This is a genomic window from Paenibacillus glucanolyticus NBRC 15330 (genome assembly GCF_004000885.1).
Taxonomy (GTDB): domain Bacteria; phylum Bacillota; class Bacilli; order Paenibacillales; family Paenibacillaceae; genus Paenibacillus_AQ; species Paenibacillus_AQ glucanolyticus.
On the sequence record NZ_BIMC01000026.1, the window covers coordinates 1 to 55,396 of the forward strand.

At 47.2% G+C, this 55,396-nt stretch carries 73 protein-coding genes and 1 other annotated feature (1 of these 74 cut by a window edge); of the genes, 3 read left to right on the forward strand and 70 right to left on the reverse strand.

Annotated features, from left to right (window positions below; all coding sequences use genetic code 11):
• Positions 1–210: 210 nt before the first annotated feature.
• Both PGL02S_RS25030 and PGL02S_RS25035 read right to left on the reverse strand, forming a co-directional pair.
• The gene (locus PGL02S_RS25030) at positions 211–441 is read right to left on the reverse strand and encodes a hypothetical protein (RefSeq protein ID WP_006212879.1); all 231 of its coding nucleotides are present in this window, start codon (positions 439–441) and stop codon (positions 211–213) included.
• Between the two features lie 209 nt (positions 442–650).
• Positions 651–1,268, reverse strand: coding sequence for a stage II sporulation protein M (locus PGL02S_RS25035; protein WP_036638449.1), 618 nt, complete (start codon positions 1,266–1,268; stop codon positions 651–653).
• Between the two features lie 94 nt (positions 1,269–1,362).
• On the opposite strand from PGL02S_RS25035, the gene pdaB reads away from it, so the two are divergent.
• Positions 1,363–2,166: a polysaccharide deacetylase family sporulation protein PdaB gene (gene pdaB / locus PGL02S_RS25040; RefSeq protein WP_006212881.1), complete on the forward strand. Its 804-nt coding sequence runs from the start codon at positions 1,363–1,365 to the stop codon at positions 2,164–2,166.
• Between the two features lie 60 nt (positions 2,167–2,226).
• On the opposite strand, the gene PGL02S_RS25045 is transcribed toward pdaB, so the two are convergent.
• A complete protein-coding gene (locus PGL02S_RS25045) occupies positions 2,227–2,820 on the reverse strand; it encodes a KinB-signaling pathway activation protein (RefSeq protein ID WP_036638446.1) in 594 nt (197 codons plus the stop codon).
• 160 nt (positions 2,821–2,980) lie between these two features.
• Here PGL02S_RS25045 and gerD point away from each other — a divergent pair, with 160 nt between their 5' ends.
• Positions 2,981–3,691: a spore germination lipoprotein GerD gene (gerD, locus tag PGL02S_RS25050; RefSeq protein ID WP_006212883.1), complete on the forward strand. Its 711-nt coding sequence runs from the start codon at positions 2,981–2,983 to the stop codon at positions 3,689–3,691.
• Positions 3,692–3,756: 65 nt separating this feature from the next.
• Here gerD and PGL02S_RS25055 read toward each other — a convergent pair whose 3' ends face one another.
• From PGL02S_RS25055 to cysE, 63 genes are all read right to left on the reverse strand, one after another.
• Positions 3,757–4,863, reverse strand: coding sequence for an Mrp/NBP35 family ATP-binding protein (locus tag PGL02S_RS25055; protein WP_036638440.1), 1,107 nt, complete (start codon positions 4,861–4,863; stop codon positions 3,757–3,759).
• A gap of 59 nt (positions 4,864–4,922) precedes the next feature.
• A complete protein-coding gene (cwlD, locus tag PGL02S_RS25060; protein WP_006212886.1) occupies positions 4,923–5,696 on the reverse strand; it encodes an N-acetylmuramoyl-L-alanine amidase CwlD in 774 nt (257 codons plus the stop codon).
• Between the two features lie 71 nt (positions 5,697–5,767).
• Positions 5,768–6,937 (reverse strand): sulfate adenylyltransferase, encoded by a 1,170-nt coding sequence (gene sat, locus PGL02S_RS25065; RefSeq protein ID WP_036638438.1) that lies wholly within the window; start codon positions 6,935–6,937, stop codon positions 5,768–5,770.
• 51 nt (positions 6,938–6,988) lie between these two features.
• Positions 6,989–7,681, reverse strand: coding sequence for a phosphoadenylyl-sulfate reductase (locus PGL02S_RS25070; RefSeq protein ID WP_006212888.1), 693 nt, complete (start codon positions 7,679–7,681; stop codon positions 6,989–6,991).
• Positions 7,682–7,870: 189 nt separating this feature from the next.
• Positions 7,871–9,520, reverse strand: a complete 1,650-nt coding sequence (locus tag PGL02S_RS25075; protein WP_036638436.1) for an MDR family MFS transporter — start codon at positions 9,518–9,520, stop codon at positions 7,871–7,873.
• A gap of 9 nt (positions 9,521–9,529) precedes the next feature.
• The gene (locus tag PGL02S_RS25080; protein WP_006212890.1) at positions 9,530–9,973 is read right to left on the reverse strand and encodes a MarR family winged helix-turn-helix transcriptional regulator; all 444 of its coding nucleotides are present in this window, start codon (positions 9,971–9,973) and stop codon (positions 9,530–9,532) included.
• 314 nt (positions 9,974–10,287) lie between these two features.
• Positions 10,288–10,680 (reverse strand): 30S ribosomal protein S9, encoded by a 393-nt coding sequence (rpsI, locus tag PGL02S_RS25085; RefSeq protein ID WP_006212891.1) that lies wholly within the window; start codon positions 10,678–10,680, stop codon positions 10,288–10,290.
• Positions 10,681–10,700: 20 nt separating this feature from the next.
• Positions 10,701–11,138, reverse strand: coding sequence for a 50S ribosomal protein L13 (gene rplM / locus PGL02S_RS25090; RefSeq protein ID WP_006212892.1), 438 nt, complete (start codon positions 11,136–11,138; stop codon positions 10,701–10,703).
• Positions 11,139–11,369: 231 nt separating this feature from the next.
• A complete protein-coding gene (gene truA / locus PGL02S_RS25095) occupies positions 11,370–12,170 on the reverse strand; it encodes a tRNA pseudouridine(38-40) synthase TruA (protein WP_036638433.1) in 801 nt (266 codons plus the stop codon).
• A 346-nt stretch (positions 12,171–12,516) separates the two neighbouring features.
• Complete coding sequence (rplQ, locus tag PGL02S_RS25100; protein ID WP_006212894.1) at positions 12,517–12,882, reverse strand: 50S ribosomal protein L17; 366 nt, start codon at positions 12,880–12,882, stop codon at positions 12,517–12,519.
• 39 nt (positions 12,883–12,921) lie between these two features.
• Positions 12,922–13,866, reverse strand: a complete 945-nt coding sequence (locus tag PGL02S_RS25105) for a DNA-directed RNA polymerase subunit alpha (protein WP_006212895.1) — start codon at positions 13,864–13,866, stop codon at positions 12,922–12,924.
• Between the two features lie 134 nt (positions 13,867–14,000).
• On the reverse strand, positions 14,001–14,396 hold the full coding sequence (gene rpsK / locus PGL02S_RS25110) for a 30S ribosomal protein S11 (protein ID WP_006212896.1): 396 nt from the start codon (positions 14,394–14,396) through the stop codon (positions 14,001–14,003).
• Positions 14,397–14,415: 19 nt separating this feature from the next.
• The gene (gene rpsM / locus PGL02S_RS25115) at positions 14,416–14,784 is read right to left on the reverse strand and encodes a 30S ribosomal protein S13 (protein WP_006212897.1); all 369 of its coding nucleotides are present in this window, start codon (positions 14,782–14,784) and stop codon (positions 14,416–14,418) included.
• A 20-nt stretch (positions 14,785–14,804) separates the two neighbouring features.
• Positions 14,805–14,918: a 50S ribosomal protein L36 gene (gene rpmJ / locus PGL02S_RS25120; RefSeq protein WP_003333770.1), complete on the reverse strand. Its 114-nt coding sequence runs from the start codon at positions 14,916–14,918 to the stop codon at positions 14,805–14,807.
• Between the two features lie 131 nt (positions 14,919–15,049).
• Positions 15,050–15,265: a translation initiation factor IF-1 gene (gene infA, locus PGL02S_RS25125; RefSeq protein WP_006212898.1), complete on the reverse strand. Its 216-nt coding sequence runs from the start codon at positions 15,263–15,265 to the stop codon at positions 15,050–15,052.
• A gap of 2 nt (positions 15,266–15,267) precedes the next feature.
• Complete coding sequence (locus PGL02S_RS25130; RefSeq protein ID WP_006212899.1) at positions 15,268–15,579, reverse strand: KOW domain-containing RNA-binding protein; 312 nt, start codon at positions 15,577–15,579, stop codon at positions 15,268–15,270.
• 4 nt (positions 15,580–15,583) lie between these two features.
• Positions 15,584–16,336 carry a type I methionyl aminopeptidase gene (gene map / locus PGL02S_RS25135; protein ID WP_006212900.1) on the reverse strand — a complete coding sequence of 251 codons (753 nt, stop codon included), beginning with the start codon at positions 16,334–16,336 and terminating at the stop codon, positions 15,584–15,586.
• A gap of 5 nt (positions 16,337–16,341) precedes the next feature.
• On the reverse strand, positions 16,342–16,986 hold the full coding sequence (locus PGL02S_RS25140; RefSeq protein WP_006212901.1) for an adenylate kinase: 645 nt from the start codon (positions 16,984–16,986) through the stop codon (positions 16,342–16,344).
• A gap of 88 nt (positions 16,987–17,074) precedes the next feature.
• Positions 17,075–18,373: a preprotein translocase subunit SecY gene (gene secY / locus PGL02S_RS25145; protein WP_036638431.1), complete on the reverse strand. Its 1,299-nt coding sequence runs from the start codon at positions 18,371–18,373 to the stop codon at positions 17,075–17,077.
• Positions 18,373–18,813: a 50S ribosomal protein L15 gene (gene rplO / locus PGL02S_RS25150; RefSeq protein ID WP_006212903.1), complete on the reverse strand. Its 441-nt coding sequence runs from the start codon at positions 18,811–18,813 to the stop codon at positions 18,373–18,375. The genes secY and rplO overlap by 1 nt, the downstream gene beginning before the upstream one ends.
• A gap of 45 nt (positions 18,814–18,858) precedes the next feature.
• On the reverse strand, positions 18,859–19,044 hold the full coding sequence (rpmD, locus tag PGL02S_RS25155; protein WP_006212904.1) for a 50S ribosomal protein L30: 186 nt from the start codon (positions 19,042–19,044) through the stop codon (positions 18,859–18,861).
• 12 nt (positions 19,045–19,056) lie between these two features.
• Positions 19,057–19,554, reverse strand: a complete 498-nt coding sequence (gene rpsE / locus PGL02S_RS25160; protein ID WP_006212905.1) for a 30S ribosomal protein S5 — start codon at positions 19,552–19,554, stop codon at positions 19,057–19,059.
• A 26-nt stretch (positions 19,555–19,580) separates the two neighbouring features.
• Positions 19,581–19,949 (reverse strand): 50S ribosomal protein L18, encoded by a 369-nt coding sequence (rplR, locus tag PGL02S_RS25165; RefSeq protein WP_006212906.1) that lies wholly within the window; start codon positions 19,947–19,949, stop codon positions 19,581–19,583.
• Positions 19,950–20,061: 112 nt separating this feature from the next.
• Positions 20,062–20,604 carry a 50S ribosomal protein L6 gene (rplF, locus tag PGL02S_RS25170; protein WP_006212907.1) on the reverse strand — a complete coding sequence of 181 codons (543 nt, stop codon included), beginning with the start codon at positions 20,602–20,604 and terminating at the stop codon, positions 20,062–20,064.
• 29 nt (positions 20,605–20,633) lie between these two features.
• The gene (gene rpsH / locus PGL02S_RS25175) at positions 20,634–21,032 is read right to left on the reverse strand and encodes a 30S ribosomal protein S8 (protein ID WP_006212908.1); all 399 of its coding nucleotides are present in this window, start codon (positions 21,030–21,032) and stop codon (positions 20,634–20,636) included.
• 33 nt (positions 21,033–21,065) lie between these two features.
• Complete coding sequence (locus PGL02S_RS25180; protein ID WP_006037933.1) at positions 21,066–21,251, reverse strand: type Z 30S ribosomal protein S14; 186 nt, start codon at positions 21,249–21,251, stop codon at positions 21,066–21,068.
• A gap of 46 nt (positions 21,252–21,297) precedes the next feature.
• Complete coding sequence (rplE, locus tag PGL02S_RS25185) at positions 21,298–21,840, reverse strand: 50S ribosomal protein L5 (protein WP_006212909.1); 543 nt, start codon at positions 21,838–21,840, stop codon at positions 21,298–21,300.
• Between the two features lie 28 nt (positions 21,841–21,868).
• Complete coding sequence (gene rplX, locus PGL02S_RS25190) at positions 21,869–22,225, reverse strand: 50S ribosomal protein L24 (protein WP_006212910.1); 357 nt, start codon at positions 22,223–22,225, stop codon at positions 21,869–21,871.
• Between the two features lie 79 nt (positions 22,226–22,304).
• Positions 22,305–22,673, reverse strand: a complete 369-nt coding sequence (rplN, locus tag PGL02S_RS25195) for a 50S ribosomal protein L14 (RefSeq protein ID WP_006212911.1) — start codon at positions 22,671–22,673, stop codon at positions 22,305–22,307.
• 36 nt (positions 22,674–22,709) lie between these two features.
• Positions 22,710–22,976, reverse strand: a complete 267-nt coding sequence (gene rpsQ / locus PGL02S_RS25200) for a 30S ribosomal protein S17 (RefSeq protein WP_006212912.1) — start codon at positions 22,974–22,976, stop codon at positions 22,710–22,712.
• A gap of 44 nt (positions 22,977–23,020) precedes the next feature.
• The gene (gene rpmC, locus PGL02S_RS25205; RefSeq protein ID WP_006212913.1) at positions 23,021–23,218 is read right to left on the reverse strand and encodes a 50S ribosomal protein L29; all 198 of its coding nucleotides are present in this window, start codon (positions 23,216–23,218) and stop codon (positions 23,021–23,023) included.
• Complete coding sequence (rplP, locus tag PGL02S_RS25210) at positions 23,208–23,642, reverse strand: 50S ribosomal protein L16 (RefSeq protein WP_006212914.1); 435 nt, start codon at positions 23,640–23,642, stop codon at positions 23,208–23,210. Before rplP ends, rpmC begins: the two co-directional genes overlap by 11 nt.
• A 2-nt stretch (positions 23,643–23,644) precedes the next feature.
• Entirely contained in the window at positions 23,645–24,310 is a 666-nt protein-coding gene (rpsC, locus tag PGL02S_RS25215; RefSeq protein ID WP_006212915.1) for a 30S ribosomal protein S3, read from the reverse strand.
• Positions 24,311–24,323: 13 nt separating this feature from the next.
• A complete protein-coding gene (rplV, locus tag PGL02S_RS25220) occupies positions 24,324–24,656 on the reverse strand; it encodes a 50S ribosomal protein L22 (RefSeq protein WP_006212916.1) in 333 nt (110 codons plus the stop codon).
• A 37-nt stretch (positions 24,657–24,693) separates the two neighbouring features.
• Positions 24,694–24,969 (reverse strand): 30S ribosomal protein S19, encoded by a 276-nt coding sequence (gene rpsS, locus PGL02S_RS25225; protein ID WP_006212917.1) that lies wholly within the window; start codon positions 24,967–24,969, stop codon positions 24,694–24,696.
• A gap of 73 nt (positions 24,970–25,042) precedes the next feature.
• Positions 25,043–25,873: a 50S ribosomal protein L2 gene (gene rplB, locus PGL02S_RS25230; RefSeq protein WP_006212918.1), complete on the reverse strand. Its 831-nt coding sequence runs from the start codon at positions 25,871–25,873 to the stop codon at positions 25,043–25,045.
• A 29-nt stretch (positions 25,874–25,902) separates the two neighbouring features.
• Complete coding sequence (gene rplW, locus PGL02S_RS25235) at positions 25,903–26,196, reverse strand: 50S ribosomal protein L23 (protein ID WP_006212919.1); 294 nt, start codon at positions 26,194–26,196, stop codon at positions 25,903–25,905.
• A complete protein-coding gene (rplD, locus tag PGL02S_RS25240) occupies positions 26,196–26,819 on the reverse strand; it encodes a 50S ribosomal protein L4 (protein WP_006212920.1) in 624 nt (207 codons plus the stop codon). The genes rplW and rplD overlap by 1 nt, the downstream gene beginning before the upstream one ends.
• A 26-nt stretch (positions 26,820–26,845) precedes the next feature.
• Positions 26,846–27,469: a 50S ribosomal protein L3 gene (rplC, locus tag PGL02S_RS25245; protein WP_006212921.1), complete on the reverse strand. Its 624-nt coding sequence runs from the start codon at positions 27,467–27,469 to the stop codon at positions 26,846–26,848.
• 41 nt (positions 27,470–27,510) lie between these two features.
• A complete protein-coding gene (gene rpsJ / locus PGL02S_RS25250; RefSeq protein ID WP_006212922.1) occupies positions 27,511–27,819 on the reverse strand; it encodes a 30S ribosomal protein S10 in 309 nt (102 codons plus the stop codon).
• 309 nt (positions 27,820–28,128) lie between these two features.
• On the reverse strand, positions 28,129–28,635 hold the full coding sequence (locus PGL02S_RS25255) for a methyl-accepting chemotaxis protein (protein ID WP_086936508.1): 507 nt from the start codon (positions 28,633–28,635) through the stop codon (positions 28,129–28,131).
• Positions 28,636–28,667: 32 nt separating this feature from the next.
• Positions 28,668–29,300, reverse strand: a complete 633-nt coding sequence (locus tag PGL02S_RS25260) for a protoglobin domain-containing protein (protein WP_157659625.1) — start codon at positions 29,298–29,300, stop codon at positions 28,668–28,670.
• A 335-nt stretch (positions 29,301–29,635) separates the two neighbouring features.
• Complete coding sequence (gene tuf / locus PGL02S_RS25265; protein WP_006212927.1) at positions 29,636–30,826, reverse strand: elongation factor Tu; 1,191 nt, start codon at positions 30,824–30,826, stop codon at positions 29,636–29,638.
• Between the two features lie 95 nt (positions 30,827–30,921).
• On the reverse strand, positions 30,922–33,003 hold the full coding sequence (gene fusA / locus PGL02S_RS25270; protein ID WP_006212928.1) for an elongation factor G: 2,082 nt from the start codon (positions 33,001–33,003) through the stop codon (positions 30,922–30,924).
• Positions 33,004–33,051: 48 nt separating this feature from the next.
• Positions 33,052–33,522: a 30S ribosomal protein S7 gene (gene rpsG, locus PGL02S_RS25275; RefSeq protein ID WP_006212929.1), complete on the reverse strand. Its 471-nt coding sequence runs from the start codon at positions 33,520–33,522 to the stop codon at positions 33,052–33,054.
• A 52-nt stretch (positions 33,523–33,574) separates the two neighbouring features.
• Complete coding sequence (gene rpsL / locus PGL02S_RS25280; RefSeq protein ID WP_006212930.1) at positions 33,575–33,994, reverse strand: 30S ribosomal protein S12; 420 nt, start codon at positions 33,992–33,994, stop codon at positions 33,575–33,577.
• A gap of 139 nt (positions 33,995–34,133) precedes the next feature.
• Positions 34,134–34,385, reverse strand: coding sequence for a ribosomal L7Ae/L30e/S12e/Gadd45 family protein (locus PGL02S_RS25285; protein ID WP_006212931.1), 252 nt, complete (start codon positions 34,383–34,385; stop codon positions 34,134–34,136).
• Positions 34,386–34,554: 169 nt separating this feature from the next.
• Complete coding sequence (rpoC, locus tag PGL02S_RS25290; protein WP_006212932.1) at positions 34,555–38,169, reverse strand: DNA-directed RNA polymerase subunit beta'; 3,615 nt, start codon at positions 38,167–38,169, stop codon at positions 34,555–34,557.
• Between the two features lie 94 nt (positions 38,170–38,263).
• A complete protein-coding gene (gene rpoB, locus PGL02S_RS25295; RefSeq protein WP_006212933.1) occupies positions 38,264–41,809 on the reverse strand; it encodes a DNA-directed RNA polymerase subunit beta in 3,546 nt (1,181 codons plus the stop codon).
• Between the two features lie 349 nt (positions 41,810–42,158).
• On the reverse strand, positions 42,159–42,764 hold the full coding sequence (locus tag PGL02S_RS25300; RefSeq protein WP_036638425.1) for a class I SAM-dependent methyltransferase: 606 nt from the start codon (positions 42,762–42,764) through the stop codon (positions 42,159–42,161).
• Between the two features lie 184 nt (positions 42,765–42,948).
• Positions 42,949–43,311, reverse strand: coding sequence for a 50S ribosomal protein L7/L12 (gene rplL / locus PGL02S_RS25305; protein WP_006212935.1), 363 nt, complete (start codon positions 43,309–43,311; stop codon positions 42,949–42,951).
• A gap of 68 nt (positions 43,312–43,379) precedes the next feature.
• Positions 43,380–43,883 carry a 50S ribosomal protein L10 gene (gene rplJ / locus PGL02S_RS25310; RefSeq protein ID WP_006212936.1) on the reverse strand — a complete coding sequence of 168 codons (504 nt, stop codon included), beginning with the start codon at positions 43,881–43,883 and terminating at the stop codon, positions 43,380–43,382.
• Positions 43,884–43,941: 58 nt separating this feature from the next.
• Positions 43,942–44,099, reverse strand: a sequence feature (ribosomal protein L10 leader region).
• A 69-nt stretch (positions 44,100–44,168) separates the two neighbouring features.
• Complete coding sequence (gene rplA / locus PGL02S_RS25315; RefSeq protein WP_006212937.1) at positions 44,169–44,861, reverse strand: 50S ribosomal protein L1; 693 nt, start codon at positions 44,859–44,861, stop codon at positions 44,169–44,171.
• Between the two features lie 80 nt (positions 44,862–44,941).
• Complete coding sequence (gene rplK / locus PGL02S_RS25320; RefSeq protein ID WP_006212938.1) at positions 44,942–45,367, reverse strand: 50S ribosomal protein L11; 426 nt, start codon at positions 45,365–45,367, stop codon at positions 44,942–44,944.
• A gap of 71 nt (positions 45,368–45,438) precedes the next feature.
• Entirely contained in the window at positions 45,439–45,972 is a 534-nt protein-coding gene (gene nusG / locus PGL02S_RS25325; protein WP_006212939.1) for a transcription termination/antitermination protein NusG, read from the reverse strand.
• A 21-nt stretch (positions 45,973–45,993) separates the two neighbouring features.
• Positions 45,994–46,185 carry a preprotein translocase subunit SecE gene (secE, locus tag PGL02S_RS25330; protein WP_006212940.1) on the reverse strand — a complete coding sequence of 64 codons (192 nt, stop codon included), beginning with the start codon at positions 46,183–46,185 and terminating at the stop codon, positions 45,994–45,996.
• Between the two features lie 24 nt (positions 46,186–46,209).
• Complete coding sequence (gene rpmG / locus PGL02S_RS25335; protein WP_006212941.1) at positions 46,210–46,359, reverse strand: 50S ribosomal protein L33; 150 nt, start codon at positions 46,357–46,359, stop codon at positions 46,210–46,212.
• Between the two features lie 560 nt (positions 46,360–46,919).
• Positions 46,920–47,564: an RNA polymerase sporulation sigma factor SigH gene (gene sigH / locus PGL02S_RS25340; protein WP_006212942.1), complete on the reverse strand. Its 645-nt coding sequence runs from the start codon at positions 47,562–47,564 to the stop codon at positions 46,920–46,922.
• Positions 47,565–47,769: 205 nt separating this feature from the next.
• On the reverse strand, positions 47,770–48,288 hold the full coding sequence (locus tag PGL02S_RS25345; RefSeq protein WP_036638422.1) for an NYN domain-containing protein: 519 nt from the start codon (positions 48,286–48,288) through the stop codon (positions 47,770–47,772).
• 5 nt (positions 48,289–48,293) lie between these two features.
• Entirely contained in the window at positions 48,294–49,046 is a 753-nt protein-coding gene (gene rlmB, locus PGL02S_RS25350) for a 23S rRNA (guanosine(2251)-2'-O)-methyltransferase RlmB (RefSeq protein ID WP_006212944.1), read from the reverse strand.
• Between the two features lie 89 nt (positions 49,047–49,135).
• Entirely contained in the window at positions 49,136–49,579 is a 444-nt protein-coding gene (locus tag PGL02S_RS25355; protein ID WP_006212945.1) for a Mini-ribonuclease 3, read from the reverse strand.
• A complete protein-coding gene (gene cysS, locus PGL02S_RS25360; RefSeq protein WP_006212946.1) occupies positions 49,576–50,982 on the reverse strand; it encodes a cysteine--tRNA ligase in 1,407 nt (468 codons plus the stop codon). Before cysS ends, PGL02S_RS25355 begins: the two co-directional genes overlap by 4 nt.
• A 74-nt stretch (positions 50,983–51,056) precedes the next feature.
• Entirely contained in the window at positions 51,057–51,746 is a 690-nt protein-coding gene (cysE, locus tag PGL02S_RS25365; RefSeq protein WP_036638418.1) for a serine O-acetyltransferase, read from the reverse strand.
• A gap of 181 nt (positions 51,747–51,927) precedes the next feature.
• Here cysE and PGL02S_RS28420 point away from each other — a divergent pair, with 181 nt between their 5' ends.
• Positions 51,928–52,152, forward strand: coding sequence for a hypothetical protein (locus PGL02S_RS28420; RefSeq protein ID WP_148246398.1), 225 nt, complete (start codon positions 51,928–51,930; stop codon positions 52,150–52,152).
• A 286-nt stretch (positions 52,153–52,438) separates the two neighbouring features.
• Here PGL02S_RS28420 and gltX read toward each other — a convergent pair whose 3' ends face one another.
• From gltX to PGL02S_RS25385, 4 genes are all read right to left on the reverse strand, one after another.
• Positions 52,439–53,902, reverse strand: a complete 1,464-nt coding sequence (gltX, locus tag PGL02S_RS25370; protein WP_006212948.1) for a glutamate--tRNA ligase — start codon at positions 53,900–53,902, stop codon at positions 52,439–52,441.
• A gap of 81 nt (positions 53,903–53,983) precedes the next feature.
• Positions 53,984–54,472 (reverse strand): 2-C-methyl-D-erythritol 2,4-cyclodiphosphate synthase, encoded by a 489-nt coding sequence (ispF, locus tag PGL02S_RS25375; protein WP_006212949.1) that lies wholly within the window; start codon positions 54,470–54,472, stop codon positions 53,984–53,986.
• Positions 54,469–55,167: a 2-C-methyl-D-erythritol 4-phosphate cytidylyltransferase gene (gene ispD, locus PGL02S_RS25380; RefSeq protein WP_036638416.1), complete on the reverse strand. Its 699-nt coding sequence runs from the start codon at positions 55,165–55,167 to the stop codon at positions 54,469–54,471. The genes ispF and ispD overlap by 4 nt, the downstream gene beginning before the upstream one ends.
• A gap of 74 nt (positions 55,168–55,241) precedes the next feature.
• Positions 55,242–55,396: the 3' portion of a PIN/TRAM domain-containing protein gene (locus PGL02S_RS25385; protein ID WP_006212951.1), read on the reverse strand. It continues 934 nt past the right edge of the window; only the last 155 of its 1,089 coding nucleotides appear in the window; its start codon lies beyond the right edge, outside the window; its stop codon occupies positions 55,242–55,244.

Sequence of the window (55,396 nt, forward strand, 5' to 3'; positions counted from 1 at the left end):
TCTGTGTTTCTTTTTCGTCATCCGCATCTCAGCGGCGACTTTTATAATGTATCACACTTCCTATCAACTTTGCAAGCACTTTTTTTAAAAAAAGTTTTTGATGTTTGTTTTGAAGTTTGATGGCCGCCGGTTGGCGGCATCACCTTCGAAAAGGAAGCGAAAATTAATTTACCATATACTGAGCAGTTTAGTCAACACTTTTTCTCAATATTAATGTTTGATTTGCGGAAACTTCCCGTTACGTGCATATTTGGAGAGTTCTTTCTGTGGGGCGAATCGGGCATACATGCGGAATACCGTTTTATATCGGTTAGCGATGGCTTGCCTGATGTTGTGGTCCAATCGTTGGTCGCTCAAATCCAGCAGCATTTCATCCAGTTCTTTTCGCAGTACGTAATCAAGCTCTTTGCACTCTTTTTCGTTGAATAGCATTCCCAGCATGATAGGACCTCCTTATATAGTTAGGTGAACAAGTAACGTCTCACTCGGAATAAAGCTGCTCTTGCCTATGTAAAGGTGATTCACCGTTTGGGGCGGAATCTTTAAACCGAATATACGCTGTCTGCACCTGATGAACGTCTTTTGCTCACGCAGCTGATCTCTTCACTCTGTTAAGCTGCTTTATTAGGTATGCACACTTTCCGGGAAAATTATGACATGAGCCACAACGTAATTGTACTTTCTATAATCGCAGCAGCAAGCAGCAATAGAACCACCCACAGAGATGCAGTACCCAGCTTGCGCCAAAAGCCGCGCCACTCCGCGCCTATCCCGCTTCTGCGTTCACTTCCTGCAAAGATGCCACCAAGACTTCTAAGCACCAGCCCGCCAAAAGCAAGACCATATCCGCAAGCGATGACAATGACCGGTATCTCGATAATTCCATGCGGAAGCAGCCCTTTCACGATCAAATCAAACAAACTCTCTCCGCTTGCCTCCACTACTTTAAGTAAAAATCCAATAACCATCCCATTGATGATCAGGAAGAAAAATGGAATAACACCCAGCAGCAGTCCCGAGAACATGACCAGCACGCTCTTAATGCTGTTGTTCAGAAAGATAAAAACAAAAAAGTTCCATTCCGGATTATCGGAAGCGCCCAGTTGCTGGCTGATCTCACCCAATCCTTGCAGCTGGCTTTTGAGGAATTGTTCGAATCCTTCCGAACTCCATCCCGCCACAATTCCAGCTATAAATAAGACGGTCGATAGCAGCAGCGCCTTCCTGATTGATTTTAAGTCCTTAAGAAAAATGCTAAATCGTAACATTCGCAACCTCCTAAATTGGTATAACTCACAAGTACGAGCATATGTTGAAAGTAAACAAGCTATTGCACACTGAAGGGAGAGGGGCGCACGTATTATGAATTCTTTTTATGTATTCAACGGCAGGAAGATTAAGCGGTTTTTCTTCGTTCTTGCCGCGGCTGTCTTTGCAATCGGCGTTATCTATGTGGAGAGCGATAACATCTCGGTCTTCTCCGAGAACAACCCGTCAGCGATTTACAGCGTGTCTACGGACAAGAAACAAATTGCCTTAACCTTTGACATCAGTTGGGGTGAAAAACGCGCAGAACCCATTTTACAGGCCTTAAAAGACAATGGTGTTCAGAAAGCAACCTTCTTCCTGTCTGCACCATGGAGCAAAACACATCCCGATATTGTCAATACGATTAAGGAAAACGGATATGAAATCGGGAGTCACGGCTTCAAGCACGACAACTACAGCACCCTCACTGATGAAGAGATCCGCAAGCAGATTACCTCGGCACATACTATTTTAACCGCAATGACGGGACAAGAACCCAAATTAATACGAATGCCGAATGGAGATTTTGACAAAAGAGTTCTCAGCATCGCGCAAAGCCTGAACTATACGGTTATTCAATGGGATACGGATTCCAGAGACTGGAAGAACATCGGCGTAGATAAAATTGTGGAGCGCGTGACCTCCAAAGCACATCCGGGCGATATTGTGCTGATGCATGCCAGCGACTCCGTAAAGCAGACGCATGAGGCACTGCCTCTGATCATTAAAGAGCTCCGCAACCAGGGGTATGAGTTCGTTACAGTAACGGACTTGCTTCAACAAGGAAGCACCCAAGGCACGGAGGTTCGAGATCAGGCTTCATTGCAGAAGAGCATTGAAGATGCTGGCGGACTATAAGATTAATGCTTGGTATCCCCCTGTAACCTCATATTGATTAACAAAAAAAGAGCTATGGTATTAGCTCTTTTTTTCGTCTTGTGTAACTTTATGAAGCGTCAGAATCTGGTATGCATTACAGATCAGCAAGGGTACCACCATAAATATAGTCGCGTTGCTTACTCCGATCTGAAGTACCCCGATAATCTCAACAATGGAAATCGCCATCATAAAGAAGAGAGTTGGAATCCACGCATTAGCATTCGTGCTCTTCACTTTTAGATAAGCAACCATAACTGCGATAATCAAAATTGCGATTCCCAAAATCAAATCCTGCTGCAAGCTTGTTGAACCCCCGACGAAAGTACGGAAGAACATCAGCTCCAGTAATGCAAGAACAGCGAGCACAATCTGAATGTATTGCCAGGTCTTCCTGCGGAATATGCCTATCCCCATATAATTCAGAGTCAGGTATGCAAAAAAGCCCATCTGGGAATACACACTCACGAGCGCCCCCGAGCCTAACAAAATCAACGGGTATATTAATACATCGGCCCATCCTGTGAATTCGATCGCACCATTAAACAGCTGCAGTATCAGACCTACAATTAATGCAGCAACTGCTCCAACGAGCAGCGTTTTCAAAAATAATTTAGACCACTTTCGTAAGCTCAACTAACTTCCACCCCCACAGATCATTATTTTACCAACGTTCACAATAAAAAACCATTCTGAATCCGACATATTTCCGCAAAACCATCGCATACTATCCGTAGAACCGTAAGAAAACATGTATCGATGTACTTATACAGAAGACAAAAGGAGGACAACGGTAATGAAGTGGCCGTTATTTCGTTTATGTTTTATCGTCTTCGTTGCTGCCATGGTGCTTACCGCTTGTGGTGCAGAACAAAGCTCGTCCCCGCAGCTTGGATATAAAGAAATCAAATCCATGGTGGTCGACATTCTGAAAACTGACGAAGGAAAAAAGGCAGTCGAAGAGGCGCTTGGCAGTGGATCTGGAGGTACCTCCAGCAGTGGGTCGATGGGAATGCGGATGATTTCCGCTCAATCGGGTGAACAGATTCGTACGGCTGTTAAGGATACACTAGTGTCGGACGAGTATAAAAAAGAAATCGAAAAGATTATGACCGACCCTAAATTTGCCGGTGATTTTGCCAAAGCGATCAATTCCGAAAGCAAACAGCTCCATATGCAGCTGATTAAAGATCCAACGTATCAAAAGGCCATTCAGGATATGCTGAAATCGCCGGATGTCATGAAATCGTTTCTTGAACTGACCAATACGCCGGACTATCGCAAACAGTCCATGACCGTAATGCAGGAAGCCATGCAAAATCCGCTCTTCCGTATGGAGGTTCTGGAGCTGCTCAAGTCGGTGGTGAAGGAAGAGCTTCAGCCTAAGGTAGAGAAAAAGAAACAGGGTGAAGGTCAAGCGCAGGGCGAGCAGGGCAGCGGTGGCGGAAGCAGTGAGAATGGCGGCGAAGGTGGAGAAGAGAGCGGTGAAAGCGGTGGCGGAGGTTAGACACATAGCTTCAAACAACAACAAGCTCCCTGTATGGGAGCTTGTTGTTTATATACATCAGTAATTTATTTGCGCTCGTTGTTGTCTTCAAGCTTGGACGTAATTCTTCTGGCTACTTCATCATAAATGACTGCACTCTCTGTTCCCGATTTATAAACGGATGGAGAGAAATCCGGCTCGGAAGGGTGATTGTCCGGTCCTCCTAACGGAAGCTGCGCGAGCAGTTCGGTATGAAGTGTCTCGGCCAGCTTTCCGCCGCCTCCACGGCCAAATACATAATCCTTCTCCCCACCGTGCGCACATACGTAGTATGACATATTCTCCACAACACCCAGTATTTCATGATCGGTCTGCAATGCCATTGCACCTGCTCTGGCTGCAACAAATGCGGCGGTTGCATGCGGAGTCGTTACGATAATCTCTTTACTCTGTGGAATCATCTGATGCACATCAAGAGCGACATCACCTGTGCCTGGAGGGAGATCCAGCAGCATGTAATCCAGTTCGCCCCACGCGACATCACTGAAGAACTGACGAAGCATTTTGCCAAGCATCGGTCCACGCCAAATCACAGGACTGTTCTCGCGGATGAAGAAACCCATCGACATGACTTTGACACCAAAACGCTCAACCGGAATAATCACGCCGTCTTCGGTCACGGTTGGCCCCTCTTCAATCCCCATCATGTCTGGCACGCTGAACCCATAAATATCAGCATCAATCAATCCTACCTTCTTGCCTTGACGAGCCAAGGCAGCAGCCAAATTCACAGTAACGGTGGATTTGCCTACCCCGCCTTTACCGCTGGCTACCGCAATAAAATGGATCCCTGACTGCTCGCTCAGGAGAGTGTTATCCTCCATGCCGGCAGCATGTCCCTTCGTCAACTTGTCCTCATTGCTTGGCTCTTTAGCACGCGCAGGTCCACCTGCATTACTGTCAAGAGGGCGCATTCGGATATGAATATCTTCCGCCCCCATGGCTTCAAGGATTTCTCGGATCTGCGCTTCCAGGGAAGCGCGTACATCTTCGCTGCTGTAAATCACAGATAACCGCACCGTGCTTTCCTTTACAACAATATCACGAATACGCTGGAGCTCCATCAAGCTCTTCCCAGTTTCGGGATCACGTAAAGGCTGGAGTATCTCCTGTACCGTTTCTCTAGTCAGCATATAAGCACCTCTGCTCTATGTAATGGAATAGATGTTTCAATATCGCGTCTATTATACCATTACTCTGCAGCTTGTGACGACTCGCTGATGGAATCGCCGGAGGAATAACGCAAAATTCCTTTGTAGACGGAAGCTGCGACCATTCTCTGATATTTCTCATCCCTGAGCAGTTCGGATTCCTGTGGATGGGACAAGAAACCTACCTCCACCAGCGCAGACGGCATGCGCAGAGCTTGCAGCAAAAATATTTTATCGTCCGTTTTTGCCAGACGCTGCGTGTTCTCCAGATTGTTCCTGATCTCATCCTGGATTAATTCAGCCAGCTTTTTGCTGTCCCCATTATTCGGAGGAAAAAACGTCTGTGCCCCTCTCCAGCGATTGGACGGAATGCTGTTCAGATGCATGCTGATAAACATATCCGCCTTGCTGTCTTCAATCTTCCGCACACGCTGCTTGAGATCCTCTGTTTTCCGTTTGGAATACCCCTTCGTGCTTTCTGCAGCGAGGTCGTAGTCTCCTTCTCTTGTCAGGATGACAAGAGCTCCGGCTTGCTGCAAGTAATCACGTAAATAGAGGGTTATGGCCAAGTTCACATCCTTCTCGATGACACCCTGCCGGCTTACCGCCCCACCATCAGGCCCACCATGTCCTGCATCGAGTGCGATGACTTTGCCGGAAAGCGGCAAACTCCAGGTATTGGACGTTTTGGCAGTTGGGATTTCGTACGTCACCACGATAATGAGCAGTGCCAGCAGCGCAATCCCTATTATGGTTTGCTTGATTCTCTTCAACGATATCCACACCGTAACCTTGTCCGATCTCCGCCTGGACATAACAAAACCACCTCGTCCCATGAGTTGTTCTACTCCATCATATGGGACAAGGTGGCTATTTATACCTTCTGTTATACCGTGATCTGTTCTTTCATACCCTCTATCAGCACTTGAGCAACTTCCGGACGTGTGAATTCCGGCGGCGGACAGAGACCTTCCCGGAGCAAACCACGCACCTTGGTTCCGGACAAGGTCAGATGGTTCTCTTTTGGATGCGGGCATGTTTTGCTTGAGGCCATGTTTCCACAGGTTGTGCAGAAGAAGCTGTGTTCGAAGAAAAGAGGTGTAATATCAAGCTCTTCCGCCGTGAAGTTTCTGAAAATTTCCTGCGCTTCATAGGTACCGTAATAATCGCCAACCCCCGCGTGATCCCGGCCGACGATAAAGTGGGTACATCCATAGTTTTTCCGAACGATCGCATGAAAAATAGCTTCTCTAGGGCCTGCGTAACGCATCGCAGCCGGGAATACACCCAGAAAGGTACGATCCTCAGGATAGTAATTCTCCAGCAATGTCAGATAACTCCTCATCCGTACATTAGCAGGGACATCGTCTGATTTGGTTTCCCCCACAAGCGGGTTTAAAAAAAGTGCATCCACAATTTCCATTGCACTCTTCTGGATGTACTCATGTGCACGATGAACCGGGTTACGTGTTTGAAAACCGACCACCGTATTCCAGCCCTTGGCTCTGAATTGTTCACGGGTTTCTGAAGGATCAAAATAAAACTCCCCAAACCTTGCCGGCTGCGGGCGGTTCAAAACTTGAATGGGGCCTCCTACGTAGATTGCCGATCGTTCAAAAAGTTTCTTTACACCAGGGTGCTCCGGATCGTCTGTCTTAAATACTTGAACAGCCTCGACTTGCTGATCTACCTGATAGATGCTCTCTACATCGATAACGCCGTAGATCACACCGTCCTCTTCTCCTACCAGCGCAGCTTTCTCGCCTACAACGAGGCTAGCCGCTGTATCCTCATCAACAGCCAGTGTGACTGGAATGCTCCACACCGTGCCATTAGATAAACGCATCGTGGATATCACTGACTTATAGTCCAACTCGTTAAGAAACCCTTGCAATGGCGAAAATGCCCCGACTCCAATGAGATCCAGGTCCGATATGCTCCAGGCGTTAACAGATATCTTAGACAAAGTGTCTGCCTGCTTCAATATAACGTCACGCTCTTCTCCGTGGGCTACCCGCTGTACCAGCGTACCTCCATGAGGGAGTATGGCTGTCATGAATGATTCCTCCTCTGTTGCTATGAATGAATTAACATCATTACTGGATTCTTATTTATGAAGTCCGCATTCCGTCTTCTCATGTCCTGACCAGCGTCCTGCACGCGGATCTTCCCCAGGAAAGACCTGCCGAGTGCAATACTCACAGCCAATGCTCGGATAATTCTGATCATGAAGCGGATTGTAGATAATATCGTTAGCACGGATATAATTCCACACGTCTTCACTTGTCCAAGCTGCAATGGGATTGAATTTGACCAAACCAAACTTCGTATCGTATTCGATCTTCTTCGAATTGGCACGAGTCGGAGCTTGATCCCTGCGGATTCCTGTAATCCACGCTTCATACTGGGACAGAATCCGAGTGAGCGGCTCTACCTTACGAATGTTACAGCACTCGTTCGGGCTAACCCTCCACAGTTCTTCCCCAAACTGAGCTGCCTGTTCTTCCGGCGTAATGAGAGGAGATACCTTTACAAACTCCAAGCTGTAGTGCTCTGCCATCCGGTCCCGAGTTTCATAGGTCTCCTTAAAATGAAAATCGGTATCCAGATAGAAAATATCTGTTGATGGGCTGATCTTCTGAATCATATCCACCAATACCACATCTTCTGCTCCAAAGCTGCAAGCGAACGTTATATTGGGAAATGTCTTGATCGCAAATGCTATAACTTCCTCAGCCGTTGCATGCTCAAGCTCTTCTGCCTGCACTCTGATTAAATCTTCTTTCTCCAGCAAATTCATGATTATGCCTCCCCCGTTATTAATCCCGATAATCCTACTGAAATAATATGAATTAAATACAGTATAAAACAATCCTAATAAATGTCAACCATCAAATCGACACCTTTAAAAACGAAAAAACCTTTCCTGCACTAGCAGGAAAGGTCTTCATGTTACCCCAATCTCCAAACATTTTGACAAATAGCAAACTTAGTCTACTGCCACGGCTGCCTCTGCAGCTTTGGCGGCAACAGGACTGGAACCTTTTCCATCCGTGTCCTCGGATTTTGGAGCAGGTGCCTGATTTGTCGTTCGCAGCGGAATTTCCTTCAAGAAGAAGACAAGCAGCAGTGCTACTGCCAGAACTACCGTACCTGTCAGGAACACCATGGACAATGTATTCCCAAGCGCATCACGGATCGTGTCGATCATTTGTACGAATAAAGGCTGTACATCAGCAGGAAGATTTGCCTGTGTCTGCTCGATGAGCGGCTTATTCATCAGTGTCTGCGGATTGGCGAAGGACAGCAACTGCTGCGCTAGCTGCGGATCCACAGAGCTAAAATCCGGCGCATTAGCCGATTGAAGTGATTCCTTCAGGTTCTTCGTCAGATTATTCGACATAACTGTACCCATAACCGCGATACCAATTGTACCTCCAAGATTACGGAACAATTGAGACGAAGCCGTTGCCACGCCAAGCTCCTGGTGAGATACCGCATTCTGAGTTGCTAAAGAGAAGACCGGCATGCCCAGACCCAAACCGATACCGAAAATCACGGTACTGATCACAGTAAGCCAGATATTGTCCATAAACACCATAATGCCCATGCCCACCATCATAATTGGAACTCCAATAAGTGCATAGCGTTTATACTTACCGCTCTTAGCGATAAGCTGGCCTGCTATCGCACTCATACCCATCATGAAAATCGACATAGGTATGGTTACATAACCCGCATATGTTGGTGAGATACCAAGTACGCCTTGAACATAGAAGGATATATAAATCATGGCACCCATCAAACCAAAGTTCATAAAGAATCCAATCAGATTGGATACCGTAACTACGCTGTTCTTAAACAAACTGAGCGGCAGAATCGGCTCTTTGGCTTTCATCTCGATAAAAATAAAGATGAGGGCCGATACAACCGAGCCTGCTATAAGACCGATAATTTCCGGTGACCCCCAAGGGTACTCCGTGCCCGCCCAAGAGAAAGCAAGCAGCAAGGGAACGATGGAAGTTGTAAGAAACAAGGAGCCCAGATAGTCAACGGACTGTCCTGTCTTGCGCTCAACCTTCGGAAATAACGACCAGATCATGATAAAGGCTACCACGCCCAGCGGCAGGAAGATCCAGAATAACCAGCGCCACTCAATGTTATCTACCAGGTATCCGCCAAGAGTTGGTCCAAGGACACTGGAGAAGCCGAATACGGCTGTCATGAGTCCCATCCACTTACCACGTTCTCGAGGTGGGAATAAGTCACCGACAGACATAAATGCTGTCGATTGGATTATACCGGCACCAATACCCTGAATACCGCGGTATATGATGAATTGGTACACATCTGTTGATGTACCCGTTAGAAAGGCCCCCAACATAAAAAATAATATACCTATTAAGATGAACGGTTTACGTCCAAACATATCAGACAGCTTACCAACCAGTATGGTTGCTATGGTTGATGTCAGCAAATAAATGTTGATGGTCCATGTATAATAATCCATGCCATCGAGAATAGCGATAATTCGCGGCATTGCCGTGCTTGTTATCGTCTGGTTAATGGCCGCGAAGAACATTGCGGCCATAATGGCTACCATAATTGAAACTTTACGTTTAAGCGTTAAATGCTCCATGCTCCACCTCTACCCATTTTGATTATCTATGTTTGACAGCATCAAGGAAAAAATCCGATTTAGATGCTCTATGTCTTCTTCAGAGAGATTGTCAAAGAACCCCTGAATCACTTCTTTTTGATCTCTTTTCACACTTCTAATGATCTCAAGCCCGGACTCCATAATCGTGATATTCACGACTCTGCGGTCATCCTCAGCACGCTCTTTCTGCAGATATCCTTCTGCGACCAATTTATCCGTCAGCCCCGTAATTGCCGGTGGGGTCAAGGACAAGGCCTCTGCAAGATCAGATACCTTTTGCGGCCCCCGCAATTTTAAAACATACAACACTTGAAATTGTGGGTATGTGACATTGTACTTTCCGGCACCTGATTTCTTCCATTCCTGCGATATGTTCTTTAGCAGGGCACGAAACATAGATGATACTTTGAAAATCTGTTCACTTTTATCCAACAATATCCCCCTTACCACATTCAAAATCATTTAATCAATTAATGATTAAATATTAATTATTTAAGTACTTAATTAATTTGCATTTATTAATATATCTCTATTTACATATCAAGTCAAGTGGTGATCGATGTCATTTTCAGCGGGATGGAGGTGCAATCGGTTCCTATATCCTCAGGTTGTGCACATCATGTGCACAACCTGCTTTATTTGATGTGATATCACATGTTTCACCTGCGGTTATGTGCATATCATTGTGGACAAACATAAAAAAGCTCTTGACCATAATTGGCCAAGAGCTTGGTAGATCGAGAATATTAACGTTTCGAGAACTGAGGTGCGCGACGAGCTGCTTTAAGACCGTATTTTTTACGTTCTTTCATACGTGGGTCGCGAGTCAGGAATCCAGCTCTTTTCAGAGAAGGACGGAATTCAGGATCTGCTTTCAGAAGAGCACGGGAGATACCGTGACGGATTGCTCCAGCTTGACCGGAGATGCCGCCACCGTGTGCGATGACAAGCACGTCATATTTGCCCAGTGTTTCTGTCAGATTCAAAGGTTGTTTAACGATCAGTTTGAGTGTTTCCAAACCGAAGTACTCATTAATATCACGTTTATTGATGACAATTCGTCCTTCACCCGGTACGAGGCGTACACGTGCTACCGAATGTTTACGACGACCTGTCCCATAGTATTGTACTTGTGCCATGAAACTGTCCTCCTTTTTAATTAACCGCGAAGTTCGTAAGCTTCTGGTTTTTGTGCTTCATGTGGATGCGCTGCGCCTGCATATGCTTTCAGTCTCAGCTTCATTTTTTCGCCCATGCGAGTTTTAGGAAGCATGCCGTGAACCGCACTTTCGATTACACGCTCTGGGTATTTAGCAATCAGGTCTTGAGCAACAGTTACTTTCAATCCACCTGGGTGCAGGGAGTGACGATAGTATTTCTTGTTCTCCATCTTTTTGCCAGTGAGGTGGATCTTCTCGGAATTGATAACAACCACGAAATCCCCTGTGTCAACATGTGGAGTGAATTGAGGCTTATGTTTGCCGCGGATCAAAGCCGCAACTTCACTTGCTAAACGGCCAAGCGTCTTGCCTTCGGCATCAACGATGTACCATTTGCGCTCAACTTCATTTGGCTTCGCCATATAGGTGGTACGCATGTATAGTTCCTCCTTGTATTCGTCCGAAAATCATCATTAATTTTCATTATTTATCTTCGTTCATGTGTAAAGCATTGTCATGGTGTTGCAGTCTTGCAATCGGCGTTTTCTTAACCGGGGCTGTGGGAGAGCCGTTAAGAAAACACAACTTATATAATACAGGATTACGCCCACTTACGCAAGTGTTTTTTAGGTTTACTACCTGAAACCTTGCGCATTACCGCCAGAACATCAGAATTCCTGAAGCGGATTCTCATTCCCGGTGATATCGTATTCCACTTCCCACAACATCAGGCCCTTGCCCATGGCTGTAGGCCCGGCTGCTGCCCGGTTCTTGGCCTCCAGTATGATCTTCATATCATCCGGATGACGCTTGCCTTCCCCGACCTCAATCAGCGTGCCCATGATAATTCGAACCATATGCTGCAGAAACCCATTCCCGGATAAGTACGTATGAATGACCCCCTGATCTCTAGTGCCGGGGCGGCACATCGAGGTATCCCTCTCAAACCAGGCATCAAATATAGTTCGTACATGGGACGATTTCGTCGACTTCCGCGACGCAAACGTTGTATAGTCATACGTTCCGATCAGATGACGAAGTCCCTGCTCCATCGCTGGGATATCTAGTTGTCCATAATGATGGATCTGATAGCGGCGATTGAATAAGTCCGGATGCTGATTCGCATTGATCGTATAGCGGTAGGTTTTGCGTTTGGCTGCATGGCGGGAATGAAATTCCAGAGGTACCTCCATCGCATCCGAAACTACGATATCTTCCGGCAACCAGGTGTTTAATGCCATACACCAACGCTCCAAGGGAATTGGAGAAGCTGTGTAGAAATTGAATACTTGGGCGCGTGCATGCACCCCAGCATCCGTCCGGCCAGAAGCAGTAATCTTGAGCTGTTCTCCGGACAAGCGATGAATTGCTTCCTCCAAATAATCCTGAATCGTGTGGCCACCGGGCTGGGTCTGAAAGCCGTTATAATCGGTACCGTCGTAACTGACCCTCATCAGAAGATTACGCATTGCTGGCCTCCTGAGTGCTTTTTAGCTCAGTATTTCCAAGGCTCGTTCTACTGAGGCGTTTTGACGCCTTCACTTATTCGGAGCTATTGGGATACCAGCCTAAAGCCAATACACATTATCAAAAAAAGAGCCCCATAGGAGCTCCTTTTCATCATGTTAAGCCGAACCCTTCGAGTCAGCCACATGACTAGAAGGTCCCCGTTATTACTGCCCATGGAGTAGTCGAGACGAGTCGAACCAGATGATCGACTATATCTCGCACCACTTCCCGTTCATGGCTCTAAGAATAAACCTCTACAGAGCCGGGCATACATAACTACAGTCACTTCAATGGAACAAAGCTAAATTACGCGCGATCCACCAGTTCCAAGAAAACCATTGGAGCTGCGTCACCACGACGAGGACCCAGCTTCAGGATACGAGTGTATCCGCCTGGACGCTCGGAGTAACGTGGAGCGATTTCGGAGAACAATTTTTGAATTGCATCTTGTTCGCCATCTACTGTTTCACGACGCACGAATGCAGCTACTTGACGACGAGCGTGCAGATCACCTTTTTTTGCTTTTGTGATCAGTTTCTCAGCGATCGAACGAACTTCTTTCGCTTTGGCTTCTGTCGTTTGAATGCGTTCATATAAGAAAAGGTCGGTTACCAGGTCACGGAACAACGCTTTACGCGCACTGGAATCGCGGCCCAACTTTTGGTATGCCATGTGTTTTTCCCTCCTTTGCTAAGCTAAGCCGAATCTATGCTATTCTTCCGTACGAAGTCCCAGGCCCAACTCTTCAAGCTTCTCTTGAACTTCCTCCAAGGATTTGCGTCCGAGGTTCCGGACTTTCATCATATCCTCTTCGGTTTTCGTAGTCAGCTCTTGTACCGTATTAATGCCGGCACGTTTTAAGCAGTTGTAGGAACGAACGGAAAGATCCAGCTCTTCGATCGTCATTTCAAGCACTTTTTCTTTCTTGTCTTCTTCTTTCTCAACCATGATCTCTGCATCCTTGGCTTCGTCGGTCAGACCCACGAAGAGGAACAGATGCTCGGTCAAGATTTTCGCGCCGAGACTAACGGCTTCTTCTGGGCGAATGCTGCCATCCGTCCAAATTTCAAGCGTCAGTTTGTCGTAGTTAGTCACTTGACCAACACGCGTATTTTCCACGCCGTAGTTCACACGGCTAATCGGAGTGTAGATCGAATCGACGGGAATGACGCCGATAGGCTGGTCATCGCGTTTGTTCCGATCCGCCTGGACATAGCCACGACCGCGACTGGCAAAAATACGCATATGAAGTCTTGCACCAGGGCCGAGCGTTGCAATATGAAGATCTGGATTCAGAATCTCCACATCACTATCCGCACGGATATCACCAGCAGTAACAACCCCTTCACCTTCCGCATCAATCTCGAACACTTTCTCTTCATCGGAATGAATTTTCAGAGACAAAGCTTTCAGGTTCAGGATGACTTCGGTCACGTCTTCCATGACACCCGGAATCGTGGAAAATTCATGAAGTACGCCATCGATTTGAATCGATGTAACTGCAGCGCCCGGGAGTGAGGACAGCAGGATGCGGCGAAGCGAGTTCCCCAGCGTCGTGCCGTATCCTCTCTCTAGAGGCTCAACAACGAATTTCCCATAGGTTCCTTCTTCATTGACATCAACGGTCTCAATTTTCGGCTTTTCGATTTCAATCACGCAAGTACCCCTCCTTCAAACGTCGCTCCTATATGAAACTGTCATCTTATCCAGTAATCCATGTAGTAGTATGCCTAAACAACCATTATTAGCAGATTGCAACGGATTTATACCACATTAACAGGATGACTTCATTATACGCGACGACGTTTTGGTGGGCGGCATCCGTTATGTGGAATTGGTGTAACGTCTTTGATCAGGTTTACTTCGAGACCTGCTGCTTGCAGAGAACGAATTGCTGCTTCACGACCAGCACCAGGACCTTTAACCATTACTTCCACCGCTTTCATACCGTGTTCCATAGCCGCTTTGGCAGCTGATTCAGCAGCCATTTGCGCAGCGAACGGGGTCGACTTACGGGAACCTTTAAATCCAAGGCCGCCGGAGCTTGCCCAAGAAATCGCGTTTCCGTGAGGATCCGTAATCGTTACGATTGTATTGTTGAATGTGGAGCGAATATGAGCCACGCCACTTTCAATATTTTTGCGGTCACGACGTTTAGTACGTACGACTTTTTTTGGTTTAGCCATTGTCTATTATCCCCCTTTCTTATTTCTTCTTGTTCGCTACGGTACGACGAGGACCTTTACGTGTACGAGCATTCGTTTTAGTACGTTGACCACGAACAGGCAATCCACGACGGTGACGAATACCGCGGTAGCAGCCGATCTCCGTGAGACGTTTAATATTCAAGGAAATTTCACGACGCAGGTCACCTTCAACCTTAACCATACCGTCGATCGTTTCGCGCAATTTGCTGACTTCATCTTCTGTCAAATCACGGACACGAGTGTCCGCATTGATTCCAGTTTCTTTCAATACTTTCTGGGAAGTCGTTTTACCGATTCCGAAAATGTAAGTCAAGGCGATCTCAACGCGTTTGTCACGTGGCAAATCCACACCAGCTATACGAGCCATTTTACGCTACACCCCCTTCTTTAACCTTGTTTTTGTTTGTGTTTCGGATTTTCACAGATAACCATTACGTTCCCTTTGCGGCGAATGACTTTGCATTTTTCGCAAATAGGCTTTACAGAAGGTCTTACCTTCATGCTAATTACCTCCTCGTAGTTTTACGTTGTAAAACCAGCTTCGAAACTAAAGTAGTTTGTAACCGCTGCTGAGTTTTACGTCAGTAAAACCGCTTCGCAGCTTTCCTTGATTCCCCAGGGGAACCTTGAATCTATTTACGGTACGTGATACGACCTTTGGTTAAATCATACGGCGAGAGTTGAACAACCACTTTGTCTCCTGTAAGGATACGGATAAAGTGCATCCGCAGCTTCCCGGATACATGAGCGAGAATCTGATGACCATTCTCCAGCTCGACTTTAAAGGTAGCATTCGGCAACGGCTCAATAACCGTCCCTTCGACTTCAATGACATCTTCTTTAGCCACAGTTAGTCTCCTTTCTGATTTGCCTTGGATTTATCGGATACAAACCGGCTCAGTGCAAAACGCAGCTTACCGTTTGTGACCCGACCGCTTTCTTGCAAACTGTTTACCACTTCACTGCTGATGATGGATAGGGGCTCCAGATGAAGAACATTCTTCTTCTTCGCTCCGTCAAACTTGCGTTTGTCTCCATCCGCGATCCACACGAACCTGCTGTCCTCAATTGAGACGATAACGGCATACTGACCGGCATCTCTGCCTTTCAGTATCTTAACGATCTGTCCGGTCTGAAACGTGATTTCGTTATTCAAGTCCATCACCCTATTCCGGCAGCTTCGTCAAAATTTCCATGCCATCCGGAGTGACTGCCACCGTGTGCTCGAAGTGGGCACATAGCGAGCCGTCTACCGTTACAACCGTCCAGTTGTCTTCCAGCGTCTTCACATTCCGTTTACCCGCGTTGACCATCGGCTCAATCGCGAGCACCATGCCCGGTTTGAGTCTTGGACCGCGGTCAGGTATGCCATAGTTCGGAATTTGCGGATCCTCATGCAGATCGGTACCCACACCATGACCAACGTATTCCCGGACAACAGAGAAACCTGCATCCTCGATATGACGCTGTATGGCATGAGAAATCGTAAACAAGCGGACATCAGGTTTGATTAGCGCAAGTCCAGCATAGAGCGATCCTTCCGTTACGTCCAGCAGACGCTGGGCTTCTTCGGAAATCTCTCCTACAGCGTAGGTCCATGCCGAGTCACCGTGGTAACCCTGGTACTGTGCACCGATATCAAACGTAACGATATCGCCCTCGATTAATTTGCGTTTGCCTGGAAATCCATGCACCAATTCTTCGTTGACTGATGCGCAAATGCTGGAAGGAAATCCGTTGTAGCCTTTAAAAGATGGCACAGCGCCTTGGCTTCGAATGAACTTGTCGGCCATTAGGTCCAGTTCCCCGGTTGTAATGCCCGGTTCAACATGAGCGGCAAGGAGTTTGTGGCATTCCGCCACGATCCTTCCTGCTTCTCTCATCAAGCTCAGTTCCGTTTCGGATTTACAAATGATCATTATGCTTAACCTCTCAGTATAGACGCAATTTGTGCGGAAACCGCGTCGATTTCCTGATCACCGTCGATTTGACGCAAAAGACCTTTGTTCTCATAAAACGTGAGGAGTGGTGCAGTTTTGTTGATATATTCGTCTAAACGAATGCCGACGCTCTCTTCGTTATCATCGGAGCGTTGGTACAATTCGCCGCCGCATTTATCACAAATGCCTTCCTGTTTAGGAGGATTAAAGATCACATGATAAGTCGAACCGCAGTTTTTGCAAATCCGGCGACCAGTAAGGCGAGCCAGAAGCTTTTCACGATCAACTTTCAGGTTGATGACGTGATTGAGACCTGTATTCAAGCGGGCGAGAATGTCATCCAGCGCTTCCGCTTGCGAAAGGGTTCTTGGAAAACCGTCCAATAAAAAACCTTTTTCGCAATCGGACTGCTGCAGACGTTCTTCCACAATACCGATCGTTACGTCATCCGGTACCAGCAGACCCTGATCCATGAATTCCTTCGCTTTAATCCCGATGGGAGTTCCTTGTTTAATCGCCAGACGAAATGCATCGCCTGTTGAGATATGAGGAATTCCGAATTCATTCACGATGTTTTCTGCTTGTGTTCCTTTTCCTGCCCCAGGAGGACCCATGAATAAGATGTTCACCTTACGTCACTCCCTCCCCTTGATTGACTAGCAAGAACAACACAATAGGCGCCGGGAAGCAGACTGACCACTCGCCGGAACCTATCGCCTATTTATTGATAAAACCTTTGTAATGACGTTTGATCAATTGGCTTTCGATCTGCTTCATCGTGTCCAGTGCAACACCAACAACGATCAAGAGTGATGTACCGCCGATCTGAACCGTACGTGGAAGACCTGCAAGTGATCCGAAGAATACCGGAAGTACAGAGATCACGGCCAGGAACAGGGCTCCTGTCATGGTCAAACGGGTCATAACCCGAGTCAGGTACTTCTCGGTAGCTTTACCAGGACGAATGCCTGGAACATAGCCGCCGTTCTTCTTCATATTGTCAGCCATTTGGTTAGGGTTCATCTGCACGAAGGTGTAGAAGAACGTGAAACCAATGATCATGAGCACATACAGCACCATTCCAAGCGGACTGTCATAAGCCAGGTTCGCCGTAATCCATTTCGCCCAACTCATGTGTCCCCAGAAGCTGGCGAGAATGACCGGGAACTGCAGCAGTGACATCGCAAAGATTACCGGAATAACGCCTGCTCCGTTAATCTTAAGTGGAATGTGAGTGTTCTGTCCGCCGTACATTTTGTTTCCTACAACACGCTTGGCGTATTGAACCGGAATTTTACGGATACCTTGCTGAATGAATACAACACCGGTAATGATCAAAATCAAAATCAGAAGGATAATAAGACCTTTCAAAGTGTTCATGAACACTTGACCATCCTGAATGAAGTTCGATTCGATCGTTGTCCGAATGTGCATCGGAATACCAGCAGCGATACCAGCAAAGATAATGATCGAAATACCGTTACCGATTCCGCGTTCCGTTATCTGTTCACCGAGCCACATCAAGAATGATGTACCTGCGGTAAGCACGATCGCAATTACAACGTAGTCGATAAACGTTGCTCCAGGAACCATTTCTGCGCCGTACATACGGTTAAAACCGACGGACATTGCGAAGGCCTGAATCAATCCCAATATTACCGTACCATAACGAGTAATTTGAGCCAACTGCTTCTTCCCGTGTTCCCCTTGTTTGTTCCATTCCGCAAACTTTGGAATGACGTCCATCGACAGCAACTGTACGATAATGGACGAAGTAATATATGGAAATATCGAAAGGGCGAAAATCGAAAACTGCGATAGCGCGCCCCCCGAGAACGTGTTAAGAAGACCAAACAACTCGTTACCTGCCTGATTCGTCTGTGTAAAGACATCTTTGTTAACACCGGGAACCGGAACAAAGGATCCAATACGGAAAATAATCAGAACGAACAAGGTGAATATAATCCGTTTGCGAAGCTCCTCGACACGCCATATATTTTTCAGGGTCTTAAACATTAGATCACCTCGGTTTTACCGCCGGCAGCCTCGATCTTCTCTACCGCAGATTGAGAAAACTTATTAGCTTTTACAGTCAAAGAAACGGTAACTTCACCGTTGCCAAGAATTTTGATTCCGCTCTTTGTATTGTTAACAATACCGCTCTCAACCAAAACTTCTGGAGTCACTTCAGTACCTGCTGCAAAGCTGTTAAGTTCTTCGATGTTCACAATCGCGTACTCTTTCCGAGTTGGGTTTACGAAACCGCGCTTCGGAAGACGACGATACAATGGGTTCTGTCCACCTTCGAAGCCTGGACGTACACCACCGCCGGAACGAGAGTTTTGTCCTTTGTGACCGCGACCCGACGTTTTACCCGTACCACTACTAGTACCGCGTCCAACGCGCTTGCGTTCTTTGCGGGATCCAGGTGCTGGGCTCAGCTCATGTAACTTCATCGTTCGTTGCACCTCCTTAATATGTCCGGGAAAAACAACCCGGGATTAACCTTCGATTTCTTTAACAGAAACCAGGTGATTTACTTTCTTGATCATTCCGCGAATTGCAGCGTTGTCGCTTTGAACAACGGAATGGTTGATTTTGCGAAGACCGAGTGTTTTCACGGTTGCACGCTGATCTTCTGGACGACCAATCACGCTGCGTACGAGGGTGATTTCAAGTTTAGCCATGAGATTCCCTCCTTAACCCAACAGCTCTTCGACGGATTTGCCGCGAAGCTTGGCAACATCTTCAGCACGCTTCAGGCGGGATAACCCTTCCAAAGTCGCATTGACCATGTTCATGGAGTTCGAAGAACCTAGAGATTTTGTCAAAATGTCGCCTACACCAGCCAGTTCGAGTACTGCACGAACAGGACCGCCAGCGATAACTCCAGTACCTTCAGATGCTGGCTTCAATAATACTCGGCCTGCTCCGAAGTGACCTGTTACGAGGTGAGGAATAGTGGTTCCAACAAGTGGAATGTGAATCAGGTTTTTCTTAGCATCTTCAATACCTTTGCGGATTGCATCCGGTACTTCGCCTGCTTTACCGATACCTGCTCCTACCCAACCTTTGCCATCACCGACAACTACCAGTGCACTAAAGCTAAAGCGACGTCCGCCTTTTACAACTTTAGCAACGCGGTTAATGTTTACTACTCTTTCAGTCAGTTCTAAAGTGTTAGGATCTACACGCAAGTCGTTTACCTCCTTTTGAAAATATCTTAGAATTCAAGGCCTGCCTCGCGAGCTGCCTCTGCAAGAGCTTGAATACGTCCATGGTACAAATATCCACCACGATCGAATACGATCGATTTATGACCTTTGTCTGCAGCACGTTTTGCAACGAGTTCGCCGACTTTACGAGCGGATTCAACGCTTCCACCGTTCTTAATGTCGCCAGCCAATTCTTTATCAAGCGTAGAAGCTGATGCCAAAGTTACGCCAGCCACGTCGTCAATCAGTTGAGCATAGATGTGTTTCGAAGAACGGAACACGTTCAGACGTGGACGTTCAGCTGTGCCCTGGATTTTCTTACGGACACGCAGGTGTCTTTTCAAGCGAGCTTTGTTCTTGTCTTGTTTCGTAATCATGCTTCCATTTCCTCCCTTCAGTTTTGCCTTAAGAGCTTCACTTTTAGACGCATCGGGTAAGTATGGGAGAAGAGGCTAGTTACCCACCAGGCGAATCCCCGGTTAGCTAACCTTACTTCTTCTTACCAGCTTTACCTTCCTTACGGATAATGCGTTCACCTTCGTATTTAATCCCTTTACCTTTATAAGGCTCAGGCTCGCGTACGGAACGGATCTTAGCAGCGTAAGCACCTACGCGCTCTTTATCGATACCGCGAACAGTGATTTTTGTATTTACCGGCACATCAAATTCGATACCAGCTTCCGGTGTGATTTCAACTGGGTGGGAGTAGCCCACGTTCAGAACGATTTTATCTCCGGATTTGCTTGCACGGTATCCAACACCGACCAACTCAAGGTTTTTCGAGAATCCTTCAGTTACACCGTTGACCATGTTTGAGACAACGCTGCGGGTCGTGCCGTGAAGAGAGCGATGTGTTTTGTTGTCGGAAGGACGAACAACATTGATCTCGTTGTTTTCTACTGTAATTTGCATGTCTTTATGCAGTTCACGAGTCAAGGTTCCTTTAGGCCCCTTAACAGTAATTACAGTGTTATCCAGTGTGACTTCCACACCATTTGGAATAGCAATTGGTTTACGACCAATACGGGACATTCATTACACCTCCTATCTTGTGACGTTGATTACCATACGTAGCAGAGAACTTCTCCGCCAGCTTTGGATTGACGAGCTTCTTTGTCGGTCATAACTCCCTTAGACGTGGAGATGATCGCAATACCCAAACCACCAAGTACACGAGGTACTTCGTTGCTCTTCGTGTAAACGCGAAGACCTGGTTTGCTAATTCTTTTCAGACCTGTGATTACGCGTTCGTTGTTAGAACCATATTTCAGGAATACACGAATGATCCCTTGTTTATTGTCTTCTACAAACTCCGCATCACGGATGAAACCTTCACGCTTCAAAATGTCAGCGATTTGTTTCTTAATTGTCGAAGCAGGCATTTCTACTGTTTCGTGGCGAACCGTGTTCGCGTTACGAATACGAGTTAGCATATCTGCAATTGGATCGGACATAGTCATGTAGGATAAACCTCCTTCCCGTTTATAAACTTCTTACCAGCTTGCTTTTTTCACGCCAGGAATCTGGCCTTTATAAGCTAATTCACGGAAACAAATTCTGCAAACTTTAAACTTCTGCAGTACCGAATGTGGGCGACCACAACGTTCACAACGGGTATATGCCCGTACTTTGAATTTCGGTGTACGTTGTTGTTTAACTTTCATCGAAGTTTTTGCCACTTAGCCTGACACCTCCTAAATAGTTTCGGAGAAAAGGACAACCGTCTTATTTCGCGAAAGGCATGCCCAGTTGAGCAAGCAGTTCACGGGATTCTTCGTCGGTTTTAGCAGTCGTTACGATAACGATATCCATACCGCGAACTTTATCCACTTTGTCATACTCAATTTCAGGGAAAATGAGTTGCTCTTTCAGACCGAGCGTATAGTTACCGCGTCCGTCAAATGCTTTGGTGGACACGCCTTGAAAGTCACGTACACGTGGAAGTGTAACGTTGAACAGCTTGTCGAGGAAGTAGTACATACGCTCACCGCGCAGTGTTACTTTCACACCGATTGGCATGTTCTCACGGAGTTTGAATCCCGCGATGGATTTCTTCGCACGGGTGATAACCGGTTTTTGACCAGCAATCAGCTGCATGTCGTTTACAGCGGAATCAAGTACTTTCGAGTTGGATACTGCGTCACCAACACCCATGTTGACAACCACTTTCTCGATTTTTGGTACTTGCATTACTGTCTTATAGCTAAACTTCTGCATCAGAGCAGGAGTTACTTCGTTCAAAAAACGTTCTTTCATTCTTGCTGCCATGATTCAAGGACCTCCTTTCTCAACCGTCTTATTTATCAATAACTTCTCCGGATCTTTTTGCTACGCGAACTTTTTTGCCGTTGTCCAGTACTTTGTAACCGATACGGGTTACTTTTCCGCTCTTCGGATCAACGTGCATAACGTTCGATACATGGATCGGAGCTTCCTTCTCGATGATACCGCCTTGTGGGTTCATTTGGTTTGGCTTTTGGTGTTTTTTGATCATGTTCACACCTTCAACCAAAACGCGATTTTCACGAGGGTACGCTGCGATGACACGGCCTTTTTTGCCTTTGTCTTTACCGCTGATGACGATAACTGTATCATCTTTTTTCACGTGCAGTTTGTTGCTATGGGATTCCAGAACTTTTTTCACTTTAGGCATTCGTTACACCTCCTATGACTAGCCAGTTCAACTATTTATCGGGTTCCCGAAAAGTTACGTCACTTTTTGGGGTGTTATATTAGATTACTTCCGGAGCCAAGGAAACGATTTTCATGTAGTCTCTTTCGCGAAGTTCGCGAGCAACTGGTCCGAAAATACGAGTTCCGCGTGGGCTTCTGTCGTCTTTAACAACAACAGCTGCATTCTCGTCAAATGAGATGTAAGATCCGTCTTTACGACGAACAGAACGTTTCGTACGAACGACTACCGCTCTTACTACATCACCCTTTTTGACAACGCCGCCTGGTGTTGCTTGTTTGACGGAACATACGATCAAATCACCGATTTGAGCTGTACGACGACCAGTACCACCCAATACGCGGATACACATCAGTTCCTTCGCACCGGAGTTGTCAGCAACAGCTAAACGTGTAAATGGTTGAATCATTTAAATTTCCTCCTTCCATCGAAAACTGATCATATCTTAGATGATAACCGCTTTTTCAACCACTTCTACCAGTCTCCAACGTTTGTCTTTGGATAGAGGGCGAGTTTCCATGATTTTAACGGTATCTCCGATTTGAGCTTCATTGTTTTCATCATGCGCTTTAAATTTCTTCGTGTATTTAATGCGCTTGTGATACAAGTCATGCTTCTTATAAGTTTCAACAGCTACAACAACGGTTTTATCCATTTTATCGCTGACAACCTTACCGATTTGCACTTTACGAGCATTACGTTCTTCGCTCATTTGTTAGCCTCCTTCCTGAATACAGAACAATCGTTTCTGTTTCATTAACTAATCCCAAGTTCTCTTTCATGGATAACGGTTTTAGCACGAGCTATTTCTTTGCGAACATCACGAATCCGAGTTGGGTTATCAAGTTGGCCAGTAGCCAACTGAAAACGGAGGTTAAAGAGTTCCTCTTTAAATCCGGAGATTTTTTGCTCGATTTCTGCAGTGGTTAAGTTGCGCAGTTCATTAGCTTTCATTTGCTTCACCACCCACTTCTTCACGTTTCACAAACTTCGTTTTAACAGGCAGCTTGTGAGCGGCGAGACGCATCGCTTCGCGGGCGATCTCCTCAGACACGCCTCCAAGTTCAAACATGATTTTGCCTGGTTTTACAACGGCAACCCATTTCTCAACGTTACCTTTACCGCTACCCATCCGCACCTCGAGAGGCTTTTGAGTAATCGGCTTATCTGGGAAAATCTTAATCCATACTTTACCGCCACGGCGAATATAACGAGTCATCGCGATACGCGCAGCTTCGATCTGACGGTTAGTAATCCAACCTGGTTCAGTAGCTTGCAAGCCAAATTCGCCGAAGCTTACTTCCGTACCGCCTTTAGCTTGGCCTCTCATATGGCCGCGCTGTTGTTTGCGGTGTTTTACACGTTTTGGTACCAACATGATTAGTTGCCTCCTTCCTGAGCAGCTTGTTTCTTAGCCGTAGGAAGAACCTCTCCACGATAGATCCATACTTTCACGCCGATACGGCCGTAAGTCGTATGCGCTTCTGCTGTACCGTAGTCGATGTCTGCACGAAGCGTATGAAGTGGAACAGTTCCTTCACTGTAGCCTTCCGTACGAGCAATCTCGGCTCCGCCAAGACGTCCGCTGACTGATGTTTTAATCCCTTTTGCTCCAGAGCGCATCGTTCTTTGGATTGCTTGCTTCAGCGCACGACGGAAAGATACACGACGTTCCAGCTGTTGAGCAATGCTTTCAGCAACAAGAATTGCGTCCAGTTCAGGGTTTTTGATTTCAGAAATGTTGATGTGAACTTTTTTACCGCCGGCAATTTTAGTCACTTGTCCGCGCAGTACTTCTACTTCGGAACCACCTTTACCGATAACCATACCTGGTTTCGCAGTGTGGATCGTCACGTTCACACGATTTGCCGCTCTCTCGATTTCAATACGGGATACAGCGGAGTCTTTCAATTTATTTTTCAGGTATTCACGGATTTTCACGTCTTCCAGCAAAAGATCACCGAAGTCTTTGCCTGCATACCATTTGGATTCCCAATCACGGATAATACCGATACGGAGTCCTACTGGATTTACCTTTTGGCCCACACGTTTTCCCTCCTTATTTTTCAGCTACCACCAAAGTAATGTGGCTGGTGCGTTTATTGATCCGGCTTGCACGTCCCATTGCACGCGGGCGGAAACGTTTCATAGTCGGTCCCTGGTTGACATAAGCTTGCGTCACAACCAATTTAGTTACATCCAGTGAGTAGTTATGCTCAGCGTTTGCGATAGCCGAGTTCAAAAGCTTCTCAAGAACTGGAGATGCAGCTTTAGGAGTGTGACGAAGAATTGCGATCGCTTCGCCGACTTGCTTACCGCGAATCAAGTCAACAACGAGTTGAGCTTTACGAGGAGCAATACGAATCGATCTTGCATGTGCTTTTGCTTCCATATGTTTAACCTCCTCTCAAACAAAGAGCTTCATTAAATTATCTTCTCGTTTTCTTATCGTCTTCATGACCTTTGTAAGTACGAGTTGGAGCAAACTCACCCAACTTATGTCCTACCATATCTTCTGTTACATATACAGGTACATGTTTACGGCCATCATATACACCGAACGTGTGACCGATAAATTGCGGGAAAATAGTGGAACGACGGGACCACGTTTTGATCACAGCTTTTTTGCTTGCTGCGTTCATGTCCTCCACTTTTTTGAGCAGATATCCGTCAATAAAAGGTCCTTTTTTCAAACTACGGCTCATATTGAAATCCTCCCTTCACCAAATTGTCTCGTTACCTTCGAGCCTGTCACGAAGTTATGCACTTAAACGCGCATTACTTCGTGCGGCGGCGAACGATATATTTGTCAGAAGCTTTTCCTTTTTTACGTGTTTTGTAACCAAGGGTTGGTTTGCCCCATGGAGACATCGGCGATTTACGTCCGATTGGAGCGCGGCCTTCACCACCACCGTGAGGGTGATCGTTAGGGTTCATTACCACACCACGTACTTCAGGACGTTGTCCAAGCCAACGGCTACGACCAGCTTTACCGATTTTGATCAACTCATGGTCTTGGTTACCCACAGAACCGATGGTTGCACGGCAAACTTTCAGGATGCGGCGAACTTCACCGGAAGAAAGACGAACAGTTACGTACTTATCTTCTTTACCGAGAAGTTGAGCTTCTGTACCAGCAGCACGAACCAATTGTCCGCCTTTGCCTGGTTTCAATTCGATGTTGTGGATAACTGTACCTACTGGAATGTTTTCCAGTGGAAGTGCGTTACCGATCTTGATGTCAGCACCTACTCCAGATACTACTTGGTCTCCAACTTTCAGACCTTTAGGAGCGATGATATAACGCTTCTCACCATCTACGTAGTGAATCAGAGCGATGTTGGAAGTACGGTTCGGGTCGTATTCGATTGTAGCAACGCGACCTGGAATGCCGTCTTTGTTCCGTTTGAAGTCGATAATACGGTATTTACGCTTGTGTCCGCCGCCATGGTGACGAACCGTAATTTTACCTTGGTTGTTGCGGCCAGCTGTTTTGCTCAGTGGAGCCAGCAACGATTTTTCCGGCTGATTCGTGGTGATTTCTTCAAAAGTCGACACGGACATGTTGCGTCGAGCCGGGGATGTCGGTTTATACTTTTTAATAGGCACTGAGTTTTCCCTCCTTACTTAAGAAATTCTTATTCAACCGATTCAAAGAACTCGAGCGGTTTGCTGTCTGGAGCCAAAGTTACAATTGCCTTTTTCCACTCGGTTGTGTAACCGGAATAACGGCCGTAACGCTTTGGTTTCGCAGGAACACGCATCGTATTCACGTTCGATACTTTAACTTTAAAAATAGATTCGACAGCTTGCTTGATCTCGGTCTTGTTAGCACGGATATCCACTTCAAAAGCGTATTTCAGCTCTGCCATGTAGTCAGCCGTACGTTCCGTGATCACCGGGCGCTTGATTATATCGCGTGGGTCTTTCATTACGCGAGCACCTCCTCTACCTTCTGAACTGCTTCCTTCGTAATGATCAGTTGATCGTACGACAGTACGTCAAGAACATTAATGCCGTCAGCCGCTACGAATTTCACACCAGGAATATTACGTGCGGAAAGGGCTACATTATCATCATAGCTTGGAGCAACGATGAGAGCTTTACGGCCTACTTTCAGGTTGCTAAGAATGTTAGCAAACTCTTTTGTTTTCGGCGTATTCAGCGTCAGTTGATCCAATACGATAATTGCGTTGTCAATCACTTTGGAAGACAATGCAGATTTAATAGCCAAACGACGGACTTTCTTAGGAAGTTTAAATGTGTAGCTGCGCGGAGTTGGTCCAAATACCACACCGCCGCCTTTCCATTGTGGTGAACGGATCGATCCTTGACGAGCGCGGCCAGTACCTTTTTGTTTCCAAGGCTTACGTCCGCCGCCGCGTACTTCAGAACGTCCTTTTACTTTGTGGGTACCACGACGAAGGGAAGCGCGCTGCAACAATACTGCGCTGTGCAGTACGTGCGTATTCGGCTCGATGCCGAACACAGCTTCATTCAATTCTACTTCGCCAACTTGGCTACCGCTGACATTATAAAGTGCTACTTTAGGCATTGTTTGTTCCTCCTTTCTTTAGGCGATTATTTCTTCACCGTTTCTTTAATTTGAACGAAACCTTTTTTAGGTCCTGGAATGGATCCTTTAACAAGGATTACGTTACGCTCTGCATCGACTCTAACAACTTCGAGTTTTTGGATCGTAACTGTTTCATTGCCCATGTGACCTGGCAGACGTTTTCCTTTAGGAACACGGTTTGCCTGGATCGAACCCATGGAACCTGGTCTACGGTGATAACGGGAACCGTGAGACATTGGTCCGCGGCTTTGTCCCCAACGTTTGATTACACCTTGGAAACCTTTACCCTTGGAAATACCCGTTACGTCAACAAATTCGCCTTCTGCGAAGACATCAGCCTTCAGCTCTTGTCCAACCTCGACACTCGCGAGGTCAACACCGCGAATTTCGCGAACGTAGCGCTTAGGCGCAGTGTTTGCTTTTTTCGCATGGCCTGCTTCTGGTTTGTTAGATCTGTTCTCTTTCTTGTCAGAGAAACCGACTTGAATCGCTTCGTATCCGTCGTTTTCCAGATCTTTCTTTTGAAGAACAACACAAGGACCTGCTTCGATAACCGTTACAGGAATTACAATACCTTCAGGGGTAAATACTTGAGTCATTCCGAGCTTTCTACCTAAGATACCTTTCATGTTGACACCTCTTTTCTCTTCTCTAATTCGTTATGCTGGTCTTACAGTTTGATTTCGATATCTACACCGGACGGCAGGTCCAAGCGCATCAAGGCATCCACAGTTTGTGGAGTCGGGTTCACGATGTCGATCAAGCGTTTATGAGTACGCATTTCGAACTGTTCCCGAGAATCCTTATACTTGTGCACCGCACGGAGAATGGTAATTATTTGTTTCTCAGTTGGAAGCGGAATCGGACCGGATACACCAGCACCCGAACGTTTTGCTGTCTCAACAATTTTCTCAGCGGATTGATCAAGAACTCTGTGGTCGTATGCTTTCAAGCGAATACGAATTTTTTGCTTTGCCATTTTATTCCCTCCTTCTATCGCCCAATTTGGTATCGGACATACTCCGTGAAAATTTTCCAACCACCTGCCTCATGGCAAAGGGGCCGGGTGTGTCGGTAACCTCTCACATCATCGCAACGTCGCAGAACAACATTCACTATTATATATAAAAGATAGGCGCATTGCAAGCACTAATTCATAATTCATGTCAGTTTATATTTGCACCGTGCTTTTCTTGAAATTTTCAGCTAAAATCGCTGCTTCTGATGTAGCTTCCCCGTATGCTGCCAATTGTCATGGACAGCAATTTCATTTGCTTTTCTGCTGTGATCATCTGATCGCACTGGATTGTACAGATGTAAGAATATCGGTGAACAATTGGCTTGTCTCCTCTGATTGGTTCTTCCCTTTCCCCGCAAGCAGCTGTACATGGTTAATAGATTCTACCACTTCGGATGTGATGGATCTGGATTTCGTTACGATATCAGTTATACGGCTCACTGTCGTTCGTGTATCCTCGGAGAGACGACTGACCTCCTGAGCCACAACTGCAAAACCTTTTCCGTGTTCCCCAGCACGCGCCGCTTCTATAGTAGAGAGCAGTTTGATCTGTGCCGCTATTTCATGAACGCTTACCGCTATCAGGGCAATCTGTCTGGAGGAATCATGAAGTTCTTGTACAGCATTCTGCATATCCGAGGTGCTCTCATCTATTGCATTCATCTGTACTGTCAAATCCGCTATCCTAGCCTCTCCAGCCAGAGCATAAGAAATAGATCCTTGGGTAGTGGCCGAAGTCGTCTGAAACGCAGTAGTCACCTCGCCGCTGCTTGACATCAAGCGTTCTACAGCTTCATTAATGTCCAGTGTCAGATCGGTAATTCACCGACAAAAGCAGCAATGCTCTGCTTTAGTTCTTTGCGTACCCATTCATATTGCTGCTGCTTCTCATTCATGTTCTCCTTCTCGCAAGCTTCCAGTACAAGCAGTTGCTCCAAGCTGAGCAGCTTGGTGATCGTCGACACGATCCGAATATGCTGTTCCTCTTCTTTCACTTCTTTATATATAATCTTGAAGAATTCATTCTGCAGATTCTGAAAAGCCGATAAGTACCATTTAGGCTCCAGTCCTACCCGTTTGTGGACTTCGGCAATACGGAATCTTTTCCCCACGTAGGCTTCATTGATCTCGTCGTTTAATATTTCAAGAAGATGATCCCTTAAGGTCTGTTTCAACCTTTCAATTGTACTATGCTGCACAATGATATCCCTCAACTTATCCACATCCACAACGGATTGGTAAAAAGCATCGGTGATCGCTTCCAACTTCTGCTCCATCTGCGGGCGTAACTGCTTTAGCAGTTGCAAATCTCCCACTGTCAGACCGATCATTCTCATCTGTTCATTCAGTTCACCCAACTTCTCCTGGTATATGTAACTCTCTTCGAGGGGATCACGCTGTACTTCTGCAGACGAAACGACATGGGCCATATTCTTCTTCATAAAAGCAAAGGGCATTTCATAATGAGCTGTGCTCTCCATTCTATATATTAGGTAGTTTCTTATCTGTGAAGCAGACTTCAAACAGAGATTGTAATCATGTTAGGCGCAAATATATAGAATGAATCCTTTAATATATGGCATATTCTGTGTAGTGAGCTTGACTTTTTTTCTACAAATATTCGAAATAATGCAGTTCCCTTGTTTTACGCTGCTCAAGCTTTTGTACAACAGAAAAAGAGCCCAATCCCAAGGGATCGGACTCTTTTATAAGGACATCACATTGTTGCTTGTTACAATACACTGTTGCTATATGCAAGGCTGTTAGTAGGCCTTAATTATTTAATGATGGTAGCAACGGAACCAGCACCTACGGTACGGCCGCCTTCACGAATGGAGAACTTAGTTCCTTCTTCAATCGCGATTGGGTTGATCAGGTTTACCGTAACGGTGATGTTATCACCAGGCATAACCATTTCAGAACCTTCTGGCAGGTTGATCACACCAGTTACATCCGTAGTACGGAAGTAGAACTGTGGACGGTAGCCAGTGAAGAAAGGCTTATGACGTCCGCCTTCTTCTTTGCTCAGTACGTATACTTGAGCAGTGAACTCTGTGTGTGGTTTAACGGAAGCAGGCTTAGCAAGTACTTGACCACGCTCGATTTGAGTACGGTCTACACCACGAAGCAATGCGCCGATGTTGTCACCAGCTTGAGCGGAATCCAGCAATTTACGGAACATTTCAACGCCCGTAACAACGGATTTCTTAGTTTCTTCAGCGATACCAACGATTTCGATTTCTTCACCAACTTTGATCGTACCACGCTCTACACGACCTGTAGCAACGGTACCACGACCAGTGATGGAGAATACGTCCTCGACAGGCATCAAGAAAGGCTTGTCAGTGTCGCGCTCTGGCAATGGGATGTACTCGTCGATTGTTTTGAACATTTCAACGATTTTTTGTGCCCATTCGCCATCTGGGTTTTGCAGAGCTTCACGAGCGGAACCACGAGTAATCGGAGTGTCGTCGCCTGGGAAGTCATACTCGCTCAGAAGGTCGCGAACTTCCATTTCAACCAATTCCAAGAGCTCTTCGTCATCAACCATGTCGCATTTGTTCAAGAATACAACGATGTAAGGTACGCCTACTTGGCGGGACAAAAGGATGTGCTCGCGAGTTTGCGGCATTGGGCCGTCAGCTGCGGATACAACCAGGATCGCTCCGTCCATTTGAGCTGCGCCAGTGATCATGTTTTTAACATAGTCAGCGTGACCTGGGCAGTCAACGTGTGCATAGTGACGAGCGTCAGTTTCGTACTCTACGTGGGAAGTAGAGATTGTGATACCGCGTTCGCGCTCTTCTGGAGCTTTGTCGATTTGATCGAAAGACATTGCTGCGCCACCATAAGTTTTGGACAATACACTTGTGATTGCAGCAGTCAGAGTAGTTTTACCATGGTCAACGTGACCGATAGTACCGATGTTAACATGGGGTTTCGTACGTTCGTATTTAGCCTTTGCCATTTGAACAATTCCTCCTTAAGGGGATATATATGTTGGGCCGGAAGCGGAGTTAACGGGATATACGTCCCGCCTCCTATCCAGCAGGTAAAACGTTATTACTCTCCGCCTTTGATCTTGGACACAATTTCATCGGAGATACTCTTAGGAACTTCTTCATAATGGGAGAGTTCCATGGAGAACACACCGCGTCCTTGTGTACCGGAGCGAAGGGTAGTGGAGTAACCGAACATTTCGGAAAGAGGTACTTTCGCACGGATAATTTGAGTACCACCACGGGAGTCCATACCTTCGATACGTCCACGGCGGGAGTTCAGCATACCCATTACGTCGCCCATGTATTCCTCAGGCACGGTAACTTCTACTTTCATGATTGGCTCAAGCAGGACAGGCTTACACTTTTCTTTTGCTGCTTTCAGAGCCATGGAGCCGGCGATTTTAAACGCCATTTCATTGGAGTCAACATCATGGTATGAACCGTCAACGATGGTTGCTTTAACGTCAACAAGCGGGAAGCCGGCAAGTACACCGTTCTTCATTTGCTCTTCAATACCTTGTTGTGCAGGACCAATATATTCTCTTGGTACGGAACCACCGACAACCTTGCTCTCGAACTGGTTACCGCTACCTGCTTCCAATGGTTCGAACTCAACCCAAACGTGACCGTATTGACCACGACCACCGGACTGACGAACGAATTTACCTTCAACACGTGCAGGTGCACGGAAGGTTTCACGGTAAGCTACCTGTGGTTTACCCACATTGGTTTCTACTTTGAACTCACGACGCATACGGTCGATGATGATGTCCAAATGAAGCTCACCCATACCAGCCAAGATCGTTTGGCCTGTTTCTTCATCAGTATGCGCACGAAGAGTTGGATCCTCTTCAGTCAACTTACCGAGAGCAACACCCATTTTATCTTGGTCAGCTTTTGTTTTAGGCTCAACTGCGATTTCGATAACCGGATCAGGGAAGTTCATGGACTCCAGGATAACCGGGTTTTTCTCATCACATAGTGTATCACCTGTGCCCGTATCTTTCAAACCTACAGCAGCTGCGATATCTCCGGCAAATACTTCGGAAATTTCTTGGCGGCTGTTCGCATGCATTTGAAGGATACGACCAATGCGCTCACGCTTGCCTTTAGTTGCATTCAGTACGTAAGAGCCGGATTGCAGAACACCGGAATATACGCGGAAGAATGTCAGCTTACCAACATAAGGGTCCGTAGCGATTTTGAATGCCAAAGCCGAGAACGGCTCTTCATCAGAAGAATGCCGAATTGCTTCAGTTCCGTCTTCAAGGGAACCCTTGATATCTGGAACGTCAGTTGGAGCCGGCAAATAATCGATTACGGCATCAAGCATCAACTGAACGCCTTTGTTACGGTAAGAAGATCCACAGATAACAGGGAAGATCTTAACTTCGACAACACCTTTACGCAGAGCGGCTTTCAACTCAGCAATGGTGATTTCTTCACCTTCAAGGTATTTCATTGTCAAGTCTTCGTCAAGTTCTGCTACCTTCTCAACTAACTCGTTGCGAAGCTCTTCCACTTGATCCTTGAACTCTGCTGGAATTTCGGTTTCTTCGATATTTTGACCAAGGTCATCTTTATACATGAAAGCTTTTTCCTCGACAATATCGATGATGCCAATGAAATCGTTCTCTGCACCGATCGGAAGCTGAATCGCTACCGCGTTCGCTTGCAGACGCTCTCTCATATCTTTAACTACGTTCAAGTAGTCGGCACCGATAATATCCATTTTGTTTACGTATGCGATCCGCGGAACTCCATAACGGTCTGCTTGTCTCCAAACAGTCTCCGACTGAGGTTCAACGCCCTCTTTCGCACTGAATACACCTACTGCCCCATCCAATACACGAAGGGAACGTTCAACTTCTACTGTGAAGTCAACGTGCCCCGGGGTGTCGATAATATTAACGCGATGACCCTTCCAAGAAGCGGTAGTCGCAGCGGATGTAATCGTGATCCCGCGCTCCTGTTCCTGCTCCATCCAGTCCATTGTAGCAGCACCTTCGTGAACTTCCCCGATTTTGTGCGTACGGCCTGTATAGAACAAAATCCGCTCTGTAGTGGTCGTTTTACCAGCGTCAATATGCGCCATGATCCCGATATTACGTGTATTTTTCAAGGAGAACTCTCTTGTCGCCATGCGAATAGTCTCCCTTCAAAATTTGAAGTATAAAATAGTTGCCGAATCCTACCAGCGGTAGTGAGCAAACGCTTTGTTCGCTTCAGCCATTTTGTGTGTATCTTCGCGTTTCTTAACAGAAGCGCCTGTGTTGTTGGAAGCATCGATGATCTCTGCCGCCAAACGCTCTTCCATTGTTTTCTCACCGCGGTTGCGGGAGTAGTTTACGAGCCAACGTAATCCAAGGGATGTACGTCTCTCTGGTTTAACTTCGATAGGAACCTGGTAGTTAGCACCGCCGACACGACGAGCTTTAACTTCCAATACTGGCATGATATTTTTGATAGCTGCTTCAAACACTTCCATCGGATCATTACCAGTACGTTCCTTGATGATGTTGAATGAATTGTAAAGGATGCTTTGAGCAACACCTCTTTTACCATCCAACATGATGCGGTTGATCAGACGAGTTACCAGCTTGCTGTTGTACACTGGATCTGGAAGCACGTCTCTTTTGGTTACTGGACCTTTGCGTGGCATGGATATCCCCCTTTCTTCAGTCGTGAGTCATGTTAGAAAACATGAACATCAATTAGCTTTTTGCTTTAGGACGCTTCGTGCCGTATTTGGAACGAGCTTGCATCCGGTTGTTTACACCAGCGGTATCAAGTGCGCCGCGAACGATATGGTAACGTACACCCGGAAGGTCTTTTACCCGTCCACCGCGAACCAATACAACACTGTGCTCTTGCAAGTTATGTCCGATACCCGGAATGTAAGCTGTCACCTCAATGCGGTTCGTCAAGCGAACACGAGCATATTTACGAAGTGCGGAGTTCGGTTTTTTCGGCGTCATTGTGCCTACACGAGTGCATACACCGCGTTTTTGCGGAGCGCTCAAGTCGGTCTCCTCACGTTTCAAAGCGTTAAAACCTTTTTGAAGAGCTGGAGATTTCGATTTGTAAACTTTGGCTTGACGGCCCTTGCGAACCAGTTGGTTAATTGTTGGCATGCTAGCCACCCCCTTCCCGTATTTATCATCCTATTACAAACCCGTTTAAGTCCACAGACCCAGGCGGTTCATAAAAGAACAAATGAAAAGTTTTTGCCGAGAGAAGTAACGCCTTCTCCAACAAAAACGATTTCTCAAATCATGATTTCAAGACAGCTACCATAGCTGCACCGACTTCAATACCGCATGCTTCTCCAAGCTCTATCATCGTGGGCACATAATTGATATGTACTCCATTCTTATCACACTCGGATACGACTTTTGAAATCAAACGCTGGTCGCAATCTTCAGCTACATAAACCTCTGCAGCCAGACCGGATTCAACGGCCTTCATCGTTTGTTTGGTGCCAATCTTGATGTGTGCATCCTGTAATCCTTTATCATTAGACACAGTCATTCCTCCAAAAGAACAGGGAACAAAGAAACTATTCACGCACCTTTGCTATATTAGCATCTGCCCTAAGCGATGTCAAGCTATTAAATCAGAAAAAAAGAAACTTAGGGACGGGAGAGAGTTCAGCATTCAACATGCCGTTTCCTCCCGTCACCCGACTTTCTTCTTAATCTATAGAAGCCGTTTCGAGCTCCTGACTTTCATCATTCACGTCGTTCTGTCCCGCAAATTTCACACTGCGATAACGGTTCATGCCCGTTCCCGCAGGGATCAGCTTACCAATGATAACATTCTCTTTCAGGCCAAGAAGTTGATCGACTTTACCTTTAATGGCAGCATCAGTCAACACGCGAGTCGTCTCCTGGAAGGAGGCCGCTGACAAGAACGAATCTGTTTCAAGGGAAGCTTTCGTAATCCCGAGAAGAACCGGTTTAGCAACTGCTGGTTCTTTTCCAGACAGAATAGCGTCTTTATTGGCTGTCTCGTATTCATGCATATCCACGAAGGAGCCTGGCAGCAGATTGGTATCGCCCGCATCAACGATACGGAATTTACGCAGCATCTGTCTGATCATTACTTCAACGTGTTTATCGTTAATTTCTACACCTTGGTTACGGTATACGCGTTGTACTTCCTGAAGGATGTAGTTCTGCACACCACGGATACCTTTGATGCGAAGCATTTCCTTCGGATCAATGGAACCATCCGTCAGTTCATCCCCGGCTTCGATGTGCTTGCCTTCGCTTACGCGCAGACGGGAGCCATAGGTAACCGCGTAAACTTTCGTTTCGGCTTCACCTTGAATTTCAATTTCACGACGGTCTTTCGTTTCGCGGATCTCTTTAACCACACCGTCGATCTCACTAATGGTCGCTTGACCTTTAGGATTACGGGCTTCAAAGAGCTCTTGGATACGCGGAAGACCTTGCGTGATATCGTCTCCGGCAACACCGCCTGTGTGGAATGTACGCATCGTAAGCTGTGTTCCCGGCTCACCGATGGATTGAGCTGCGATGATACCAACCGCTTCACCAATCTCAACATGCTTACCAGTAGCCAGGTTACGACCATAACATTTTTTGCAGACGCCATAACGTGCACGGCAGCTCAAGATGGAACGAATTTGAAGTTTTTCAACACCAGCTGCCACGATCTCTTCAGCTTTGTCGGAATCAATCAATTCGTTGCGATTTACGATAATCTCTTTGGTTTCCGGATGACGAACGGTTTCAAATGCGTAACGTCCTTCAATACGGTCATAGAGATCCTCAATAACTTCCTTGCCGTCCTGGATACGGCTAACGGTGAAGCCTTTGTCCGTGCTGCACTCATCTTCGCGAACGATAACATCCTGGGCCACGTCAACAAGTCGACGAGTCAAGTAACCGGAGTCAGCGGTACGAAGCGCTGTATCGGCAAGACCTTTACGTGCACCGTGAGTGGACAGGAAGTACTCGAGTACCGTCAGACCTTCACGGAAGTTCGATTTGATTGGGAGTTCGATGATACGACCGGACGGGTTCGCCATCAGACCCCGCATACCACCAAGCTGGGTGATCTGCGATTTGTTACCCCGTGCCTTGGAGTCCACCATGAGCATAATGGAGTTAAAGCGATCCATTGATTTCATGAGTACTTCCGTAATGTCATCCTTGGTCTTGGACCATATGTCGATAACACGGTCATAGCGTTCTTCATTCGTAATCAAGCCGCGACGATATTGGTTTGTTACTACTTTAACCTTCTCATCGGACTCTTTCAGAATTTCATTCTTCTCGTCAGGTACAATAACGTCAGAAACCGCAACGGTTACGCCTGCACGAGTAGAGTAGGTGAAACCGATCTGCTTGATTTTATCCAAAATCACAGAGGTTTCGGTTGTATGGTACGTTTCGAAACAGCGTGCAATGATGGAACCCAGATATTCCTTGCCTACAGCTCCGCTGATCGGCAATTCCTGAATTACCTTTTGAATATCTGCACCCTTCTCGTATACGAAATACTTCTCAGGCGTACCATGCAGCAGGTTCGTACGAGTCGCTTCATTAATGTATGGGAAGCTGGCAGGGAAAATCTCGTTAAAGATAATCCGGCCAATCGTCGTAACCAAAATAGCATTCTGCTGTTCTTCGGTAAAGTTGGTTTTGCCAAGCGCTTTAACCGGAATCGCTACGCGTGCATGCAGTCCTGCTGCTTCACGCTGATATGCGGATACCGCTTCGTTCACGCTGCCCAGAATCATACCGGTACCTTTCTCTTCCTTGTTATCCATCGTGAGATAGAAGGAACCGAGTACCATATCCTGAGATGGCGTAACAACCGGTTTGCCGTCTTTCGGGTTCAGAATGTTACCCGATGCCAGCATCAAGAGACGTGCTTCAGCTTGAGCTTCAGCAGACAAAGGAACGTGAACCGCCATTTGGTCACCGTCAAAGTCAGCGTTATAAGCTGTACATACGAGTGGGTGAAGACGGATGGCATGACCTTCAACAAGGATCGGTTCAAATGCTTGAATACCGAGTCTGTGAAGCGTCGGTGCACGGTTCAGAAGAACCGGATGCTCTTTAATGACTTCTTCGAGCACATCCCATACTTCTGGACTTACGCGTTCTACTTTGCGTTTAGCGCTCTTGATATTATGTGCAAGGCCTTTGTTGACCAATTCCTTCATAACGAACGGCTTGAAGAGCTCAAGTGCCATTTTCTTAGGCAGACCGCACTGGTACATTTTCAGGTAAGGACCTACAACGATAACGGAACGACCAGAGTAGTCAACCCGTTTACCGAGCAAGTTCTGACGGAAACGTCCTTGTTTACCTTTCAGCATGTGGCTGAGAGATTTAAGCGGACGGTTACCAGGACCTGTTACTGGACGGCCGCGACGACCGTTATCGATCAGAGCATCGACAGCTTCCTGCAGCATGCGCTTCTCGTTCTGTACGATAATATCCGGCGCACCGAGATCCAGCAGTCTTTTCAGACGGTTGTTCCGGTTAATAACGCGACGGTACAGATCGTTCAAGTCGGAGGTCGCAAAGCGTCCACCATCCAGTTGAACCATCGGACGAAGCTCCGGTGGAATGACCGGCAGCACATCCATGATCATCCACTCCGGATTGTTGCCGGAGTTACGGAACGCCTCAATAACTTCCAGGCGTTTGATCGCCCGGTTGCGGCGCTGACCTTGTGCTGTACGCAATTCTTCCTTCAGGAACTCCAACTCTTTATCAACGTCGATGTCTTGAAGAAGCTTCTTGACAGCTTCCGCACCCATGCCTGCCTGGAACCCGTAGCCATACTTCTCACGATAGCTGCGATATTCCTTCTCGGATAGCAGTTGTTTCTTCTCCAGCGGCGTATCTCCTGGATCTGTTACAACATAAGATGCGAAATAAATGATCTCCTCAAGAGATCTTGGGGACATATCCAAAGCCAGACCCATGCGGCTAGGAATCCCTTTGAAATACCAAATGTGCGATACAGGAGCCGCAAGCTCGATATGGCCCATCCGTTCACGACGGACTTTGGCGCGCGTAACTTCAACGCCACAGCGATCGCAGACTACTCCTTTATAACGGACACGCTTATACTTACCGCAATGACATTCCCAGTCCTTCTGCGGGCCGAAAATCCGCTCACAGAACAGGCCTTCTTTCTCCGGCTTCAATGTACGGTAGTTAATCGTTTCCGGCTTCTTCACCTCTCCGCGAGACCAAGAGCGAATTTTTTCCGGTGAAGCAAGACCGATTTTCATGTACTCAAAATTGTTAACGTCCAACAAGGAGCAACCCTCCTCAACCTAGTCCTATTTATGTGCTATACGACCATAACACCACCGCCGACTTATAAAGCCGACGGGGGTGAATGATTGACCGTTATTCCACTCCGACTTCAGTGCCTTCCAAGTTAAGGCTCAGTTTATCACCTTGAGCATCGTCTTCGTCATCGAGTTCTTTCATCTCGATTTCCTCTTCATTCTCGCTCAGGATTTTGACATCCATACCGAGAGACTGAAGCTCTTTTATCAATACCTTGAACGACTCAGGAACACCCGGCTCCGGAACGTTCTCGCCCTTGACGATGGATTCGTAGGTTTTCACCCGGCCAACCACGTCATCGGACTTAACGGTAAGAATTTCTTGCAGTGTATAAGCGGCACCGTAAGCTTCAAGTGCCCACACTTCCATCTCACCAAAGCGCTGTCCACCAAACTGAGCTTTACCACCCAGCGGCTGCTGCGTAACGAGTGAGTATGGTCCCGTAGAACGGGCGTGAATTTTATCGTCAACCATGTGCGCAAGTTTGATCATATGCATGACGCCGACGGTAACTTCACGTTCAAAACGCTCACCCGTCCGTCCATCGTACAATACGGTCTTACCGTTACGCTGCATGCCTGCTTCTTCCATCGTATCAAACACGTCGTACTCGCTTGCACCGTCAAATACCGGTGAAGCCACGTGAATGCCGAGCTGGAGTGCAGCCATACCCAAGTGAACCTCGAGCACCTGACCGATATTCATCCGTGATGGTACCCCCAGTGGGTTCAGTACGACTTGAACCGGCGTGCCATCCGGCAGGAACGGCATATCTTCCTCAGGCAAAATACGGGCAACGACACCTTTGTTACCGTGACGTCCGGCCATTTTGTCACCTTCCGAGATTTTACGCTTCTGCGCGATGTAGACACGAACCAATTGGTTCACGCCCGGCGGCAATTCGTCGCCGTTCTCACGTGTAAATACCTTCACATCTACGATGATACCGTCACTACCGTGAGGAACACGCAGCGAGGTATCACGCACTTCGCGAGCCTTCTCGCCGAAGATCGCATGCAGGAGACGCTCTTCTGCCGTCAGTTCAGTTACGCCCTTAGGCGTTACTTTACCAACGAGAATGTCTCCGGCGCTGATTTCGGCACCGATGCGGATGATACCGCGCTCATCGAGGTTCTTCAGTGCTTCTTCCCCAACGTTCGGAATATCACGTGTAATTTCCTCTGGTCCAAGCTTCGTATCACGAGCTTCGGATTCATACTCCTCGATATGGATCGAAGTGTACACGTCCTCTTTGACAAGCTTCTCGGAGAGAAGAATCGCATCCTCGTAGTTGTAACCTTCCCAAGTCATGAACGCAACGACCACGTTGCGGCCCAGTGCCAATTCACCCATCTCCGTGGATGGACCGTCTGCGAGGATGTCACCTTTTTTGATAACTTCCCCACGTTTCACGATTGGACGCTGGTTGATGCATGTTCCTTGGTTCGAACGCATAAATTTGTGTAATTTATGTTTAACGATATCGCCTTTGACTTCTTGTCCGTCCACATTCTCTACGCGGCGGAGCCAGATCTCATTAGCAGATGAACGTTCAATAATCCCGTCATATTTGGATACAATACATACACCGGAGTCTTTAGCAGACTTGTGCTCCATTCCAGTTCCGACAAGCGGCGCCTTCGGAATAAGGAGTGGTACAGCCTGCCGCTGCATGTTGGATCCCATCAGCGCGCGGTTGGAGTCATCGTTCTCAAGGAACGGAATGAGCGCCGTTGCTACCGATACAACCTGCTTAGGCGAAACGTCCATGTAGTCTACACGATCGCTTGGCATAGGAAGGATATTATCGGATTGCTTGTTATAACGAACGATTACCATTTCATCAGTAAAGGTACCATCTTCGTTAAGCTCGGCATTCGCCTGGGCAACGATGTAGTTATCCTCTTCGTCTGCAGTCAGATAATCGATTTGTTCCGTTACTTTGCCGGTCTTCGGATCAACCCAACGATACGGGGCTTCAATGAAGCCATATTCGTTGATGCGTGCGAATGTGGACAAGGAGTTGATCAAACCGATGTTTGGTCCCTCCGGTGTCTCAATCGGACACATACGGCCATAGTGACTGTGGTGAACGTCCCGTACTTCAAAGCCTGCGCGCTCACGCGTCAGACCGCCTGGTCCGAGTGCAGACAAACGACGTTTATGCGTCAATTCCGCAAGCGGGTTTGTCTGATCCATGAACTGGGACAGCTGGGAGCTACCAAAGAACTCTTTAATTGATGCGATAACTGGACGAATGTTGATTAACGCTTGTGGCGTAATGACATTTGCGTCCTGAATCGACATTCTCTCACGAACAACACGTTCCATCCGGGACAAACCGATACGGAACTGGTTCTGAAGCAATTCGCCTACGGAACGCAGACGACGGTTACCCAGGTGGTCAATATCATCTGTATTACCGATTCCATGCAGCAAGTTGATGAAATAACTGATGGAAGAAATGATATCAGCCTGAGTAATATGCTTCACGGATTTATCAATGTTTGCGTTCGCAATGACTTTCACAACTTTTGCATCCTCAGTAGGAGAGAACACATCAATTGTTTGCAGCGGGATATCCTCGCTGTCCATCACACCGCCAGCAACATGATAATTCTTAAAGCCAACACTCTTCTCCAAGTAAGGCATAATCTCGTCCAAAAGACGACGGTCTACGGTTTGACCAGCTTCAGCAACGATCTCACCTGTATCCGTGTCTATCAAACTCTCTGCCAAACGTTGATTAAAGAGACGGTTCTTAATATGAAGTTTCTTGTTGATCTTGTAGCGGCCAACGTTAGCCAGATCATAACGCTTTGGATCAAAGAAACGAGCAACGAGAAGGCTCTTCGCGTTCTCCAGTGTTGGCGGCTCGCCCGGACGAAGGCGTTCATAAATTTCGATGAGCGCTTTTTCCGTAGAGTCCGTGTTGTCTTTATCCAGCGTGTTTTGAATATATTCATCATTGCCCAGAAGATCCAGAATCTCGGCATCTGTACCAAAACCAAGTGCACGTAAAAGCACCGTTACAGGGATTTTACGGGTGCGGTCGATCCGGACATAAATAATGTCCTTCGCGTCCATCTCCAGTTCCAGCCAAGCGCCGCGGTTAGGGATAACTGTTGCAGTGTACGTCGTCTTACCGTTTTTATCCACTTTTGTGCTGAAATAGACGCTGGGAGAGCGAACCAACTGGCTGACAATAACCCGTTCGGCACCATTGATAATGAATGTTCCGGTTTCCGTCATTAACGGGAAGTCTCCCATGAACACTTCCTGCTCCTTGACCTCTCCGGTCTCCTTGTTAATGAGCCGGACTTTCACGCGGAGCGGCGCCGCATAAGTAACGTCGCGTTCTTTCGCGTCATCGACGGTGTATTTCGGTTCTCCAAGGCTGTAGTCAATGAACTCTAGTACCAAATTACCTGTGAAATCCTGAATCGGCGAGATGTCCTGGAACATTTCGCGGAGTCCTTCCTCCAAAAACCATTCATAAGATTTTTGTTGGATTTCAATCAGGTTCGGAACTTCGAGTACCTCGTTAATACGAGCATAACTTCGCCGAGTGCGTCGACCATATTGAACAAGATGTCCTGCCAACTTAAACTCACCCCTCATGTCTACTCACTTTAAAAATATTTCATTGCGAACCTCTGTTTGTAACACTATAATGGTACATACAGAGGACACTCCATAAATAGAGAAAAGCCCTTATCGAATACCTTTTCGAAAAAAGAGCAGCTTATCCATGGTTATGATAATCATCTCATATCCTGTAGATTTGCCCAAAACGTACATATTATACGTCAATATGACGGACTTTATGCATCTTTCCACACATTAAGTCTTGACATTTCAGCAAACTAAAGACAAAGAGACCATCCTAATACTGACATTTTATAATAATACCATACCAGCATACCCAAGTCAACAGCCTAGTTAAACTATTTCAAGAAGATTTGGTCGCTTTAAATATCCGGTACCCTTTATCCTTCGTTACTTCTTCTACCTGGTGAAACAAACTCTCCAGTTTAGCTTTTGCCGAAGGTGCACCTTGCTTCTTCTGAATTACAACCCACAGCTGCCCACCCTCACGCAAATGACTCCATGACTCTTCAAATATAGCATGCACTGTTTCTTTCCCGGCACGTATAGGCGGATTGGTCAGAATCACATCGAACTGCTGATCCTTAACCACGGCAAATAAGTCGCTCTCCAGGATCGTTACATTCGAAATTCCGTTACGCCTCGCGTTCTCTTTAGCCAATTCGACAGCACGGCTATTAATGTCGATCATTGTCACATGACCATCCACGACCATCTTTGCCGCCGTTAAACCGATCGGACCATAACCGCATCCCACATCCAGAACGGAGGCATTTTGTTGAAATTCCATTGCATCTATTAAAACTTTGCTGCCATAATCCACGCCGCTCTTTGAGAATACACCCGCATCACTAATGAAATTGAACGTCTGTCCTCTCAGCTCTGTCTTTAACTCTTTGCGGTCATGAGCAATGTCTGGCTGATTCGAGTAATAATGTTGATTCGGCATCATTTCCTCCGTATTGAACCAAAGTTTACCCGCCTGGACTTATGGTCCATAGGGGCTCCATTATCCCAGTATAACCGTTCTCACTGAAATCAGTACGCGCAAGAATTTCCCGCCACAATAACAAACCCCTTGAACAAATATTCAAGGGGTTTGTTTCTTGCTGACGATTAATCTGGAGAAGTTATTACTTAACTTCTACGGATGCGCCTGCTTCTTCCAATTTAGCTTTAACAGCTTCAGCTTCTTCTTTAGCTACTTTTTCTTTCAAAGCTTTTGGTGCGTTGTCAACCAGTTCTTTTGCTTCTTTCAAGCCAAGACCTGTGATTTCGCGAACCACTTTGATTACGTTGATTTTGGACGCGCCTGCGCTAGTCAGGATTACGTCAAATTCGGATTGCTCAGCAGCTTCAGCTGCACCAGCGCCACCAACAACAGCTACTGGAGCTGCAGCAGTTACACCAAATTCTTCTTCGATTGCTTTTACAAGATCGTTCAGTTCCAGAACGGACATGCCTTTGATTGCTTCCAAGATTTGCTCTTTGCTCATTTAAGTTGAACCTCCATTTATTATTAAGATTTTATAGTTGTTGTTACACAGCTCGGGAAGAACAAAACTTATGCGCCTTGTTCTTCCTTCTCTGCAACTGCTTTAACTGCAAGCGCGAAGTTGCGCACTGGAGCTTGAAGCACGCTGAGGAGCATGGAGAGGAGACCTTCGCGGGACGGAAGTTCTGCCAGAGCTTTGATTTCGCTTTCTCCGATTACACGACCTTCTACTACTGCGCCTTTCAATTTCAACGCGTCGTTTTTCTTAGCAAAATCGTTAAGAACTTTTGCTGGAGCGACAGCGTCATTGGTGCCAAATGCAACAGCTGTAGGACCAGTCAGGACTTCGTCCAGCTCAGTCAAATCTGCAGCTGCAGTCGCACGGCGAAGCAGCGTGTTTTTCAGTACTTGGAACTCGACGCCAGCTTCACGAAGCTGTTTACGAAGTTCAGTTACTTGTGCAACGTTCAATCCACGATAGTCAGCAACTACTGTCGATACGCTTTCGCGCAGCTTAGCAGCAACTACATCAACCGCTTCTTGTTTCGCTTGAATCACTTTTGCGTTTGCCAATGATTACACCTCCTGGTTGTATTAGTAGCGTAAGAGCACCAGGCTCTCCGCTCTTCCTACGGGCACTAAAAAAGCCTCCGTAGAATTACGAAGGCCTGATGAATCATCATTTGGCCGGATAACCGGACAAATTGTTGACGTTCTATCATAACACCTCGGTAGGAAATTAAGCCTGCTTAGGGCACCTACTGTCTACGGTAAGCATATTCAACTTTAAAGGTCAGTCTCGAAGACTCACAACTGTTACATAATATCAAATATCACTAACCGAAGTCAATGGTAATATTATTTGTAAGTCGTTGTGTTCACGCGAGCGCTAGGTCCCATAGTCGAGGAAACAGCAATACCTTTCAGGTATACACCTTTAGCAGCAGCTGGTTTCGCACGATTCAATGCATCGATGAGAGCTTTGAGGTTCTCATTCAATTGAGCAGCATCGAAAGACACTTTGCCAATTGGAGCGTGGATTTGACCTGCTTTGTCCAGACGGTACTCGATTTTACCGGCTTTGATTTCTTGAACAGCCTTAGCAACATCGAACGTAACCGTACCAGCTTTAGGGTTAGGCATCAGGCCTTTACCACCGAGCAGACGGCCAAGTTTACCGACTTCACTCATCATATCAGGTGTCGCTACGCAGACATCGAACTCGAACCAGCCTTGTTGAATTTTGTTGATCATGTCTTGATCGCCAACAAAATCAGCGCCAGCCGCTTCCGCTTCTTTCGCTTTGTCACCTTTTGCAAATACCAGAACGCGTTGTGTTTTACCTGTGCCGTGAGGCAAGACAACAACACCACGAACAGCCTGGTCTTGTTTACGTGGGTCTACACCCAAACGTACAGCCGCTTCAACAGTTTCGTCGAATTTGGCAGTTGCAGCCTTCTTCACAAGCTCTACAGCTTCCAAAGGCTCGTAAGTTGCTTCGCTGTCAATCAGCTTCGCAGCTTCAACGTATTTCTTACCGTGTTTAGCCATGTTTGTTTTCCTCCTTTGTGGTGTTAGCGGAAATTCCTCCCACATAATCCGAACCTAGTCCGGTTTCAATCGAGAGACCATTAGTCTTCGATTGTGATACCCATACTACGGGCAGTACCCTCTACCATCTTCATTGCAGCTTCAACAGATGCAGCGTTCAGGTCAGGCATTTTTTGCTCAGCGATTTGACGCACAGCGTCACGCTTAACCGTTGCAACTTTCTTCTTGTTAGGCTCGCCAGATCCTTTTTCGATCTTAGCAGCTACGCGAAGCAGTACAGCAGCCGGTGGAGTTTTCGTGATGAACGTAAAGGAACGATCCTCAAACACCGAAATTTCAACCGGAATGATCAGACCAGCTTGATCAGCAGTACGAGCGTTGAATTCTTTACAGAATGCCATGATGTTGACACCCGCTTGACCCAATGCTGGACCTACTGGAGGAGCCGGATTCGCTTTACCTGCAGGAATTTGCAGTTTCACAATCTTGATAACTTTCTTAGCCATGGTTGACACCTCCTTGCATCAATAGTGGTAGCGGACGCCATAATACGCCCTCCCACAAGAAACCTGAAGAATTAAATCTTCTCCACTTGAGTATAATCCAACTCCAGCGGGGTTTCCCGTCCAAACATGTTGACGTGAACTTTCAACTTGCTCTTTTCAGCCAAAATCTCTTCCACGGAGCCCACGAAATTCGCAAAAGGACCAACCTTGATACGAACGGATTCCTTAATGTCGAATTCGATCTTCGGTTTCGGCTCTTCCATGCCCATATGCTTCAGAATCTGTTCAACTTCTTCTGGAAGCAAAGGCGTCGGTTTAGAACCGGACCCTGTCGAACCAACAAAACCGGTCACTCCTGGTGTATTGCGGACAACATACCAAGAATCATCGGTCTGAATCATTTCGACCAAGACATATCCCGGGTAAACTTTACGCATGACGGTTTTTTTCTTGCCGTCTTTGTTTACAATTTCTTCTTCCATCGGAACAAGAACGCGGAATATTTTGTCCTCCATGCCCATAGACTCGACACGTTTTTCCAAATTGGCTTTGACTTTATTCTCATACCCAGAATAGGTATGAACTACGTACCATCTTTTTTCCATATCAAGCCACCTGGGACCCTTCTAAATTATCGCTTCGATCACAGCGGAAATACCGATGTCTACAACCCAAAAATAAATCGTGACAAACACAATGGTGCCGAGAACAATTAAAGTATAGTTCGTCAGTTCTTTACGATTGGGCCAGCGAACTTTTTTAAGTTCCGCCCAGCTTTCAGAGAAAAAGGAAAACAGAGACTTGAAACCACGTTTCACGCCGACTACACCTCCAAAAGAAAACTATCTGGTTTCGCGATGAGGAGTTTGCTCGTTACAGAACTTGCAAAATTTCTTCATCTCCATGCGGTCGGGGTGATTTCGCTTGTTTTTGGTGGTTGTGTAGTTTCTTTGTTTGCAGCTTGTACAAGCCAAAGTGATAATTACCCGCATGATGTGCACCTCCCGAAGACGTCCTTCTTTTCAGAAGAATCGATATTGATCCTAGTAGAAACAACCTTGTTCTCATCGAAACTCGGTTATTTCTGCGAGATGAATAAAACCGTTGTTCCAAAAACTGTAACAACGATCCATTCATAAAACACGCGAATTTAGGCCTACCTAAAACACTTTATCACAAGGGTAGCGCCATTTCAAGCCTTTTTCTCTCTGATTGCGGGCTGCAATTAATGCCATTGCCAGCTAAGCCAGGGAATAGGTCCCCGGTTTATTGTAAACATCTCACTGTAAAAAACTGTGGCGTTTCACAGTCTTTGTCCATTCTGCACAGCATTTATTCTATATCCAGTATGTTCAATCTTCTAACAGATGAAACACCAAATATTACACATTTTGCAGAATGAAGATCTTTGACATTATCATAACATGATATCACCCGTCAAAAGACTAATGGCTGCAGAGTATACGGAGATTCCCAGCTGGCCATCATGAATACTGTAATACAATTAAAAAAAGGCTCTACTTGAGCCTTCTGCTTCTTATCCGACGTTGTTTCAGTTATCCCTGACCTCCAAATAGCGTTCAAGCTTTCGCTTTACCCGCTGGAGGGCATTGTCAATCGATTTCACATGACGCCTTAAATCCACCGCAATCTCTTGATAGGATCGACCGTCCAGATAAAGCATCAGGACTTTCCGTTCCAGATCGCTTAAGATCTCTGACATCTTGTCTTCCAGGCCGACAAACTCCTCTTGATTGATGATTAGTTCCTCTGGATCGCTTACCGCTGTGCCGCAAATGACATCCAGCAGCGTACGGTCGGAGTCCTCATCGTAAATAGGCTTGTCCAATGAGACATACGAATTGAGCGGAATATGCTTCTGTCTCGTAGCGGTCTTAATAGCCGTAATAATCTGTCTGGTAATGCAGAGCTCGGCAAAGGCCTTGAACGAGGACAGCTTATCCCCTTTAAAATCACGAATTGCCTTGTACAGCCCGATCATGCCTTCCTGGACAATATCTTCCCGGTCAGCACCAATCAGAAAATAAGAACGGGCTTTAGCACGTACAAAATTCCGGTATTTATTGATCAAATACTCCAGCGCCCCGCTGTCACCCTCACGGACCGCCTCGACAATGTCTTCATCGCTTATCACATCATACCCTGACAACATGACTTCCTTGAGGTCCACACTCAATAGAATCCCTCCGGCCCGGAACGCACGGTAGCCCGTCACTCGCTTGAAATATATGACAAGTATATATGATGTCTACTAGACCGTCAACCACGTTCTAGCCAATATAGGCCGATAATAACATTTAATGTAAACTATTTCGTAGATTCATATACGCTTCCATTCTTCAGACGAGCCTGCATTTTCGTCCCCATTGTGTAAAACAGTCCTATTCCCTTCGCCAGCGCTCAAACATCTGTCTCACATCCGGCGGCAGCTTCCCGTCAAGTGTATTCCTGCTCTTGGTCTGCTCCTTCGTAATTTTCTGCTTCACTTCGCGCTCACTCTGCTCCACTTCATTCAGCAGCTCACGGGCAGATAACCGAAGCGCTCCCCGGGCAAAAATGACATGCTGTTCTATCAAATCACTGGTCGCCACATAAATTTTACGCCGGCGGTGGCTAAACTCTCCAACAAGCCGTTCAATGCACTCATCGGCCGTTTCCTTCTCTTTCGTAAAAAACACCTGTACCTTACCCTGGATATATGATTTCCCAAGGCCCGGAACCCGGTAAGCATCAAAAATCGCCACGATTCTGAGGCCTGAATACGCTTGATATTCCGCTAATTTCTCAAGCAGCACATCCCGGGCTTCCTGCATGCTGCTATTGGCGAGTTTCGCAAGAAAAGGCCAGCCGCCGATCATGTTGTAGCCATCGACCAGCAGCACATCCCGCCAATCGGCCATCATTGCTAACCCTGAAGGCGGCGACGGCGAAGAACTTCGTACATAACGACACCTGCGGCAACCGAAGCGTTAAGCGAATTGATCTTTCCAGCCATCGGCAGCTTCACAAGCACATCGCATTTTTCGCGGATCAGACGCCCCATTCCTTTACTTTCATTCCCGATTACGATTGCGACCGGTCCGTCAAATACTTCAGTATCGTACAATTCCTGAACAGCATCAACCACGGTGCCAACCACCCAGACACCCATTTCTTTCAGCTGGTCAATCGTCTGACCCAGATTGGTCACCCTGGCTACAGGTACGTATTCTACCGCACCAGCCGATGTTTTGGATACGGTGGCCGTCACCTGAGCGGATCGGCGCTTAGGCAGTACAACACCGTGAGCCCCCGTGCAGTCGGCCGTTCTCAAAATCGAGCCCAGGTTATGAGGATCCTCGATTTCATCGAGAAGCAGCAGGAAAGGCGGTTCCCCTTTTTCCTCCGCAACCTTGAGCAGATCCTCCACTTCCACATAAGCATAAGGAGCCGCTTGGGCAACCACGCCCTGATGCTGAACCCCCGGAACCATCTGATCCAGCTTGCGCTTGTCTACGTGCTGAATGACAATGCCCAGTTTTTTGGCTTCCGCAATAATGGGCAGCGTCAAATGCTTCTGCGCATTCTCGGCAATCCATATTTTATTGATCGTACGTCCTGATTTGAGCGCTTCCGTTACGGAATGCTTACCAGCCACTACTTCCTCTTCTTGCAACATATATGTCTCCTCCTGCATATCAGCCAGCTGCCCAATTTCGGGAAATACCGGCTGTATCGTTTCATTGCTGGTATTTGATGTCTTTCGATCTATTTAGCAGACCCCTCGATAAACTCTATGCTCTTTCCAATGAGCTCACGCAGACGGTCTTGCTCTCCCGTATAATATAAATACCCAACAAGCGTCTCAAATGCCGTTGCATGCCGATATTCCAGCACATCGGCATTTTTCGGTATGCTGCCCGATTTGGCATTGCGTCCCTGCCGGACCACATCGCGCTCCTCCTCCGTCAGCTCCGGATCAAGAAATGCCAATATCCGGCTCTGAGCTTTCGCCGACACGAATCCTGTCGCTGTGCGGTGCAGGTGATGAGGCCGAAGATTCGCCTTCGATATCAAGAACTGCCGCACAGCCACCTCGTAAATGGCATCTCCGATGTAGGCAAGCACGATCGGCGGAATCAGACGTGCCGGCTTCGACGGCGGAAAGTCAAACCAACCGGCTGCGGGGTCATGAAACTCGGCCCCGCTCATTTACGCCGCCAGCGCATGCCTTGCGCCGTATCTTCTAGCACGATGCCTTCGTCCGCCAGCTTGTCGCGAATTTCATCGGCTCTCGCCCAGTTTTTATTTTTCCGGGCTTCAATACGTTCAGCAATCAAGGCTTCAATCTCCTCGTCCAGCAAATCGCCCGTACCGGTATTGACAATGCGAAGAACGCCGTTCATTTCGTTGAAAGCACGCAGCACTTCATGTAGGTCGGCTGCAGGAATCGAAGCTTCCTTCAGCAGCTGATTCGCCTCGCTAGCCCACTGGAACATCGCTGTGATTGCATCCGGCGTATTGAAATCATCTTGCATTTTTTGATGAAATTCGCCAAGAACCGCAGATATTTTACCCGCAACCTCCTGGCTCACTTCGTCGTCTTTGGAACCGATGGCCGTGCTCAAGCGATGTTCAATATTAGCTGCCGCATTAGCCAGACGCTCTACGCTGTTCTGTGCCTGGTCCATCACTTCATCGCTATAATTCAGCGGGTTTCGGTAATGGGTAGACAGCATGAAATAACGCACAGCTTCCTTCGTATATTGTTCGCGAAGCTCCTTAACCAATACGCCATTACCCAGCGACTTCGACATTTTTTCGTTATTGATACGGATATATCCATTATGCATCCAATAGTTCGCGAGCGGTTTACCCGTCAATGCCTCGGACTGCGCAACTTCGCATTCATGATGCGGGAACTGCAAATCCTGCCCACCGCCATGAATATCCAGCGTATCCCCAAGATAACGGCGTGCCATCGCCGAGCACTCAATATGCCAGCCTGGACGACCGTCTCCCCATGGGCTGCTCCAGTAGATTTCTCCCGGCTTGGCTGCTTTCCATAGAACAAAATCCTCGGGGTTTTCTTTCCGCTTATCGACCTCAATCCGAATACCGAACTGCAGCTCATCCAGATTTTGCTGGGACAACTTGCCGTAATCATCAAACTTGCGAGTGCGATAGAATACGTCTCCCCCGTTCTCATACGCAAAATCGCGATCCACAAGCTCCTGGATAAATTCGATTATATTCTCCATATTGTCCGTTACCCGCGGATTTAACGTGGCTCTCGGTATGCCAAGACCGTCCAAATCCTCGTAATACGCCTGGATAAACTTATCCGCTACCTCCGGAACGGTGGTGCCGGTCTGTTCGGCTTTGCGGATCATTTTGTCATCTACGTCCGTAAAGTTCACCACATAACTCACGTCATTGCCCTGATTCTCGAAGTAAGCGCGAACCACGTCGAAAAAAATCATCGGGCGCGCATTCCCAATATGGATATAATCGTACACGGTAGGACCACACACATAGATCTTGACCTTCCCAGATTCCTGAGCGACAAACGTTTCTTTCATACGGGTTAGCGTGTTATAGATTTGCAGTGCCATATTGTATCATCCCAGTCCTTTCATTCCATCACTTATTGTTCCTTCACGTACATTGCTGCTTATTCCAAAAAAACTCATTCCTCTTTGACCGACGAGATTACGGCCTCGGAGACCCTGGTTTTGTTGTTATTCTGTTTGCCCTCATTCAATTCCGCCCGAAGCTGATCGATCTCCATCTGCATCGAACGCAGTGTATCCACAATCGGATCCGGAAGATTGGTGTGATCGAGCCGGTCACGCACACGCTCACCATTCTGCTTCACGACTTTACCCGGATTGCCCACAACGGTGCTGTTCGGCGGAACCGGTCGTAATACGACTGCATTGGAACCAATATTACAGTTATCTCCAATCGTAAAGGAACCTAGCACTTTCGCTCCTGATCCGATGACCACATTGTTGCCGATGGTCGGATGACGCTTGCCCTTTTCCTTCCCGGTGCCGCCAAGGGTAACCCCTTGATAGATCACCACGTCATCCCCGATCTCGCAGGTCTCTCCAATGACAACCCCCATGCCATGGTCTATAAACAGTCTATTCCCGATGCGGGCTCCCGGGTGAATCTCGATCCCTGTCATGAACCGGCTGATCTGAGATATGATCCGGGCCAGCGTATACCATCGCCGCTTGAATAATGCATGAGCTACCCGATGAGACCACAAGGCGTGAAGTCCCGAGTAGGTGAATACCACTTCAAAAAGGCCCCGGGCAGCCGGGTCATTCTCGAACACTGTCCGAATATCCGATTTCATCTGTTTAAACATGAACGCTCCCTCTTTCCCCTCTTCCAATCGCGCATGCAACTTGCTCTCCATCGTTATTCCTGAAAATAAAAAACGCCCCTGCAGCTTATCGCTGCAGAGGCGCTAGACCGCGGTTCCACTCTGCTTAGAACCGGCACAAGCATCCTCCCCTCGTCCGGGACGGATTCTACCGATTCACTTCATGTCATTAACGGCAGACGACCGGCATGATCTAACGATTGTGTTCGCTTCAACCATGCAGCTCACAGGTGCATTTCCGCTGCAGGCAACGGGACAACTCTCAGCCGGCAGATTCAAGTGGTCCTTGTCTTCTGCCGATTGTCCTCTCTGGAACGTGCCTGTTTTACGCGTACTTCTCCTGATCGTAGCTTTTATACGTTTATCTTTGTTGATCAATGCTTCATAAATGACCGCGTTGCTCACTAGTGACGCTGCGCTGACGGATCGTGCTTCCGATCGCTGTTGTTTTCAGATTTCTTGAACGTCAATCTACATAGTTGAAATCCGAAAACAAAGGCGAACGCTTCGCTTCTACAACACGATTCCGTCCTCTCCGCTACTTCCCTGTATGAGTAAATGCCCCATTTAATAAAACCCTAGATCAAAGAATATTTCACTTATAGTTTGGTGTAATTATAACTGATGAGATACAGGCTGACAAGGAACGTTTATCAAGATTGCCGTGCCCTGGGTTATGCGCCCTTGATTTGGGAACGCAGCCGGTCAAGCACACGATCCTTGCCAAGAAGCCAGATCGTCTGGTTCAGATCGCGGCCATGGGTTTGTCCAGTCAGAGCAACGCGGATCGGCATGAAGAGCTGCTTGCCCTTAAATCCCGTCTCCTTCTGTACTTCCTTAATCAGAGCAGCAATCTTCGCAGCGTTAAACTCATCGGATTGCTCGATCTTCGCAAGGAATGCGGACAATACGGCAGGCACCTGCTCGCCGCCCATCACTTCGATGCCCTCTGCATCGAGCTCCAGATGCGTCCGGAAGAACACTTCCGACAGATCCACGATGTCTGAGGCCGCGTTCATCTGCTCTTGATACAGCGCCACGAGCGCGCGTGCCCATTCCTCCTGCTCGGAGTTAAGCTCGAACGGCAAGCGGCTCGCTTTCTGCAGATGCGGAATGGCCAAATCAGCAATCCGATCAGGATCCGCATTCTTGATGTAGGTGTTGTTCATATGAGCCAGCTTGTTGGTGTCGAATACCGCAGGGCTCTTGGACAAACGATGCTCATCAAAGATCGAGATCAACTGCTCTTGCGAGTATACTTCCTCTTCCCCTTCCGGAGACCAGCCGAGCAGCGAGATGAAGTTAAACAGTGCTTCAGGTAAATAACCGAGCTGATCATACTGCTCAATGAATTGAATGATCGATTCGTTACGCTTGCTCAGCTTCTTGTGATCGTCGCCCACAATCAGGGTCATATGCCCGAATTGCGGCGGCTCCCAGCCGAAGGCTTCATAGATCATCAACTGACGCGGCGTGTTGGAGATATGATCCTCTCCGCGGAGCACGTGACTGATCTTCATCAGGTGATCATCGAGTGCTACCGCGAAATTGTAGGTAGGAATACCATCCTTTTTGACAATGACGAAGTCGCCCGTCTCTTTGCTGTTAAAAGAAATCGTACCCTTCACCATATCATCGAAGGTGTAGATACGTTCCTCTGGAACGCGAAAACGAATGCTTGCTACACGCCCTTCAGCCTCAAGCGCCTGACGCTGCTCTTCCGTCAAATCCCGGTGTTTCCCAGAGTAACGAGGCGTCTCCCCACGAGCCATCTGCTCTTCCCGCTCCTGCTCAAGTTCTTCCTCTGTGCAGTAGCAGCGGTAAGCTAGCCCACGATCCAAAAGGTCCTGCCAATATTCCTTATAAATATCAAGACGTTCGGTTTGGCGATACGGTCCATACTCGCCTCCGACATCCACGCTTTCATCCCAATCCATGCCCAGCCACTTCAAATATTTCAACTGACTTTGCTCTCCGCCTTCTACGTTGCGCTTTACGTCTGTATCCTCGATGCGAATAATAAATTTCCCGTTATTCTTGCGGGCGAATAAATAATTGAATAATGCCGTTCTGGCATTGCCGATATGTAAATGTCCCGTTGGACTCGGTGCATAACGCACGCGGACTTCTCCGGTCATTGTAACCCCTCCGCTTCCCTAATTCTTCAAAGATTTCCTTCAAGCATTCGTTCCATATCTGCTCTGATTTGAACGCGTCCTTTAAGAGGATAGCATACCTTTCACAAGGCAGACAACCGATTGTGCCGCGATTCCCTCACCCCTGCCGGTAAACCCGAGCTGCTCGGTTGTGGTGGCCTTCACATTTACCTGATCCACCTCAGCATCCAGCGCTTTGGCGATCACTTCCGCCATTTGCGGGATGTAAGGTGCCATCTTCGGCTTCTGGGCAATAATCGTGGAATCGATATTTCCCAGCGTATAACCGCGCTCTTTGGCCATGGCCCATACCTGCTCCAAAAGCTTCAGGCTGTCCGCGTCTTTAAAAGCCGGATCATTATCGGGAAAATGGCGCCCAATGTCGCCAAGCCCAAGCGCTCCCAAAATCGCGTCCGTCACCGCATGCAGCAGTACGTCTGCGTCGGAGTGTCCCAGCAGCCCTTTCTCATAAGGAATGGTGACCCCCCCGATAATACACGGTCTTCCTTCCACCAGTTGATGCACGTCAAACCCCTGTCCTACTCGAATCATTCCTTGTCCTCTCCCTTGCGTTTCTGTAAAAAAGCCGCATACTCCAGATCCTCCGGTGTGGTGATCTTGATATTGCTGTATTTCCCCTCTACCACGATGACCGAATGTCCTGCACGCTCCATCAGCATGGCGTCGTCGGTCCCTGTAAACTCTTCCTTGGCTGCAGCCTCATGGGCTGACAGCAGGTCGGAAAGACGAAAAGCCTGTGGGGTCTGGACGGCCCACAGACTTTGACGGTCCGGGGTACCTGTTATCAGCCCCTGACCGTTCACCTGCTTAATCGTATCCTTCACAGGCACCCCAAGTACCGAGGCGCCTTCACGGATTGCCGCATCGCGGCAGGATTCAATTTCCTCTAGTGTTACAAACGGCCTGACGCCGTCATGTATCATTACCCACTCTGACGAGATTTGCTTGATACCTTGGTATACCGATTGCTGCCTCTCGCTACCGCCAGGAATTACAGCGGACACCTTGTCCAGTCCGTACTCATGAACCCAGGATTGGCAGCGCGAAACATCCTCCGGTCCCGTAACAAGCACGATCTCCTGCAGCCAGGGTATCCGGCTGAATACTTCCAGTGTATGAACGATGATGGGCTTTCCACCCAGTGCCAGGTATTGCTTGCTCTCCCGGGTTCCCATTCTCGTTCCCTTACCCGCCGCCACAATAACGGCGCCGAAGTCGTTCAACATGCACAAAACTCCTGTCTTCACCCTTCACGTCAGACTGACGGAGAACGGATATGTATATCCCCATCATACCCCGTTTACTGGGCTTTTTCCAACAGTTTCGGTTTAGCGAAGATCATCCGGCCCGCTGAGGTTTGCAGTACACTGGTGACAAGCACTTCCATCATTGTGCCGATATACTCACGTCCGCCTTCCACAACGATCATCGTGCCATCATCCAAATAAGCAACGC

Excerpts from the sequence above, each read along its gene's own strand:
- rplQ (WP_006212894.1), bottom strand. The coding sequence starts at position 12,882 with ATGGCATACCAAAAGTTGGGCCGCGATTCCAGTGCGCGTAAAGCGTTG.
- rplW (WP_006212919.1), bottom strand. The coding sequence starts at position 26,196 with ATGAAAGACCCACGCGATATAATCAAGCGCCCGGTGATCACGGAACGT.
- rpmJ (WP_003333770.1), bottom strand. The coding sequence starts at position 14,918 with ATGAAGGTAAGACCTTCTGTAAAGCCTATTTGCGAAAAATGCAAAGTC.
- rplN (WP_006212911.1), bottom strand. The coding sequence starts at position 22,673 with ATGATTCAACCATTTACACGTTTAGCTGTTGCTGACAACTCCGGTGCG.
- rpsH (WP_006212908.1), bottom strand. The coding sequence starts at position 21,032 with ATGACTATGTCCGATCCAATTGCAGATATGCTAACTCGTATTCGTAAC.
- rlmB (WP_006212944.1), bottom strand. The coding sequence starts at position 49,046 with ATGTTGCAAGAAGAGGAAGTAGTGGCTGGTAAGCATTCCGTAACGGAA.
- rpsS (WP_006212917.1), bottom strand. The coding sequence starts at position 24,969 with ATGAGCCGTAGTTTGAAAAAAGGACCTTTTATTGACGGATATCTGCTC.
- rplV (WP_006212916.1), bottom strand. The coding sequence starts at position 24,656 with ATGGAAGCAAAAGCACATGCAAGATCGATTCGTATTGCTCCTCGTAAA.
- cwlD (WP_006212886.1), bottom strand. The coding sequence starts at position 5,696 with ATGTCCAGGCGGAGATCGGACAAGGTTACGGTGTGGATATCGTTGAAG.
- PGL02S_RS25030 (WP_006212879.1), bottom strand. The coding sequence starts at position 441 with ATGCTGGGAATGCTATTCAACGAAAAAGAGTGCAAAGAGCTTGATTAC.
- rplO (WP_006212903.1), bottom strand. The coding sequence starts at position 18,813 with ATGAAGTTACATGAGCTGAGCCCAGCACCTGGATCCCGCAAAGAACGC.
- PGL02S_RS25300 (WP_036638425.1), bottom strand. The coding sequence starts at position 42,764 with ATGCCGAATCAACATTATTACTCGAATCAGCCAGACATTGCTCATGAC.
- PGL02S_RS25055 (WP_036638440.1), bottom strand. The coding sequence starts at position 4,863 with ATGCTGACTAGAGAAACGGTACAGGAGATACTCCAGCCTTTACGTGAT.
- pdaB (WP_006212881.1), top strand. The coding sequence starts at position 1,363 with ATGAATTCTTTTTATGTATTCAACGGCAGGAAGATTAAGCGGTTTTTC.
- PGL02S_RS28420 (WP_148246398.1), top strand. The coding sequence starts at position 51,928 with ATGTCATTAACGGCAGACGACCGGCATGATCTAACGATTGTGTTCGCT.
- PGL02S_RS25355 (WP_006212945.1), bottom strand. The coding sequence starts at position 49,579 with ATGAGCGGGGCCGAGTTTCATGACCCCGCAGCCGGTTGGTTTGACTTT.
- gerD (WP_006212883.1), top strand. The coding sequence starts at position 2,981 with ATGAAGTGGCCGTTATTTCGTTTATGTTTTATCGTCTTCGTTGCTGCC.
- tuf (WP_006212927.1), bottom strand. The coding sequence starts at position 30,826 with ATGGCAAAGGCTAAATACGAACGTACGAAACCCCATGTTAACATCGGT.
- rplP (WP_006212914.1), bottom strand. The coding sequence starts at position 23,642 with ATGTTGGTACCAAAACGTGTAAAACACCGCAAACAACAGCGCGGCCAT.
- nusG (WP_006212939.1), bottom strand. The coding sequence starts at position 45,972 with ATGGAAAAAAGATGGTACGTAGTTCATACCTATTCTGGGTATGAGAAT.
- rpsL (WP_006212930.1), bottom strand. The coding sequence starts at position 33,994 with ATGCCAACAATTAACCAACTGGTTCGCAAGGGCCGTCAAGCCAAAGTT.
- rpmC (WP_006212913.1), bottom strand. The coding sequence starts at position 23,218 with ATGAAAGCTAATGAACTGCGCAACTTAACCACTGCAGAAATCGAGCAA.
- PGL02S_RS25255 (WP_086936508.1), bottom strand. The coding sequence starts at position 28,635 with ATGTCAAGCAGCGGCGAGGTGACTACTGCGTTTCAGACGACTTCGGCC.
- cysS (WP_006212946.1), bottom strand. The coding sequence starts at position 50,982 with ATGGCACTGCAAATCTATAACACGCTAACCCGTATGAAAGAAACGTTT.
- rplA (WP_006212937.1), bottom strand. The coding sequence starts at position 44,861 with ATGGCTAAACACGGTAAGAAATACGTTGAAGCTGCGAAGCTGATTGAC.
- map (WP_006212900.1), bottom strand. The coding sequence starts at position 16,336 with ATGATCATTTGTAAATCCGAAACGGAACTGAGCTTGATGAGAGAAGCA.
- rpsI (WP_006212891.1), bottom strand. The coding sequence starts at position 10,680 with ATGGCACAAGTACAATACTATGGGACAGGTCGTCGTAAACATTCGGTA.
- secY (WP_036638431.1), bottom strand. The coding sequence starts at position 18,373 with ATGTTTAAGACCCTGAAAAATATATGGCGTGTCGAGGAGCTTCGCAAA.
- truA (WP_036638433.1), bottom strand. The coding sequence starts at position 12,170 with ATGCGTAATCTTCTGATGAGGGTCAGTTACGACGGTACCGATTATAAC.
- rplX (WP_006212910.1), bottom strand. The coding sequence starts at position 22,225 with ATGCCTAAAGTGAAAAAAGTTCTGGAATCCCATAGCAACAAACTGCAC.
- PGL02S_RS25035 (WP_036638449.1), bottom strand. The coding sequence starts at position 1,268 with ATGTTACGATTTAGCATTTTTCTTAAGGACTTAAAATCAATCAGGAAG.
- rplD (WP_006212920.1), bottom strand. The coding sequence starts at position 26,819 with ATGCCTAAAGTAGCACTTTATAATGTCAGCGGTAGCCAAGTTGGCGAA.
- rpsQ (WP_006212912.1), bottom strand. The coding sequence starts at position 22,976 with ATGAGCGAAGAACGTAATGCTCGTAAAGTGCAAATCGGTAAGGTTGTC.
- fusA (WP_006212928.1), bottom strand. The coding sequence starts at position 33,003 with ATGGCGACAAGAGAGTTCTCCTTGAAAAATACACGTAATATCGGGATC.
- PGL02S_RS25130 (WP_006212899.1), bottom strand. The coding sequence starts at position 15,579 with ATGGACTTGAATAACGAAATCACGTTTCAGACCGGACAGATCGTTAAG.
- PGL02S_RS25075 (WP_036638436.1), bottom strand. The coding sequence starts at position 9,520 with ATGGAGCATTTAACGCTTAAACGTAAAGTTTCAATTATGGTAGCCATT.
- rplL (WP_006212935.1), bottom strand. The coding sequence starts at position 43,311 with ATGAGCAAAGAGCAAATCTTGGAAGCAATCAAAGGCATGTCCGTTCTG.
- rpsG (WP_006212929.1), bottom strand. The coding sequence starts at position 33,522 with ATGCCACGCAAAGGTCCAGTAACCAAAAGAGACGTGCTTCCAGATCCA.
- rpmG (WP_006212941.1), bottom strand. The coding sequence starts at position 46,359 with ATGCGGGTAATTATCACTTTGGCTTGTACAAGCTGCAAACAAAGAAAC.
- PGL02S_RS25345 (WP_036638422.1), bottom strand. The coding sequence starts at position 48,288 with ATGGCCGATTGGCGGGATGTGCTGCTGGTCGATGGCTACAACATGATC.
- rplC (WP_006212921.1), bottom strand. The coding sequence starts at position 27,469 with ATGAAAGGTATCTTAGGTAGAAAGCTCGGAATGACTCAAGTATTTACC.
- cysE (WP_036638418.1), bottom strand. The coding sequence starts at position 51,746 with ATGTTTAAACAGATGAAATCGGATATTCGGACAGTGTTCGAGAATGAC.
- rplK (WP_006212938.1), bottom strand. The coding sequence starts at position 45,367 with ATGGCTAAGAAAGTTATCAAGATTGTGAAACTGCAAATTCCTGCAGGT.
- ispF (WP_006212949.1), bottom strand. The coding sequence starts at position 54,472 with ATGATTCGAGTAGGACAGGGGTTTGACGTGCATCAACTGGTGGAAGGA.
- rpsM (WP_006212897.1), bottom strand. The coding sequence starts at position 14,784 with ATGGCTCGTATAGCTGGTGTGGATTTGCCACGTGACAAACGCGTTGAG.
- rplR (WP_006212906.1), bottom strand. The coding sequence starts at position 19,949 with ATGATTACGAAACAAGACAAGAACAAAGCTCGCTTGAAAAGACACCTG.
- PGL02S_RS25070 (WP_006212888.1), bottom strand. The coding sequence starts at position 7,681 with ATGAATTTGCTGGAGAAAGAAGATTTAATCAGAGTGCAGGCAGAAGAG.
- rplF (WP_006212907.1), bottom strand. The coding sequence starts at position 20,604 with ATGTCCCGTATTGGTCGTAAACCAATTGCTATTCCAAATGGTGTGGAA.
- rplE (WP_006212909.1), bottom strand. The coding sequence starts at position 21,840 with ATGGCAGCAAGAATGAAAGAACGTTTTTTGAACGAAGTAACTCCTGCT.
- rplM (WP_006212892.1), bottom strand. The coding sequence starts at position 11,138 with ATGCGTACCACCTATATGGCGAAGCCAAATGAAGTTGAGCGCAAATGG.
- PGL02S_RS25260 (WP_157659625.1), bottom strand. The coding sequence starts at position 29,300 with ATGAAGAAGAATATGGCCCATGTCGTTTCGTCTGCAGAAGTACAGCGT.
- ispD (WP_036638416.1), bottom strand. The coding sequence starts at position 55,167 with ATGTTGAACGACTTCGGCGCCGTTATTGTGGCGGCGGGTAAGGGAACG.
- rpmD (WP_006212904.1), bottom strand. The coding sequence starts at position 19,044 with ATGGCTAAACTTGAAATCACCCTCGTACGCAGCGTGATTGGTCGTCCA.
- rpsJ (WP_006212922.1), bottom strand. The coding sequence starts at position 27,819 with ATGGCAAAGCAAAAAATTCGTATTCGCTTGAAAGCATACGACCACAGA.
- gltX (WP_006212948.1), bottom strand. The coding sequence starts at position 53,902 with ATGACCGGAGAAGTCCGCGTGCGTTATGCACCGAGTCCAACGGGACAT.
- sat (WP_036638438.1), bottom strand. The coding sequence starts at position 6,937 with ATGACAGCCATACTCCCTCATGGAGGTACGCTGGTACAGCGGGTAGCC.
- rpsK (WP_006212896.1), bottom strand. The coding sequence starts at position 14,396 with ATGGCTAAACCAAAAAAAGTCGTACGTACTAAACGTCGTGACCGCAAA.